This is a genomic window from Candidatus Villigracilis saccharophilus (genome assembly GCF_016711665.1).
On sequence record NZ_JADJSO010000001.1, the window covers coordinates 1 to 57,671 of the forward strand.

A 57,671-nucleotide genomic window follows, 5' to 3' on the forward strand; every position below is an offset into this window, starting at 1 on the left:
AATGGCAATCAATAAATCTGCGGCGGCTTCCTCTTGTTCAAACCACCAGGATGAATCGCGCAAGGCCTCCATCAAGAACGGCAGCGCAGCGGGATGTTTTGTATCACCCAATGCGCGCGCCGCAGACCGTCGCACGTCCATGATCGGATCATCCAGCAAAATAGTTGTAATGTCATCAAATGTGGAAGGGACGCAGAATTTTGCAACGGCAACACAAGCCGCATTGCGGACTTCGCTTTCCCTGTCCTTGAGAAGAGGCAAAAGAGCAGGCAGGACTTGAACATCACCAATATTCGCAAGGGCAAGCGCGGCAGGCGAACGGACGGTAAAGTATTCACCTTTTAAAGCGTCAAGTAACGCGGGGATGGCGGTTTTATCTTTGCTAATACCCAATATTTCGACAACTCTTGCGCGGATGATCGGATGCGCTGTCGAAAGCGTCTTGGTCAGCAAGGGTGTGGCGGAAGGGATCCGGGCGAGAATCTGATAGTACAGGAGCAGCCCAAGTCTTGAGTCTGAAGCGCATCGATCAATGGCGGCACGGAGTCTGCGCCCAGTTGGATCAATTCCTTGCGGCGGCATCCCGCTTCGTGGAATCCGTAAGTTGGGTGACGAGTCTTTTTGCTTCACCATGCGCGCCGCCTGTAAACCAGTTCATATTTTTATTGTATCTTAAAAAAATACTCCCCGCCTGGCAGCAGAGAGTGGATTATCTGAAAGCCGGTGTTTAGAGGTCTTTAACCAAAAGAGCAACCACGAGCAAAGCAAACCCGATGAACAAAAGCCAGAAGGCTTCGATTGGAAGCAGGGTAAATACACCTAAAAAGCTGAATAGACCAAGCAGGCCTAAAGCGACTGAGATCCAGAAAGTGATTTCCTTGGGCGGGGTGAGTTTAAGGTTCATGATTGATTCTCCTTGAGATAATAGATGATGTTTGTAACGAATTCTGTAATTTCATTCTAGTGTAAAAATCCGACGACCACACCCACCAGCTGGCGGATTTTCTTCTCGTACACTTGGGGGAGAATTGGAAAGCTGATCTTGAACTCTCAAAAGCCTATCATGTTCAAAACTGGACTAAATTTCTCTGATATAATGCCGTGTTTGCTTATTAAGCACAACGCCAGAGGTATTCTGGTGTTATTTTTGCAATCTTTTAGCGGAGCGAATAATGAAGAAAGAACAACAATTAGATCTGTATCACCAAATGGTTTTGATCCGCCGCCTGGAAGAACGCGGCGCGGAGCTATATCAGGCCGGCAAGATCGGCGGCTTTATGCACTTGTATATCGGACAGGAAGCAGTGTCAACTGGTTTGATCGCAGCTCGTGAAGAGCGGGACCGTGTCATCACTGCTTATCGCGATCATGGTGTGGCGTTGAATTGTGGCATTTCTGCCAATGAAGTGATGGCAGAATTACTTGGCAAAGCGACAGGTATGTCGAAGGGCAAGGGCGGCTCGATGCACATGGCGGATACCTCCAAGAATATGTGGGGTGGACATGCTATTGTGGGCGGGCATCTCCCCATCGCTTCAGGCTTCGCGATCGGCGATCAATACGCTGGCAATGACAATATCACCATCTGTATGTTTGGCGATGGCGCGACCAATATCGGATATTTCCATGAGGCATTGAATATTGCCAAGACATGGAATTTGCGTGTATTGTGGGTTTGCGAAAACAATCAATACGGCATGGGAACCGCAGTTGACCGCGCATCAGCTGTGACCGAGATCCGCCAGAAGGCTGAAGGTTATGGCATGAAGAACGGCCAGGTGGATGGAATGGATGTGATGAAAGTCTATGAAGCTTCAAAAGAAGCGATGGAATTCATCCGCAAAGAAAGCCAGCCCTTCCTGCTTGAGATTGATACCTACCGCTTCCGTGGACATTCCATGGGCGATCCGGAACGCTATCGCAAAGCCGAAGAAGTAAAGAAGTGGCAGGAAAATGATCCGATCGGAATTTTCAACAAGCAATTGATCGAGAAGAAGATCGCCAGCGCCAAGGCTTTGGATGAGATCGAAGCACGCGTGGAAGAGGAAGTGCAAAAGGCGGTTGAATTCGCCGAGGCAAGTCCCGAACCTGCGATGGAAGAGTTGTTTACGGATATTTACGCGGATTAATTAACCACAAAGGAGACAAAGGGTCACAAAGGTTTTTCCTTCGTGTACCTTTGTGACCCTTCGTGGTAAAGGAATTACAACATGGCAAAAATCACAATGCGCGAGGCGATCTCGCAAGCTCTTATGGAAGAAATGGACCGCGACCCCAAGGTATTTATCATGGGTGAAGAGGTCGGCGTTTGGGGCGGCACCTATGCCGTGACAAAAGGCTTTTATGACAAGTACGGCGCGGCGCGCGTCAAAGATACCCCCATCGCGGAAAACGCCATCATCGGCGGCGCGATCGGCGCAGCGATGGTTGGTCAACGCCCGATCGCGGAATTGATGACCATCAACTTTGGTTTCTCTGCAATGGACTACATCGTCAATCAGGCGGCGAAACTGCATTACATGTTCGGCGGACAGTTCACCCTTCCGATGGTCATTCGTGCAGTCGGCGGCGGCGGACGTCAGCTTGGCGCGACACACTCCCAAACTCCCGATGCCATCTTCGCGCACTTCCCCGGCCTCAAGGTCGTCAGCCCTGGAACGCCAGAAGATGCCAAGGGTCTTTTGAAATCAGCTATCAGGTCGAATGACCCGATCCTTTTCATCGAACACGCCACCATGTACCAGGTCCGCGGCGAAGTGCCTGAGGGCGAGTACACCATTCCGATCGGCAAATCCAAAGTGCAGCGCGCTGGCAAAGATGTGACCATCGTCACGTATTGCAAAGGTCTTGAGCTTTCGATGAAGGCAGCGGAAGAATTATCCAAACAAGGAATCGAAGTTGAAGTCGTTGACCTTCGCACCCTGCGCCCGCTCGATATGGAACCCGTGATCGAATCGTTCAAGAAAACAAATCGCGCGGTCGTCGTTGAAGAAGGATGGAAATCCTACGGCGTCGGCTCCGAGATCGTCAGCCGCATTTACGAAGAAGCATTTGACTACGTCGACGCGCCCATCATCCGCGTGGCGCAAAAAGAAGTACCGCTCCCCTACAACCGCACGCTCGAACAAGCCGCGCTCCCGCAGGTGGCTGACATCACGGCGGCGGTAAAGGAGGTTTTGAAATAATGGCCGAAACAATTTCCATGCCCAAACTCGGCTTCGATATGGCCGAGGGTTTGCTCGTCCGTTGGGTGAAACAAGTCGGCGAGACCATCAACAAAGGCGATGTGCTTGCCGAAATTGAAACCGACAAAGCCACCGTTGAAGTTGAGTCTTCCGCAAGCGGTGTTGTCCTGCAGCTCATCGTCGATCAAGGTACGATGGTTCCCGTCAATGCACCGATTGCGGTTGTGGGTGCCGTGGGGGAAGTTATCAGTGGTCAGTTGACAGTGGACGGTGGACAGTCGAAGGTCGAAAGTCAAAAGTCTGCGGATGAAAAGACTGCGCCTCAATCCGCGCCGACAATTGCCCCTGTCACTCAAGCATCTGCTCCGCTGGGAACGGGTCCTGTCAAAGCCAGTCCGCTCGCAAAAAAAGTTGCGCGTGACCAAAAAGTGGATTTGTCCAACATAAAAGGCACTGGCCCCGGTGGACGCATTGTCCGCAAGGATATTGAAGCCGCACTTTCCAGTGGACAGTCATCGGTGAGCAGTGTTTACCCCACACAGCCAATTACCAATTACCAATTTCCAATTACTCACGAAGACAAGGTTGTCCCCACCACCAAACTCCGCCAAGCCATCGGCCGCAGACTGGTCGAGTCCAAGACAACCATTCCACATTTCTATGTGACACACGAATTCAAAATGAACGCGTTGATGGATATGCGCAAGCAGGCGAATGCGTTTTTACCCGACAACGAAAAAGTGTCGGTCAATGACTTTATTCTCAAAGGCGTTGCACTCTCACTTCGTCAATTCCCCAATTTGAACGCCACTCTCAAAGGCACAGACATCATCCAGTTCGGGCATGTCAATGTCGGCGTGGCAGTCACCGTCCCGGGCGGATTGATGACTGTCGTCGTCAAAGACACAGACCAAAAGACATTGCGCCAGATCTCTGGTGAAGTCAAAGCCATGGCAGGCCGCGCCCGCGAAGGCAAGGTCAAGCCCGAGGATGTGGATGGCTCGACCTTCTCCACCTCCAACCTCGGGATGTACGATGTCGAAGAATTCATCGCCATCGTCAACCCGCCCGAAGCTGGAATTTTGGCGATCAGTTCTGCCAGAGAAGTTCCTGTTGTGGAAAATGGTGAGTTGAAAGTGGGCTGGAGAATGAAAGCCACCATCTCCGTTGATCATCGCATCAGCGACGGAGCCGAAGCCGCCCAGTTCATGCAAGCGCTGGCTGGGTTTTTAGAAAATCCAGTGAGGATGTTGGTGTAGAAATGCAAATCTCCGAGTTCTTAGGAACTCGGAGATTTTTTACGATATTACACTCGGAAGTAAACTTTCAATGCAAACTTACTTTTGTATGTAATACTCAATCAGTAAATGCGGGCGATCTTTTTGCTCTTGATAATCTCCACTGAAGAAATTTATATAATCATTGCCACGATCATTATTATCGTCCAACTGGAAGCCTAGGCGGAGCTGAGTCGAACTGGTCAGGTTGATGTAGGGAAAAGCTGTTCCGTCCAACATCGCCCAGTACCATCCACCGACAGGATTGTTATGAATTAAACCTACTGCCAGCATATCTGCAGGTGCTTGAAAATCTGTCAGCTGCAATGACCAAAAACCTATATTGAAATTACTAAAGAATCCCTTGCGAATATCTATCGAGATATTTTGGTGGGTAGTGAATGGATCGGTTCCAACCACATTTTGCTGTTTAATCATCAGAATAACCTGTGTCACTACAGCATTATCCGGCAGGTAGTATGTTGGGAAATGCAATATTGAGCGGAATTGACGATTCTTGGAATCGTCACCGAGTTTAATAACATTGGCACTCGAATTCCTTGAACCACCCTTGTTACTATTTTCGCTTGATTCAAGCACCCAGCCATCATTCGAACCCGTGGATCTAAAATCTTCGGAAATAAATTTATTTATTAAATATGCTTCACCCATGCTAAAACTTCCATTGCCTACGCCCAATCCGCCCAATGGATTATTTGCAGAATCCATGACGCTGTCATAATCGATCAGGTCAAGCCGAAGGGTGCCATTGCCGCTGCCGGTCGCGACGGTCACTGTATAAGTATTGGCAGAATCGTTCACATTTGTGATGGAAACGCCTACCACCCTATCAGTTGTGGTCAAAATAAAATCGCCAGCATCCACACCACTGACCGCCTCAGAAAAAGTCACATTGAAATGGACACTATCTGCATTTGTCGGATTCGCATCAGTACGCAGGCTGCTGATCACAAAAGGAATGGTCTTGTCGATCGTGTAGTTTTCACCTGAGATGAAATTTCCATTACCAGCACCTGGTCCGCCCAGAGGGGAGCCCGAAGCATTCAGGATACTATCGTCATCAATCACATTCAAGTGCAGATCCCCGTCACCGCTACCGGTATCGACTGTGACCGTGTACGTGTTTCCGGAACCGCTCACATTCGTCACAAGAACGCCGCTAAAGCTGCCAGTGGTGGTCAGGGAAAAATCGCTTGGGTCGACACCGCTGACAGCCTCTGAGAAGTTCACAGTGAAGTTAACACTCGCTGCACTTGTGGGATTGATATTAGCCCGCAGACTGCCGGTAACATTCGGTATGATCGGGGCGCTTTTGTTGATGGTATAAGTCTCGCCCGTGGTGAAGTTCCCGTTGCCTGCACCTGCCCCTCCGAGCGGATTACTCATGTTATCCAGAATACTGTCATCATCAATGAGATCCAGCCACAGGGTACCATCACCCATGCCGGTGTTGATCGTTACGGTGTACGTTGTTCCGGGTGTGTATTGATCCTCTCTGGGATCAATGGCTGTAATGGTCGCGCCTGATATGTTGCCTGTAGTGGATAAAACAAAATTACCTAGTCTGACCGGGTAGACCAATTCAGAGAAGGACACCGTGAAGCTCACAGTCTCAGCAGTGGTGGGGTTGGGATCGGTGCGCACAATGTTCGCGACGGTGGGTTGTTCTTGTCGATCTGATAAAGTTTCCCTGTAAAATCCCCGTTACCCGTGCCGACACCACCCAATGGATTAAGAGCCGTATCCATAATGCTGTCATTATCAACGACATGCAGCCGCAGTCTGCCATCGCCTGTGCCGGTGTCAACAGTAACAAAATATTCAACTCCGGACCCACTGACTCCTGTAATGGAAGCGCCAAATATGCCTTCAAGCATATCCAGAGAAAAATCATCCACGCTAACACCAGTAACCGGCTCTGAGAAGATCACAATAAACGACACACTAGCGTGGGTGGGATAGGAACACACCGGTGTAGAAAACCCGCACTCCGGAGTGACTGAGGCCACGCTCGGATTGCGCTCGGGTCCATATACGATCTCGCGGACGAAAACATCTGTGGCACCATTCGTGTCACCGCTGACAAGGTTGCTGGCGCCAGAGGAGAAGGCGACGATACTTCCGTCAGCGGAGAGCGATGGTCCGCCAGACGAGCTATTGCCCCCTTCTGCCTTAATGGATGCACCCGTCTGCAAATCGCGGACCCAAATATTCATGATCCCATTATTGTCGCCTTTATCGTAGAAGGGGAACGCAACCAACCGACCATTCCTGGAAATTGTCGGTTGGTCAAATAAGCCTACTGTCAGGATACTCCCATCTGAAGCGACTGAAGCGAGAGTGGTCTGTCCGATCTGGTGGTCGTGTATGTAGACAAGGTTTTTGCCTCTATAGTCATTGGCTCTGGGATCAAGATTACCAGAATCAGATAAGAATACAACATAGCGTCCATCCCCCGAGATGGATGGACTGCTTCCGCCCCCATCTGCCTGCTCTCCACCAGTATTGATCGAGACGCAGGTTGTACTTCCCGTTTGAAGATCGTACACGAAGATATCCCTTTTGCCATTCGTATCCCCTGCAACCATGTTCATAGCGCCAGAGGAAAAAGCCACGTATCGTCCATCATCAGATATGTCCGCCGCGTTGGAGCCTCCATTAGCTTCAATTCCCATCGAATCAACCGAGATGCGCCTTGTTTGGCCGGTTTGGCGGTCGCGCACGAAGATATCTCCCAAATTATTCGTATCCCCGCTGACAAGATTTGTTGCCTCAGAGTGGAATGCTATCATCCGTCCATCGGCGGAGATTGAAACATTATCCGAATAGTAATTAGCCTGTGCACCGCTCGAGTCAACTGAAATGAGGGTTGTTATTCCAGTTTGTGTATCTCGAACAAAGATATCGCTTTCTCCATTTGTATCTGCAACGACAAGATTTGTCGCATTCGATTCAAAAGCCACATAACGCCCATCGCTTGAAATAGCCAGAGTTCCCCCCGAGTCGCCATTCGACTGTGCGCCGGTTCCTGATGCAAGAGAAACGCGGATCGTCGGCGGGAGTTAATCCTGCAAGTAAGACAAGCAGCATAATAAAAGCAACAACCCGCGCTATGAATTTTAAGTGTCTAGGATTCATTCTTTTCTCCTACTTGGGAATCATCAATGTTCGCTGGCAACTTAATTTACGAACAAGGTTTCCACAGTCTAAATCGGAGGCCGCTCATCAGCAAAGCATACGGACTATCTGCCTGCGAAGGCGCAAAACTTTAGTTTTTATTTCCCCGCTGCTCGGCTAAACTCCTGCGTTAATTGCACTACAAAAAGGAGAGTGACCTTATATAAATATTAAATCACAAAATCGGAAGATAAACAATCCATACCCTTTATTGGCATCAAACTGTAACTATATTTGGAGCGGAAATACTTGTATGTTTATTTGACTAATCTTTCTCGAGAAAACATCTTTGGTGTCGAAGGCAAGACGATATAAATTGCGGCATGTTGGCGTTCCAATCTGATTTGATTCCTGCATTATCTTATGAAAAGAGTGAGTTGAAAGTGGGCAGGAGAATGAAAGTAACAATTTCGGTGGATCATCTGCGTCAACGATGGAGACTAAGCCGCGCAGTTCATACAAGCACTGGCAGGCTTTCTTGAAAATCCTGTTTGAATGTTGTAAAATCAAACTCCAGGCTTGTTTAGGCTCGGAGTTTTTCAAATTTTATGCATAGAAAGGAAAATAATATGGCAACTAGAAATGCGGATGCAATTTGGACTGGTTCTTTGAAAGAGGGTAAAGGAACCATGAAGTTTGGTACCTATGAAGGCGTTTATACCTGGTCATCTCGATTTGAAGATGGTCAAGGCACAAATCCCGAGGAATTGCTCGGCGCAGCGCACGCAGGCTGCTTCTCCATGGCGCTCAGTTCCGGTCTCAGCAAGAATGGCTTCACACCCAGGCAGGTACAAACACAGGCACAGGTCACACTTGAGGTGATCGATGGCAAGAGCCGCATTACCAAGATCCACCTGACCACTGAGGCGGTCGTACCTGATATCAGCGATGAAAAGTTCCAGGAGATCGCTGCCGCCACAAAGGAAGGCTGTCCCGTTTCTGCAGCGCTGGCAAGCACGCCGATCACATTGACCGCCCGCCTTTTATCCGCGTAAAAGAAAAAATACTGGCACAAAAATATCCGAAGTCTTTGCGGCTTCGGATATTTTTATTTTGCCATTTTATATCTTTGAACGTATCACAGCAGACAGGCATTCCATTCCGATCTGTATATTTTCAGGTGTGACACCGCCAAAGCTAACTCTCATACAGTTGTTGTGGATGGGCTGTCCTTCCACAAAGAATTCCCTGCCCGGCATATAGGCAACTTTATGCTGTTTTGCCTCTTCCAGCATGGAAGTTGTATCCACATGCGCAGGCAATTCAACCCAGGTGAACAAGCCGCCGTCCGGGTAAACATAGTTCAGCCTTTCAGGCAGCATGGACTTGATGCAGTCCATCATCACATCGCGGCGCTCACGATGAATGTCTCGAATCAATTTCAGGTGCGGCTCGAACAACCCGCGGTTGAAGAACTCAGCACATAGGATCTGGGTGACTACATTTGTGTGTGAATTGGTGGCAGTTTTGGCATCATAGAATTTTTTGATGATCTCCTTCTCCGCATATACAAAACCCAAGCGCGAGCCCGGTGAAAAAATCTTAGAGAAGCTGTTGGCATAAATCGTATTACCGGTCTGATCAAAGTACTTAATTGGCGGCAATACATCTCCGCTATATCGCATCTCGCTGTAGGGATCATCTTCTAAAATGACAATATCATAGCGGCTGCCCAATTCCGCAAGAGCCTTGCGCCGTTCCAAACTTGTTGTCCGCCCGGAAGGATTCTGAAAAGTGGGAATTACATAGATCATTCTGGGATGATGCTGTTTGATCTTTGCTTCCACATCTTCAATGACCAATCCTTCGTTATCTGTCTCACAGGCGATACATTGGGCTTCGAACATCCTAAAAACCTGAACAGCTTGAACAAAGGTGGGCGACTCGACCAAAACAACATCGCCTGGTTCCAGATATAAATTACTGACCAGATTCATGTTTTCCATGCCGCCGGATACAATCATGACATTTTCCATGTCAGCTTGAAGTCCTTTGGGGAGCAAAAGCCGGTCTATGGCGGCCTGACGAAGGTCTGGAATGCCGATGGGATTCCCGTATTGGAGAGCCTGGACCCCGCGACGGTCCCTTGTAAGCACTTCATTGGCAATACTGTGGATCAACTCCACCGGAAGCGCCTCTTTTGCCGGAGCGCCCCCGCCAAAGGAGATGGTATCCGGGTCGGTCATCGATTCAAATAGATATCGGATCACATCCGCTGTTGATTGCATATAAGCCATACGATTGGCGAATCCCGGCATAAAATTTATTTCTCTCCTTTATGGGCAACTGGAATTTTTTCTTTTAGCGTACAGATTTTTTATTACGGCAGATAATACTTGACAAGTAATTGTGGACGATCGGCTGCGTTTTTTGCATTTCCGGAGAAGAACATCAAGTAATCGTTATTTCGATCATCGTTATCGTCGATCTGAAAACCGAGACGGATCTGCGTCTCTCCAATCAGATTTATGAACGGAAAAGCGCTACTATCCAATACAGACCAATACCAACCTCCAACCGGGTTGCCTTGCATAATGCCGATCGAATATGCATCAGCAGGGGCCTGGAAATCTGAAATCTGCAAAGCGCCGATGCTAAATGGACCAAAACTGCCAAAAGCGCCTTTACGAATATCCAGTGAGATATTCTTGTGTGTGTTGAACGGGTCTGTACCGAGATTCCCCTGTCTCTTGATCATTAGGATGACCTGGTCAATGACCGCATTGTCGGGCAGGCCGCCGGTAGGAAATTGTAAAATAGCACGATACATACGGTCACGAGCGTCATCGCCGAGGATAAATGTAGCTGCATTGGAGTTTTTTGTACCACCTTTATTGGTATTTTCATTTGATTCAAGTATCCACCCGTCGTTTGCGGCATTGGAGTTGAAGACGCCGCTTACTATGGTGACTGGGGGTCTGTAGACTGTGTACATTTCTCCCAAAGTAAAATTGGCATTACCGACCCCAGATCCGCCCAACGGTTTACCTGAGGCATCCAGAACGCTGTCATTATCTACGAGGTCGAGACGAAGATTGCCAATTCCGCTCCCGACAGCGACAGAGGCTATGTAAGAATTGCCAGTTCCACTCACGGCTTGGACGGATGCGCCGGTCAGACCATCAGTCATGACCGGCATAAAATCCCCGGAATCCAAACCGCTGACGGTCTCAGAGAAAGTCACCATATAACGCACTGTGTTACCAGAAGCCGGGTTGGGGTCGGCGCGTAAAATGCTGATAGCTACCGGCGCGGTCTTATCGATCGTATACACTCCACCGCTGATAAAGGTCCCATTACCTGCTCCCACCCCGCCAAGCGGATTTGTCAGGTATCCACAATGCTATCGTTATCCAAAAGATCCAGACGCAGTGTTCCATCACCCGTGCCGGTATTAACCGAAACATTGTAAACAGCCCCTGCACCACTTACCTCAGAGATAGTCGCATTAAGAATTCCGCCATTCGTGAACAAACCAAAATCTCCCGCATCCACACCGCTGACGTCTTTAGAGAAGATGACTGAAAAATGCAAAATATCAGCGCCATTGATATGTGGTTCAACGAGCGCTATGTTAGCAACGGTTGGAATGGTTTTTTCGATGGCATACAAATCTCCGGAAGTGAAATTACCGTTTCCGGCTCCCACCCCACCCAAAGGGTTATTCACCATATCCGCGATAGAATCATTATCCATCAGATCTAATCGGAGCGTCCCATCCCCAAAACCAGTATTAACACCAACCCTATATGTTGTAACAGTTTCAGGAATTACACTCGTGATGGAAGTTCCTACGATGGCCGGGCTGGTGACAATCAAAAAATCGGCAGCATCAACCCCACTCACCGATTCTGAAAATGTGACCGTGAATTTCACTTCGGCAGCCCCAATCGGCGTCGCATCTGCACGGACGATAGATATCACCATGGGGGGAGGATCAACCGCCCGTTCGAACGCACCTACAGCCGGAGCCTTACCTGAAAACTGATCATTAATTCCAGGAATGACAATCCCCTTATCAATATTTAAGCTAGATAAAAGCAACGTGAAATCACCGCTGGCAGGGTTGGTCAAACCCGGTGCAACTTCATACCCATTACATTCAAGCCCACTCGCTGTACAAAATTTCGTGACGGAACTATACAAGATATTCGCCCACTTAAAATGATTGACATCAGCTGTACGAGTTGTGTACCAATTGTCATAATTCCAATCATGCCCACTTGAACCCGAAGGGACAGCATTAATGGAATACGCCGTACTGCTAAAGATATTGTTACGCATAACGGCATTGTATACGGGGCTGATCAAAAAAACCGCGTCCACATTACCTGCATTTGTCCAGGCGGTGTTATGGTAGATAAATACTATGCCGTCGGAATCTCTATCCCATTTAACGGCCATGCCGGTATAGTTTGTGATGGTCGAGCGCAGAATCCAAACCGGCCCCATCGTGATCGGGGCGAGTGAAACACCAACAAAAGCCGAATCAATGGTGTTATTTCGAAAACGATGATTTATACATGCGCCTTCCGGTTCCAGAGCATCATCACTGATCTGGTGAATGTAGTTATTGTAAATATCCGCATCAAAAGCAAGCGCGGAATTTTCGAGCGCACCGGAAGAACCTGTATATATGCCGTTGAAAAAATTATGAATATCGTTATTACGCACGATCGCCCCGGTTCGGCCTCTTACAACGATCGCGGTCCCCTCCATTGAACTGCCTTTGACCGCCTTCCAGGGCCATTCATTCACTGCGGGGTCATAGATCTCGTTATACTCGACACGCGTATCATTTCCTTGATTCTCATTCCCAGTCCAGTTGAAATAGACGCCTAATTGCATATTGTGGATTTTATTTTTGCGCACTACCAGATGAGACGCATTCAGAGTACATACGCCACACCTATTGTAATATCGCATTTCAAAGCCTTCGATCCAGATCCAATCACGGCTGTTCACGTCAAATGCATGCAATTGTCGTGGAACTTGCCAAGTATGGTTCGAAGGATCGTCCGAACTGCGGATATATAAAATAAAAGTATTTGGGTCAAGATACCAACCCTCCGTCATGCTTGTATTGCCATGCCCGGTCGACGAGAACAACATTGAAAGGGAATCGTAATTGTAAAAACGGTTCCCGTCGCGGGCGAGGTATCCAAGTTGTGCACCGATATTCCTTTGCCAGACCCGCGTCTTGCCTTCGTATTGTGTCCATGCGTTCCCCGTGAGCGTCTCGGACCCATCCAGGATCGCGCCGCTCCCCTCCGCCTTGACTTGAATCCAATTATTAGCAGTGCCTGAAGCTGGAAAAGTTACCATCTCGCGATAAATACCATCTGCCACCAAAACTTGTGCGCCAGGAACAGCCTTATTTACACCTTCTTGAATGGTTCGAAACGGCGCAAAGATCGAGCCGTCGCCGCCGGAAGGCGCATCATCATTGACATGTATCACAGCCGTGGGAGTGAATGACAGATCATTTGCCTGTGTGGTAATTGTGCCGCTAATCTCCACTGTTCCATCCAGCACTTTCACATCATAAGATGTCAATGGAGAGAGTCCAAACAAACTGCCCATCAGGCGGCCATCGTCAATACGCACGAGCGCATGTCCGCTACGCCAAACAGATTCACCGCTCTGGCGATACAACAGGTCAGCTTTTTTCGGAAGTCCAGTCCCAGTGACAGCAACACCAATAGTTTCAATATTGGGATAAAGATTCAGTTGGGTAAAAACAACCAGATTCGACCTTTTCTCGAAGTTAATTTTGGCTTCTTTGCCAGGTACGGCAAGTGAGGCCCCGAATCCCCATGAAAAAATGGACAGTATTAATATCAGTAAAATGGGAAGCTTTTTCATTTTGGCTCCTTCACCATCGATTCTAACTCTGTTAATGGAAATTTGGACAGAAGAATTAAATATAATGAGCGCAAGGTTCCGACTTGCGCTCATTATTGGCATCCTGTACCAATTCGATTATTTGCTTACTTCATATGCTCATGGAGTTGAATATCCACAGTCAAGATGTGATTTACGATCCAGCGGGCGAGTTCAACGATGGTATGGTGCAGAACTTGATTATCTGAGTCTGTTGAATTTTTCCATTGATCATACAGTTTTCCAAATTTCACCCTATATTCATCGTGAGCTTTTTTATTCTCTTCCGCAACAAAGCACTGATTTTGATTCATGATCCATTCTTCCGTGTTGAAATGCCACTCCGCGTAATACTGAAGAAAATCCAAAATCCCGCCGATGGTGTTTCTATCCGCCCCGCCGGCTTCAGCCTCCACCAGTTCATTAAACTTATTAATCAATTCACGATGTTGATCGTCAATTTCCATTGCACCAGTCGCCATTGCGTTATTCCATTCAAACATAATACTCTCCACTACTCTTTCTACAATCTGATGCGTTATGTCGTATTTTTTGCGAGTATAGCATGACAAAACTGCTCCACGACCTTACAGATACCCCCTATTCTTTGCTTCAAAACAATGAATCGTGTTTCTGTTTTTTTACAAATGATAAAATTTAATCATTAAATTCCTGAGTCCCAATTAAATCAATTAAGAGGTTTTATCAATGAAAAAAGATTTAAGGACTTTGAACAATCAAACCCGAAAAGCATGGGAAGCGAATGCAGAAGTTTGGGATAAACGCATGGGAGTTGATGGAAATGATTTCTTCAATATCCTGTGCTGGCCCGCTCTCAAATCGCTCCTTGACATGAAACCTGATTCGCGCATCCTGGATATTGCCTGCGGAAACGGACTGACCACGGGAAGGCTGGCTGAACTTGGAGCGCAGGTCACCGCCTTTGACTTCTCCTCCACATTAATCGAATATGCCAAAACCCGAACTGCTGATTTTGCTTCACAAATCCAGTATCACGTTATTGATGCCACAGATGAAAATCAACTCCTCTCTCTCGGCGAAAACCGATTCGATTCCGCCCTTTCCAATATGGCCTTATTTGACATGGCGGATATTGAGCCGTTATTCCGCACCCTGCCAAAATTGCTAAAACTAAACGGAACTTTTGTTTTCAGCATCACACATCCCGCATTCAACAATGCGTCGGCATTGCATATCGTCGAGGAGTTTGACAATGGCGAGATCAATACCGTGTACTCTATCAAAGTCTCGCGTTATATGACTCCACATCACCAGCGCGGACTTGCCCTTCGGAGCCAGCCCAAGCCGCAGGTCTATTTTGACCGTCCGCTGCAATACTATCTAAATCTAGGTTTCAAAAATGGATTCATCCTCGACGGCTTCGAAGAACGCGCATTCCCGCCTGAAGTTCCACAAACACATCCACTTGGTTGGGGTGGAAAATTCAGCGAGATTCCGCCTGTTTTAATCATTCGAGCACGCCTTGTAAATACCGGTTCATAAATATCATAGTAAAAATAAAAAAAATAGGATGAAATAATGTTTCGCAATAAATATCAAACCCGATTAATTTTCTTGATATCTGTATTTGCCACACTTGCGCTTTTCATATTCGAGGAATTGTTTTTTAATGAGCCAAACACAAGATTTATGGCATTCGCCCGGGAAAAAGGAGCAACAGCCTATCTTATATGGTTATTTACATTGATCTCAGGGCTATTCCTGAATATACACTGGTTCTGGTGGTCATTACGGGCTAAAACAGCGTATCGCATTCTCTATGGCGTTATTTTTGCTTTAGGTGTCTTCATTCAATATGGTTATTGGAATGTGCTTCATCGACTAATCCAACCCACTGACATTGCACTTCTGGGAATTACTTCCACGCAAGCCTGGGTGGATAGTTATAAGCTCTATTTCAGCTGGTATGGATTGTTTATCGGTATACCCTATCTCATCATTCTTTATATATTTCGCGGTTATAAATATTCGGGCTGGAAAGAATTCTCATTTTCTCTGATTGCCATCTTTATACTAACTGTCTTAACCTCACATTCTGGGATTACTTTTAGTGCAGGCACTTCATTCTCTGAAAGCCTGCACAGTCTATCGGTTTATCTTGTCGATGGCATTAATCCCGTCTCAAGAGATACCTTATCCTATCATTCACAAACCGTGCCAAAACAAAATATCGTTCTAATCATCGATGAAGGGATCAGAGGTGACCACTTAAGCATCAATGGGTACTCACGCGAGACAACTCCATGGCTGGATGAACTAAAAAAGCAAGAGAAGGTTTATTCATGGGGAATCATTTCCAGCGGAGCAACGTGCAGCCAGCTTTCCAATCAACTCTTAATCACAGGAATAATTCCATCTCAAAACAATATTAAAGATGTTGCTCACGCACCAACCATTTTTCAATATGCCCGATCTGCAGGATATAAATCCTATTATTTAGATGCCCAAACCAATTATTTTTGGAATGGATTATCGCCAGTTGATACCGAGTGGATCGAATGGATAAACATCAGCTCCCTCGGTATCACTCCCGATGCTGATATAAACGCGGCTAATATTATCAAGGAGACCGTAGGGACCTCCACTGGTAATTTCATTGTCTTGAACAAACGAGGTGTTCATTTCATGTATGAAGATTCATATCCGCAAGCTGCAACAATCTGGACCCCATTACCTCCCGGCCAGAATTATATAGAGTTTCCTGATCTGGTTCCCAACCCTTACGATAACGGAGTTAAATATAGTGTAGATGGCTTTTTTAGAGAATTACTGACGGATGTAAAATCCTATCGAAACACCTTGTATATTTACACGTCCGACCACGCGCAGACTTTATTTGAAAATGGCATGACCTGGTCACATTGTAATTCTTCGACTATAGAAGCATCTGTTCCATTGCTTATCTTTGGTGACCTTAGCAAGGCACCGGACACTTCCTATAAGGCATCACACAGCAACATATTCCCCACCATATTAGATCTGATGGACATCCCCAAATCAGAATACAAATACAAGTACAATTTTTCCTTGCTTGATCATGAAAACCAAAATATGGATAGATATTTTATTAATGGTGCTTCAAATCTCATTCTGTTTTCGGACGCGAATTCTCAATAATATTCTTTTTGGAATATGAGCTATATTTATCTCCTCATCGAATTCCTTGACGAGCTGGTCTTCGGTCTCGGAGAAACTGCCTGGCCGTTCATCCGCACAGACCTTGACCTGACCTACACTCAGATCGGCCTGCTGCTAAGCGTGCCTGGAATCATCGCCGCCTTCATTGAACCCTTCCTCGGCATTCTCGGTGATGTGTGGAAGCGCCGCCTGCTCATCCTCGGCGGTGGAGTTTTCTTCACATTCTCGCTGATACTCACAACCAGCAGCAAAAGCTTTACCCCTTTGTTGATCGCGTTCATCATTTTCTTTCCCGCATCTGGCGCGTTTGTCAGCCTGTCACAAGCCGCACTAATGGACTCTGCTCCCGAGCGTCACGCACAAAACATGGCGCGCTGGACATCCGCAGGCTCGCTTGGAAATGTATTTGGTCCGATCCTACTTGGCTTGTTTGTCTATTTTGGTCTCGGTTGGCGCGGAGCGTATGCCCTCGCAGCGGCGGTTTCAGCACTTTGCCTGCTCGCCGCATTTCGCCTCGTCCCGCTTGATGATAAATCCATCTCCTACCTGCCAAGTTTCAAAAGTGTATTCGATGGATTTCGTTCCACCCTCTCTGCACTCAAACGTCGCGAAGTCTGGCGCTGGCTGCTGCTGCTTGAAGCGTCCGATCTTATGCTTGATGTGTTCCTTGGATTCCTCGCACTCTACTTTGTAGATGTCGCACAGGCCACCCCAACGCAGGCGGGCATCGCAGTGACTGTTTGGCTCACAATGGGTATGCTGACCGACTTTATCTTCATCCCATTTATTGACCGCCAGCCGGACAGCATGAAATTCCTTCGCAGAACTGCGACGATTGAATTATTAGCGTTTTCAATTTTTTTGCTCATTCCAGACTTCATACCCAAGCTTATCGCGATCGTCTTCATCAATATTTTCAACACAGGCTGGTATCCCATTTTGAAAGGCAATTTGTATTCCACACTGCCCGGGCAAAGCGCCAGCATTATGGCAATTGAATCGGTCACGACGCCAATCGCAAAACTTCTTCCGCTTTTCGTTGGCCTGCTTGCAGATCATTTTGGTTTGGGCATCGCCATCTGGCTCTTGTTACTTGGCCCTCTTGCCCTTATCATTGGCCTTCCCCGCCATGACAAACCCTAACACCTCAATTTACATCCACATCCCCTTCTGCAAACACCGCTGTGCCTACTGCGACTTCAACACCTACGCAGGCCAGGAAGATTCGATACCCGCATACGTACAAGCTTTAATCAATGAGATCGAATTTGTTGGACAGCGTGCCGAGCAGATGAACATCCACACCGTCTTCTTCGGAGGCGGGACTCCTTCGCTTCTTTCCGCGCCGCAATTTGATTCGATACTACAGGCATTGCGCTCCGCCTTTACATTTACCCCTGACGCGGAGGTCAGCATCGAAGCAAACCCAGGCACGATCTCCCCCGAAAAATTAAAGACAATTCGCGAGGCGGGCATCAACCGTATCAGCTTCGGCGTGCAATCTGCCAACACAGAAGAACTGCGCATGCTCGAACGCATCCACGATTTTTTCACCGTCATTGAAGCCGTGTCCACCGCTCGAAAAGCAGGCTTCGACAATCTCAACCTCGATCTTATTTACGGCCTCCCCGAGCAAACTCCTGCTTCATGGCAGACCACCCTCCAACGCACCATTGACCTTCACCCCGAACACATCTCTGCCTACGCGCTGACTCTCGAACACGGCACTCCCTTTGGACGTTGGTCATCCAAAGGCCTGCTCCCCCTCCCCGACCCCGATCTCGCCGCCGAAATGTACGAATACGCGGAAGAGTTTTTGGAAAGCAAGGGGTATGTGCATTATGAAATATCAAATTGGGCAAAAGCAACTGCAGAAAACAGAACGCAGAATGCGGAATCAAATTCCTCATTCCTCATTCCTCATTCCTCATTTGTTTGCCGCCATAACCTCCAATACTGGCACTCCCTCCCCTACCTCGCCTTCGGCGCAGGCGCTCACGGATACGCTAATGGCTACCGATACTCAAACGCATTGCGGATCAAAACCTACATCGAGCGCCTAATTCATCCTTCATCATTCATCATTCATCCTTTCCCTCTCTCCCCCGCCACCGTCAACCAGCACAAACAATCATTGAAAGATGACATGTCTGAGTACATGCTGAACAATCTCAGGCTAACGAATGCCGGGGTAGCAGAATCAGATTTCAGATTAAGATTCGGAAGGGGGCTTTTGGATGTCTATCCAAAGGAAATTGAAGAGCTTGTCAATAATGGGCTGCTTGAAATCAAAACCACCGAGGTCTTGAAGACCTCGGTGGTTTACAGGCTTACCAAACGCGGAAGACTCTTGGGAAATCAGGTCTTCTTGCGGTTTGTCTAATTACTTCTTCTTTGCAACTTTCTTCCCCTTCGGGGACGATGTTACAACCTTCTTCGCGACAGCCTTTTTAGCAACAGCTTTCTTTGCAACGACTGGTTGATGCTTCAACGCTGCATGAGCCGCAGCCAAACGCGCGATCGGCACACGGAACGGGGAACATGATACGTAGTTATTACCGATCATATGACACCATTCAATTGAATTAGGATCGCCGCCATGTTCACCGCAGATACCCACTTCAAGGTTCGGGCGGGTCTTGCGGCCTTCGTCAATAGCCCATTGCATGAGCTTGCCAACGCCTTCACGGTCGATCGTTTGGAAAGGATTCGTGCCGAGAATACCCTGCTCTTGATAGGTGATGAGGAAGTTGCGCTCGGCATCGTCGCGTGAATAACCATAGGTCATTTGTGTGAGGTCGTTGGTGCCGAAGGAGAAGAACTCGGCCTGTTTCGCCACTTCCTGTGCGGTCACTGCGGCGCGAGGAATTTCGATCATCGTACCGAATTTATATTCGAATTTGATCTTCTTTTCAGCCATGACAGCCGAAGCGATGCGCAGCAGACGGGGCTGGATCCATTCCAGTTCCTTGACCGTGCCTGTGAGCGGGATCATGACTTCGGGCTTCACAACAATTCCACGCAGGGTGCAGTCAGCGGCGGCTTCAAAGATGGCGCGCACCTGCATCTCGACGATCTCAGGCATGACGATGCTCAAACGCACACCGCGCAAACCCATCATCGGATTCGATTCGTGCATTCCCTTGATGGACTCAAGCAAATCTTCCTTTGCCTTCAAACCATCGGTCTGACCCTTGACGCGCATTGTGATGACTTCTTCGAGCAAGGCTTCTTCATCGGGCATGAATTCATGCAACGGCGGGTCGATCAAGCGGATGATCACCGGGTAACCATCCATCGCTTCAAAGAGGCCGTCAAAATCCTTGCGCTGGGTCGGCAGAAGTTTGTTGAGCGCGGCAGTACGTCCGTCGCTGGTCTCCGAGAGGATCATTTCCTGAACGATGGGTAAACGCTCGGGCTCAAAGAACATGTGCTCGGTACGGCAGAGACCGATACCAACAGCGCCATAAGAGCGGGCGCGGCGCGCATCCTTCGGGTAATCTGCATTCGCCCAAACTTGCAAACCGCGTGTCGGTCCGCCATTTGGTGCAGAGCGAATATTCTTGCGCGCAGAAATTTCATCAGCCCAATTGAGCAGGGTCAGCAGGTCGGTCTGTTCTTCGAGGCTCGGCTCTGAGGTCGGGATCTTTCCTGCAAACACTTTACCAGTCGTGCCATCTACAGAGATCCAATCGCCTTCTTTGAGAGTGATCTCTCCAACATTCATCACCCGTTTTTCGAGATCGATCTTGATCGCGGATGCGCCCACCACGCAGGGGATGCCAAACTGACGCGCAACAACTGCCGCATGGGAAGTTGCTCCGCCCTCGCTGGTTAATACGCCCTTTGAGGCGATCATGCCATGCACATCATCAGGCTTGGTGAACGGACGCACCATGATGGTGTCCTGTTTGCCTTCCTTAGCCATCTTCTCAGCCATATCGGCATCAAAGTAGATCTGACCAACAGCCGCGCCTGGGGAAGCATTGACACCCTTCGCGACAAAATGACCATCCTTCTCGGCCTGATTCATCGCAGAGTCATCGAACTGCGGGTGAAGCAGAGCATCCACGTTTTCAGGAGTCACGCGTTTGACCGCTTCTTCCTTGGTGATGAGTTTTTCATTGGCCATATCGACAGCCATCTTAACGGCAGCCTTGGCAGTGCGCTTACCGATGCGGGTCTGGAGCATCCACAGTTTGCCGCGCTCAATGGTGAACTCAACATCCTGCATATCGTGATAATGCTTTTCGAGTTTCGCGGTGATGTCCATGAATTGCTTGTACGCCTTGGGCATCTGGTTGACAAGATTTTGGATCGGGTCCGCATTGCGAATACCCGCTACCACATCTTCACCCTGCGCGTTGATAAGATACTCACCCATCATCAAGCTATCGCCTGTGGAGGGATTACGTGTGAACGCCACACCAGTCGCAGAGTCATCGCCCATATTGCCAAACGCCATTGTGCAGATATTAACTGCGGTTCCAAGCGTGTGTGAAATTTTTTCCTTGTTGCGATAATCTACAGCGCGTTTGCCGTTCCATGATCTGAACACAGCTTCTGTGGAAAGTTCCAACTGTTTGAACGGATCCTGCGGGAAGTCTTCGCCGGTCTTGGACTTGTAAGCGACCTTGAATTTTTCAACGATCGCCACCCAATCTTCGGCTTGCATATCAGTATCGTTTTTGTAGCCTTTTTCAGCTTTATAAGATTCGAGCGCATGTTCAAAGACTTCATCGCCCGTGTCCATCACAACGGAACCGAACATCTCGATCAAGCGGCGATATGAGTCATATACAAAACGCGTATTGCCCGTCGCCTTTACCATGCCTTCCGCCACTTTATCGGTCAGGCCGATATTGAGGATCGTATCCATCATACCCGGCATCGAGAACTTCGCGCCGGAGCGGCAGGAAACCAAAAGCGGATTCTTGGCATCGCCAAATTTTTTGCCAGTCGCTTTTTCAATGGCTTTGAGCGCCTTCAATTCCTGATCCCACATCCCAGCGGGAAACTTATTTGCTTTCTGGTACGCGTTACAAGCTTCGGTTGTCACGGTAAAAAACGGCGGGACAGGAACGCCCGCGCGAGTCATATCCATCAAACCTGCGCCCTTACCACCTACAAGGCTTTTGACACTGTCCCACGAACCACGGGAAACTTTCTCGACTTCTTTAACTTCGTTAAAGAGATAAACCCACTTATTCATAGTAACTCCTATATGTAATGATTTTCACGAAAACGCTGAAGTATTCTACCAAAAATAACAAAAATGACAACTGACAAACATCACCAAAAAATATTCAATCTGTAAACTCATTGCAAAGTTGAATGGTAAACAAATCAAGGATAATAAAGAATAGGAAAAAATATGCCTACAAAAATACTTGTAATTGATGATGACGTGGCCATTACCGAGTTAATGGGTATGTTGCTCAGAACACATGGCTTTGAAGTAATTACAACCAATTTTGGCACAGAGGGAATTCGCTTGACAGCAGAAAAAATGCCGGATGTAGTATTGCTTGACCTGATGATGCCAGATCAGGATGGCTGGCAGGTGTGCAAGTCCATTCGAGTGTTTAGCAACATTCCCATCCTCATCCTTTCAGCGGTAAACGATCCAAGCATTGTAGCCAGTGTATTGGACGCGGGCGCAGATGATTTTCTCGTAAAGCCAGTCCCAAGCGGCGTACTCGTCGCACACATACGGAAGATGGTCAGGCAATCCGACCTGGTCAATAATTTAAATTTGAATAATAACTCTCAACTTGTCACGCATTCACACTCGCTTCTTCCTTAACTACAAATCTGCTCGTGTTTCAAATAAAATGACCCGTCGCTGATAAAAAAAAACGGCGGGTCATTTCTAAATTAATCCCAATTTCATCTCATAAAGTGCATCAACCCATCAGCAACCTGCCGTGGGAATTCCATCATCGGCATGTGACCCGCGCCTTTCAATTCAAACAACTTGGCAGATGGCTTTACTGACACTATATCCATTGCGCGCTCAATTGGAATCAGCTGATCAGAATCACCATGAATAAGGACCAATGGAAACCCGAATGATGGAAGAATGGGCATTGAATCTTCACGCTCTGCCATGGCCTTAAGCGCGCCAGTCACAGCCTGCCTGCTTTGCCGTCCGATCAATTCTCGTACGAACGCCCTCACGCCTGTTTCATTCGATAATTTTGGGGTCATAGAGTCAGCAACACTGCCCACGCCTTTTTCATCCACTTCGGCGGCGGTTTTGTACCTGCGTTCTTTTCCTTCGGGAGTATCTGCTCCAGCTTGCGAGGCGATCAAAGCTAATCCGCTAACACGCTGGGGATATTTCCTGGCAAAAGCCAGTGAGATATAACCGCCCATTGAATGTCCTGCCAATATGGCTTTCTCAATACCCAGATGATCCAATAAGCCAACAAAATCATCCGCCATATCTGAGATCGTATATCCTGATGGTGTTGTGGTAGATTGACCAAATCCACGCAGGTCTGGCGAGATAAGATCAAAATCTTTTTCCAACAAAGGCGTCAGATCATTCCATATACTTGAATCCAAGGGATAGCCATGCACAAGCATAAGCGGATTTCCTTTACCACGGCGTGTATAAGCCAGATTGAACCCATCTACAAGCAGAGTATTCATTCGTTTACCTATTTCCATTTCACAGCCACTTTTAATTTACTGCCCAGCTTTGATCGATAATAGATGAAGCCATTATCACGGCCAAACTCGTACACTCGGCGCGTGATATCCACATCCGCTTTGCAGTATTCGGCAACCTTATCCAATTCTCCTGCGCGGAACCATTCCACAGACTTCACACCATCCGCGGTTTTGGCTGCGCCGAGACTGGCGCTGGCAATCGAGTCAAGACCGATACTAAAGCCAAGGATCTTTTGCAGGTCGAGGTACAGGTCAAGAGTCGGGATGGAGGCGAAGCGCATATCGGGCGCGTATGGTTGAAGCACCAGATAATCAAATCCGCGCAAGTTAAACCCGACGACTCTGGTTGCGGATTTTAATTCTTCAATTAGAGCAGGGATATCCTTTTCCCAGTACACTGAGAATTCATTTTTCTGAGTAGACCATGTTACGCCGCAGGCAACCTTAAGTTGCGCGATATTCTCTCTACCGCCTACATCTTCAAATAGATTTTGTGATTCCAGATCAAAGAATACGAGATTCATACTTCACCATTAAGTCCTTTCGTTAATTCTTCGCGTGCAAAAACCAAAGCCTGTTCACGATCCTCGATCTTCCCTGCCGCTTGATTTTCGCGGATCGCTTCCAATAGTTGACCAACCAACGGGCCAGGTTTTAAGCTCAATTCTTTCATGAGTTCATTCCCGTCGATCAGACGAGGGGGCGCGACAGCTTCCTGCGGACGTTCCCAATAATTCTCAAGCAGGATCCGCGCGACATCCAAATATATATTCCAGGTTTCAATGGTCAGTGAGTGGGCGCGCGTCCCGCGCACGTCAGCCAGCCCCAATAAGATCAGATCAATCCCCGCTTCCCCACTATCCCGGAAGAAACGATAAATAGCCTTACGCGATGGTTCCTGCTTTTCCTTCTCCAGGCGATCTGCAAAGAAATGGATACGCATATGATTCTTGATGATTGCCTGTAATCGTTCGATCTCATCATTGCTCAGGTTGAAAGAACGCGCCCGCTGAGCAGCGATTTCCACGCCCTTGAGATCGTGTTCAAAGAAACGAATGCGCCCTGATTCCTCGACCGTCTTCGTGTCAGGCTTGCTGACATCGTGATACAAGGCTGCAAAAAAAAGCAGGGAACGCATGGAACGATCCACATTGAGCGATTTGGAAAAATGTTCAGCGATCTGCCCACGATAGCGCCCCAACCGCAAAGTAAGCAGACCTGTGAACATGTCATTTGTTTTCTCGGCATCGTATCCTACACGCAGGGCAGAAATGATCTGGTCAAGATAATCGAGGACGGCAAGCGTATGCGTCCAAACTTCATACACGTGCGGCTCGGATTGAGCCACGCCCTTCATGGCGAGAAGTTCTGGCATTAAATGCGATAAGACGCCAAGCATTTCAAGCGCGCGAATGGCTGCGTCTGGTTTGGGACCTTTGAGGATCTTGAAAACTTCATCTCGCAGACGTTCAGGCGAAACACGCACCAGCTCGCTCGCAGCCTGCTTCATTAATTCGCGTGTATTCCTGTCAATATGAAAACCGAACGCAGCAGCCTGACGGATGGCGCGCAAGATTCGGACGGGATCGTCAGATAACGATGTGTTCGAACAAGCGCGGATCAATTTCTTACGCAGATCGTTACCGCCCTCAAGCGGATCAAAGATCGTTCCATCGCGCAGATTATAGGCAAGGGCATTAATGGTGAAATCACGGGCGCGCAAATCTTCGTCAAGAGTTGCACCACGATAGGTTGCAAAATCAAGAAAGGTTTGTGCTCCACTTTCATCGATCACGACAACCCGGCCTGTATCCCGTTCTTCATCCAAAGGGACAAAAGACGCGTGAAGGCTGTTGGCAACTTTTCGAGCCAGAGAAATGCCATTCGAAGGCACAGCAAAATCAAGGTCGGGCGAGAAGCGAGAAGTTAATAAGTCACGCACCGCGCCGCCGACGAGGTAGATCTCCTGGTCAGCAGGCAGGGCATCCATGATCTTTTCAAGCAACGGCGAGAGCGTAAAAGAGGCAGGCATAAAAATGATCTCTGGTTTTTCTTTAAAACGGCTGTGTTGGGAAGCGCGTAAAGCCTGTTCAGGGGTTCCACCTTGCGCAATTATCCTGCCATTAACACGAGCCACCCAGCGGCCTGTGTAGGGCGAATGAGATTTGGGAGTTTCATCATTCATTTCAATCGCCGGGAAAATAATATTAATGGGCGGGTTTGTATTTATCCAGATCAACAACGCCAATGAAAGGCAGGTTGCGATGGTATTCATCGAGATCAAGACCGTACCCAAACACAAATTTATTTGGAATGCTAAAGCCGAGGTAATCGATTGGGACGGCCGCCTCACGGCGCTCGGGCTTATCCAACAAGGCGCAGACTTTGAGACTCTTGGGCTGGCGTGTTTCAAGCATTTGAAGAACCGCTGAGATCGTATGTCCGCTGTCTACAATATCTTCAACTAGCAGCACATTCATTGAACGGATATCGGTTTGCAGATCTAGCGTGACCCGCGCTGAGCCGGTTGATTCGCGTTTGCCTACGCCATACGATGAGACAGCCATAAAATCCATCATGTGCGGAACCGTAATGCTGCGGCTGAGGTCAACCATGAATGGCACACCGCCGCGTAGGATGCAGATGAGCATAAGATTGCCGTCGGGATAATCCAGGCTAATCTGCGCGCCAAGTTCCTTGATGCGCGCCTGCAGCGAGTCAGAATCGATCAATATTTCTGAGAGAAATTCATTATAGTTTTGCATATTTCACCGCGGGACTTCGTGATGTTGTCTACAGCGTGCTTCGTACATTTCAGATGCGCCGACAATGACTACAGGATCGTCATAACGAGCGGGCCTGTCATTGACCAATCTTTGTGTGCGCGAGGCGTCATCACCGCACACCATGCAGATCGCATGGAGCTTGGCCACATTCTCCGCTTCAGCCATGAGGATCGGCATGGAACCAAACGGCTCGCCGCGAAAATCCGTATCGAGGCCCGCCACGATGACGCGCACGCCGCGCGCCGCCAATTCTTTGGCGACCGCCACCACTTCATCGTCGAAGAACTGGGCCTCATCGATCCCAACGACCGTTGTATCTGAGTCTAATTTTAACCGTATCTCTGCAGATCTCTCAACAGGAATCGCGTCAAAGGTCGAGCCTGTGTGCGACGCTACTTTTTCGACCGCATAACGAATATCAATGGCAGGCTTGAACACTTGAACTTTTTGCTTTGCGATCGTAGCGCGTACAAGTCTGCGGATGAGTTCATCGGTCTTGCCGCTGAACATGGACCCGCAGACAACTTCAATGGAACCGTGCGTATGTCTCATTCAAACTCTCCCCCTCTCCCACAACTGGAAAGGGTTGTATTGGGATTATAAAAACAGGCAGATGCGTTTGCATCTGCCTGTCTAGTTTACCTGAGAAATCGTTCTCTGACAAAGTATCGAATAAAAAAAGCTACTCGCCTGCTTCAGATTCAGGAGTTTCAGCGACTTCAGCTTCAACAACCTTGGGAGCCTTGGGCGGTTTGGGAGGATCGGGAACTTCTGGAACTTCAAAGTCCATCGAACGCAATTTCTTCTTGACGGCGGTCAGAGAAGATTGACCGAAACCTGCGATCTCCAACATGGCGGCATTACCTTCGCCTAATTTGGCGAGGATCTGCCCAATGCTTAAGATGCCAGCCTTCTTGAGCGCATCGGTTGCGCGCGGGGAAAGCTCGAGATCATCAATGGAACGATCGGGTGAACTCGCAGTTTCTTCTTTTGCCTTCTGCTGTTCGACGTAAGTCTGGCGGGCTGAGAGCTTCTTATAGAAGCGGTCAACCTGACCTTCGATGTCCATAATACGGGCGGATTCACCAGTGAAGAACGGATGACAATTGGAGCACACGTCAATACGTAATTCTTTCTTGGTGGATGTGGTGACCCATGATTTTCCACAAGATGCGCAAGTGACCTTGGCGTCGTAAACTACAGGATGAATTTCTGCTTGCATGTTACTCCACCTCAGCAGGGACGATGTTTACGCGCTTGCGTCCATGCACTACATCGAACATGACGATCCCGTCCGCGATCGCGAACAAAGTATCGTCTTTACCAACCAAAACATTAATGCCTGGCTTAATCTTGGTGCCGCGTTGGCGAACAAGAATATTGCCAGAAAGGACAAATTGACCGGCGTAACGCTTTACACCCAAACGTTGGGCATTGCTGTCACGACCATTGCGGGTTGATCCGCCACCTGTTTTATGTGCCATTTCTACCTCTCAATACTTCTATTCAGTCTTCTTGGTTGCTGCGGACTTCTTTGTCGAAGTCTTTTTCTTCTCGACCTTCGGCTCTTCTGTCGTCTCGACATTTGCAACGTCTGCGACAACTTCCTGCTTAGCCTCGACCTTACGCTCTTCACCAGCTTTGCCAATGAAATCGATCATCAAGCGTGTGTAGAAATGACGATGACCGCCCTTCACACGGATGCGTTTCTTGGGACGATACTTGAAAGAGGTGACCTTGGGGCCTTTTATATGGTCCACCACGGTTGCAGAAACGATAATCTCTCCAACTGTGGGCGTACCAACCATTACGACTTCGCCGTCTGCCATAAGCAGAACACGTTCAAAGTCAAATTTTTTACCCACTTCGTGGGCGAGGCGATCCACATCAATTGTGGAACCTTCGACGGCGCGGTATTGCTTGCCGCCACTTTCAACGATAGCTGTTCTCATTTATTTTCTCCAGTCATCACTTCGCCGCGTATCCTGCGGAGAACTTACACTCTACGCCGAAGCACGGGGAAGCTGGGTTATTTAGCGGACGCTATTATACATGCGGGAAGGCGCACCTGTCAACGATTTCTGTGAGCAAAATCTCCCTTTTCCATGCCTGAAAACCCAAAGGTAAAGATTGTCTGGAACCATAGAGCAAGCCTCAGAGAGACGAAGCGCGCACATCCTATTTGGGAAGCATGTCTGTCAGAGTTTTCGTTACAAGCTGAAGCTGCCCCGCGTGCCCCTGGATCCTATTCACATCGCCGGTCCTTAATCCCGCAGAAACGTCTGTGATCGTTCTGGATGTGGCGGCCTCGTTGTCTATGATCTTTTGCGTGGTGACTTCGAGGTTGATCAGCATTTGCATTACATTCTTTGGGATGAGCGGCAGGTTCTTGAGGATGGGCAGAAGGACATCCAATATCTGATTCGCTGTACGCGCATACTTGACAGTGAGCGTGTGAAGCGTGCCAATGGAGGTCGTTAATTCAAGCGCGATCTCTTGAATGGAATCAATCATCCCTTTGTGCTGTTCAATGATCTTGGCGACATCTGTAATCGAATTCGTTAGTTGATCTGAAAATCTGACGATGGAACCTGAACTTGCCGCGGCCGGTTTCGCTCCGACTTTTACTGTGGCCTTGATTGGTGTGGGCATTTTGGGAATCTCCTCATGAAATATATTTTTTTCAAATATACAATACTTCATATCTAAACACAACCTTATTGACAAACATCCCCATCTCGTATATCCTGATTAGGCTGCGCCATAAAAAGGAGTCATGATGAATCAAACAGACTTGACATGGGAAAGAATCCGAATTTGGTTATTATGGATCGCGCTTCCGCTTGTGATGGGATTGATCGCCTCGTCAGCCATTCCACAGCCTGTGATCGGAATTATTCAACTCAATGATGCAATCTATCCTCTCACTGCGCGTGAGATGATCACGCAGATCAATTACGCAATCGACAACCCTGAAATTCGCGCAGTGGTATTGGCATTTGACAGCCCCGGCGGAACGGTAGTGGACACTGAAGCGGTGTACATGGAGCTTTCACGGCTGCGCGCCAAGAAACCTGTTGTTACAGTTGTGAACGGCATGTCAGCCAGCGGCGCTTATTATCTATCGGTAAATACCGATTACATTTACGCGAAGCCGTCTTCACTGGTTGGAAATATTGGTGTGATCGGATACCTGCCATCCGCCCCGGTAATATTCGAAGATATCATCTCCACCGGGCCTTATAAACTTTGGGGTTCGCCGCGTGATGCTGAAATGCGTCAGATAGAGATGATCAAAGAGGGATTTCTTCAAGCCGTACTGCTGGGGCGCGGGAAAAGACTCAATATTGAAGAAGAAGTTATTTTAAGTGGAAAGATTTGGGCAGGTACCGATGCTGTTCGACTCGGAATCGCAGATGAACTCGGCACAGAAAATGACGCAATAAAAAAGGCGGCGAAGCTGGCCCGCGTCGCAAATTACAGATCAGTCGATCTGTATCATCTGGCAGGACTGCAAAGCTCCACCGCAGCGCCATTCTTTATTCAAAGTCCGGAAGGGATTACCCTGCCCTACCCAACCAAACCTGGCATGTACCTTCTCTTTATTCCGCAATTGCCGGTAAAACAATAAGAGGCTGTCATGAAAAAGAATCTATATTGGATCGCACTGGCAGCCTTCATCATCCCCATCCTGGCGCGCGGATTAATGTTTTATCGCGGATTTCCAAACCAGCGCAAGATCGCGACGCCTGATTATCAAGCGTTCATCAGTTCCCAGCCTCCCATTGGGGATATTGCTGTAAACACAAATATTGAGCAGACAAATGGGATTATCCTCTTCGATCTGGTACATGCAAACCAATATCAACCTGCTGATGTAAAGTCCCTGCAGGAAGCCATTGAAAAACGCGGTGGAAAAGTGGAAAACATTTCAGACGCCACTTCGCTGGAATACAAACTGAAATATGCAAGCACGCTCACGGTCATATCCCCATCCACCGCTTTCAGCGCGGACGAGATACGCATTATCAAGGCATTCGTGCAGCGCGGTGGAAGGCTGCTGGTCTTCACCGACGCCACGCACGGACTGGTATATACTGATTTCTTTAGCGGCTCGACCATCTCCTACCCTGATACAAATCTGGTCAACCCTTTATTGACAGCTTTTGATATCTCGGTCAACAATGATTACCTTTACAATATCGAAGAACATGAAGGCAATTTTAGGAATATCTTCTTTGAAAGTTTTGAAAATAATGATCTGACTTTGAACCTGAAACGAGTTGTCCTGTATGGAACGCACTCGATCGAATCACCCTCTGGGCAGGTCCTGCTTCGAGGAACAGAAGCAACTCTTTCGTCAAGCAACGATGCGCACGATCCAGCTTCGGGTGGCGCAGTGCTCAGTGAAGATGGAAATGTCCTCGTGTTCGGCGACTTCACATTCCTTTCCTCCCCCTATCAGAACGTGCTGGATAACTCCACGCTCATCGCCAATATCGCAGACTTTACCCTGGGAGGCAAACAAAATAAATTGCTTGAGAATTTTCCATTCCTCTTTACTCAATCCGTTTTACAAGTTTATCCAGCGCCTGAGGTCCAATTGACCGCAGAGATCATCTCTGCGATCGGCGGGCTGCAAACAGCACTCAAGGTCTCAGAAATTGAAATCCGAATTGCAACCAAAACCCCGCGCGATGGCGATGTTTTAGTACTTGGCACATTCGCAGATGCCGAAGAGCTGGCAAGTTATATAAATCCATTTAATATCAGTCTGGATGAATCAGGCGACACGATCACCTTGAAGAACTTTGGCGATATTGGCCGCGCAGGAAACGGCATCCTGCTCTTCGAGGAAAACAAGAATGGCAATAGATTAACTCTGCTCGCAGAGACGCCTGAAGACCTTATAGCCTTATTAAGCACGGTTTCAAGCGGATCATTATATGGCTGTATTCTTCAAGACAATATTGGTATTTGCAGCGTCGGTTATGGCGGCAGTTTCTTTGATGAAACTGGAGGATTTGGTGAAGACATATTAACTCCTGAACCCGCCACTGGCGACGCCACCCCCACACCAGCAGGATAGGAGGATATATGAGCAACCTAATTCAACTTGGTTCTGTAAATGGTTATATAGCAACACCCAATGGAAATGGTCCCTGGCCTGCCGTGATCGTTATACAGGAATGGTGGGGATTGGATGCCCAAACCAAATCCATCGCAGACCGATTTGCCCAGGAAGGTTATCTCGCCTTTGCGCCCGATCTTTATCACGGCGAACTTGCACAGCTTGGCGACGGCGATACCGCCATGAAACTCGTACAAAAATATGGTCCCAACGCTTATCTTGACCTGCAATCCTTGTTCGATGCTTTAATGTCTCACCCTGATTGCAATGGAAAAATCGGCAGTGTCGGTTTCTGCTTTGGTGGACGCATGTCACTTACCCTTGGCATCAGCCGCCCCTTAAACGCAATTTGCACTTTTTACGGCGGCGGGATGCAAACCATTTTCGATCTATTGCGTACAAACCTCAAAGCGCCTGTGCTGGGACTATTCGGCGATGCAGATGTCTCGATCCCCGCAGGCACTGTTGAAGAATTCGATAAACTGCTCGATGAAGTCGGTGTGGAACATGAAGTCATCATGTATCCGAATTCAGGTCATGCCTTCTTCCGTGACAGCGACCCACAGGTTTATATTCCAGACGCATCGAAGGATGCCTGGGAACGCGTAAATAAGTTCTTCCATAAGCATTTGAATTAAGTCACTCGCCTCATGACAAACCTCAGCCTGACCCAGCTTCAAGTCATTGAATCGCCCCTCGATATTCGACTCTTCGTCTCCGGTTCGGCAGGGACAGGGAAAACGACAGCGGGTATCGAACGCCTGCGTTATTTGCTTGAACAAGGTATCCCAGCAGATTCAATTCTCATGCTTACTCCACAGCGGACAATGCAGGAGCCGTATCTCGACCTGCTGACCAGCCCCGAAAGGCGCGCGGGCGGAGAAGTCACCTCCGCGACCATTGGCGGCCTCGCCAGACGCATGTGTGACCTGTTCTGGCCGATGGCAGCGGAAGCGGCGGGATTTAAAAATCCTGATCAGCCGCCAGTTTTTCTAACACTCGAAACCGCGCAATACTATATGGCGTATCTGGTGCGTCCGCTTTTGGAACAAGGCTATTTCCAATCACTGACCATTGACCGCAACCGCTTATATTCCCAGATCCTCGATAACCTAAACAAGGCCGCAGTCGTCGGTTTTCCGTATACAGAGATCGGCTCACGCATGGATACCGCCTGGTTCGGCGACCCTGGACAGCGCCGTATCTATCAAGACGCACAGGAATGTGCAACTCTCTTTCGTGAATTTTGTCTTCAACACAACCTGCTGGATTTTTCTTTACAGCTTGAAATTTTTACCAACATCCTTTGGCCGCAGGAACAGGTACAGAATTATTTAAAACAAAGTTACCGTCACTTGATTTATGACAATGTGGAAGAAGACGCGCCGCGGGCACATGACATTATCCACGAGTGGCTGGCGGACTTCGACTCGGCGCTGTTGATCTACGACAATGATGCGGGGTATCGCTACTTCCTCGGAGGCGATGCAGTTACAGGGTACGCCCTGAGCGAAGCTTGCGATGAAAGGATCGAGTTTGTGGAAAGTTTCGTCTCGTCAGAAGATGTGATCCAGCTTTCCAATACACTGGTATCCGCCCTCACCCATCAAAAGACCGAAGCTGGGAATCTAAACAACACAATGGAATTTATTCTGGCTCATTATTATCCTGAAATGCTGGATGATATTGTCGCCAGGATCAGATCATTGATCGAACAGGATGGCATTCCCCCAGCAGAGATCGTGGTGCTTGCGCCGTATCTTTCGGACGCACTGCGTTTCTCGATCACTCACCGTTTGGATCAGGCTGGGATTCCATCACGCACCCACCGCCCGTCACGCTCTTTACGAAGTGAAGTTGGCAGCCAGACCCTGCTGACTCTATCTGCGCTGGCACACCCGTATTGGAATGTTCACCCCACAAAATTTGATGTAACCCACGCCTTGATGTTCGCGCTGAACACGGATCTGATCCGCGCACAGTTATTGACCGAGATCGTATACCATCAACGCGACCTGCGGCTTTCTAGTTTCGAAGAGATCAAACCTGAAATGCAGGAACGCATCACCTACCTGCTTGGCGAAAAATATACGAACCTGCGTACCTGGCTGAATGATTATCGTGAACAAGCCCCGTTGCCACTTGATTTCTTTTTAAGAAAAATTTTCGGCGAGGTACTCTCTCAGCCTGATCATGGATTCCACCGAAATGAAGACGCGATCCGCGTGGCTGCCAGCCTGATCGAATCGATCAAGAAGTTCCGCTATGCAATGGAGTCATCTTACACGAATCCTGATTTTGATCTGGGCAGGGAATATCTTGCCATGCTGGAAGACGGCGTGATCGCCGCGCAATATTTGGAATCCTGGCGGAGTGAAAATAAAGACTCTGTCCTTGTTGCACCCGCACACACATTCCTGATGATGAATCATCCTGTCACCGTGCAATTCTGGCTTGACCCAGGCTCCAGCGGATGGGTGCAGCGCCTCTCGCAGCCGCTGACACAGCCTTATGTCTTATCCCGGCATTGGCAGCCAGGCCGCTTGTGGATGGATACGGATGAAGTCAACGCCGAAACCGAATCGCTGGCACGTTTAGTGAGCGGCTTGCTGCGTCGCTGCCGTGAAAAATTATTTTTAGCGATCGCCGACCTGAGCGAAACCGGCTTCGAACAGCGCGGAACTTTGCTCAGGGCATTTCAGAAAGTGATAAGCGAGTAAGTGAAAATGACAAATATAAGTCGTGAAACGATTTACAAGCCAAAATACAATGGCAGTATGCGGTTTGCCATGATCCTTTTTCCTGTCTGGATAGGATTATTCTTTTACTTTTTATACCAATTTATTGTGACACGTTCATACAGCCCGCAAGGATTGCTTACTGTCATCTTTGGCATCATGGCTTTCTCCCTGCCTTTCCGCGTTTTCAGGGAAGCGCGCTTTGGGGACAAGCTCATCGTAAAACGCTATCTTCTGCCCGATCTCATGATCGAGTACAAGGATATTATCGCCTTTGACAAACTCAGACTTGACACGGCAAACAAAGGGGTTTCCCTGTACATGATCAACCATGACAGTTTCGAGGAGCTCGAGCATATCATCCATGGTCTGATGAGCGCGAGGAAGATTAAGTTGAAGAAGAAAGTATAAAAGTGTCAGGTGTTGAAGTGTTGACGGTCAGGTGTCAGGTAATTTCAAGCAAACCCTGCGGGAAATCATAGCCTATGCCATACTGGAAACTTTACTATCATTTTATATGGGGCACAAGAAATCGCCTGCCATTAATTGATTCTGTCATTGAGGCAGAAGTGTATCGCGCCATCGCCGCAAAGGCAACAGACATGGGCGGATTTGTCCACGCAATAGGCAGAGTTGAAGACCACGTTCATCTTGTTGCCTCCATTCCCCCGAAGATTGCGCCTGCAAAATTCATAGGGGATGTGAAAGGGAATAGTTCACATTTCATCAATCATGTGATCAAACCTGATTTCGAGTTTTACTGGCAGGATGAATATGGCGTTTTATCTTTTGGCGAGAAAAACCTTTCGTCAGTGGTACGATATGTTCAGAACCAGAAGCAACATCATGCAGATGGGGCGTTGATCCCTGCGATGGAGCAAATGGATGAAATATAGTTTGCGCGAAATGAATTATTCGACGCAATCAACACCGCACGGTGATAAACCACCGTGCTATATCTACAAAGTCAGCTAAAGCGGACTAGGCGGCTTAGCCGCCTTCGTATGAATAGCCGTGGGGTTCATCCCACGGCGGTTTCACAGTGTAGAATCAACCCATCGAAACAGAAACTCTCAAACCACCCTGATGCGTAAAAACATGACACCTCCCTTCACCCCTCGTCCTTCCCAACAAAACATCCTCCGCTACACGGGCGGGCGGCTTGGTATTGCCGCTGTGCCTGGTGCGGGCAAGACGCATATTCTCTCTGCCCTCGCGGCGCAGATCATTCACGACAACCAATTGCAGGATGGGCAGGAAGTGCTGATTGTGACGCTAGTCAATTCGGCGGTGGACAATTTCGAAGCGCGCATCAAAGGCTTTTTCGAGAATCCCGTGCAGGCGCTTTATAAATATCGCGTGCGCACCTTGCATGGGCTGGCGCATGACATTGTGCGCGAGAAGCCTGCGAGCGTGGGGCTTGAAAATCAATTCAGCATCATTGACGAACGCGAAGCGGAATTTATCCGCCGCGAGTCAGTGAATGCCTGGCTGGCGGCTCATCCCGATTTTCTGGATGACTACCTCGACCCCGCGCTGGATGTCTCCAAACGGGACTGGGTGCGTCGTCAGCATTTGCCCAATTTAGTGGACTCGCTGGCTTTGGCATTTATCCGCTCGTCGAAAGATCGCCTCCTGACTCCCGATAGCCTGCGAGCCAAATTAGACACATCTTTCGCCCCGCTGCCGCTCGCTGAACTCGGCTGGAGCATCTACGCGGACTATCAACGTGCGCTCGCCTATCGCGGCGCAGTTGACTTTGACGACTTGATTCGTTTGGCATTGACCCTGCTCCAAAACGACGAAGAATATCTAGAACGTTTACGTTTTCGCTATCCGTTCATTTTGGAAGATGAAGCGCAAGACTCAAGCGCAACACAACAAAAGATTTTAGGATTGTTGAGCGGTGAAGGTGGAAACTGGGTGCGCGTGGGCGACCCTAATCAAGCCATCTTTGAAACCTTCACAACCGCGGACCCTGACCTGCTGCGTGAGTTTATTCGCATCAACCCCAATGCGGACATGCCCGAGTCGGGACGGTCACAGCCTGCGGTGATCGCGCTGGCGAATCATCTCATCGATTGGGTGATGACCGCGCATCCCGACCCGAACGCGCGCACGGCGTTGTCGCTTCCCCACATTGAGCCTGTGCCTGCGGGCTACGAACCTGTCAACCCGCCAGATAACCCTGAGGGAATCAAGTTCATCAGCAAGAAGTTCACACCCGAAGATGAATTGGAAGCGGTGGTCAAGTCGGTCAAGGGTCATTTGGATCTGTTCGCTGATTCGCCGCACGAAGAAAAGCCGACCATCGCGGTGCTTGTCCCGCGCAATCAACGCGGCGTGGAAGTGGTTGAGTCGCTTCGCAAGCGCGGCGTGGAAGCCATCGAGTTGATCTCGTCCACGGCGAATACACGCGCGGCGGCGGGATCGTTGAATTATTTATTGTCATATTTGGCTGACCCACAATCATCGCGGAAGTTGTCGAAGGCGTATGAAGTCTTTCGAAGGGATTGGCGCACTGGCATGTCGTTGCGAGAGCAAGGCTCGAAGCAATCTCCAACAGATGAGGATAATGCCAATAACGAGGAGGTTGCGTCAAAAACCCTGGCAACGATCTGATTTGCGGAGGCTCGTTTATGTGGAAAAATTCATCGCGCCGAACCAGGCCGATGACTGGCTGTCAACTGTCGGTGAGTCCGAAGCGATGCAAGTCATCGAAGAATTAAAAGAATTCCGAGTCAATGTCCAGAGATGGTTGAATGCGGTCACGCTTCCCATCGATCAGTTGGTGTTGACGTTGGCACAGGATGTGTTCACTGAAGTATCTGATCTGGCGTTGGCGCATAAACTTGCGTTGGTGTTACGCAAAGCGGCAGATGACCACAAGGATTGGCGCCTGCCTGAGTTGACGTCGGAGCTGGCGGTGATCGCGAAGAACGAGCGGCGCTTCATCGGCTTCTCGTCGGACGATTCGGGCTTTGACCCTGAACGGCACCGCGGCAAGGTGGTGGTGACCACTATGCACAAGGCCAAGGGGCTGGAGTGGGACCGCGTGTATATGATGTCGGTCAATAATTATGACTTCCCGTCGAACATGCCAGGCGATTCGTTCATCTCGGAAAAATGGTTCGTGCGTGGAAAATTAAATTTGGAAGCAGAAGCTCTGGCACAATTAACTGCGTTGGAATCGAACAGCGAATATGACTGGTACGAGGAAGGCACAGCGACCATGCACTCGCGGCTGGGATACGTGAAGGAACGCCTGCGTTTGTTGTACGTGGGCATCACGCGCGCGAAGAAGGATTTGATCGTGACTTGGAATTCAGGTCGCCAGGGTGATGCGACGCCGAGTCTGGCGATGTCTGAGTTGATGGGGTGGTGGGAAGGGAATGGATGAAAACAGTCTCGGGCGAAATGGCAACGCAGGGCTAACCCACGGGGCGCTTCGCAAAGCCGCTTGCTCAGTACGTGGAAGCCCTTCGGGCTGGATGAGCGAGTCGAATTTATTCGACTTCCACAAACTGAGGCAGGACTTTAGTCCGCCGATTTAAAGCTATAAAACGATCTCGACATAATGTCCACAGCCCCACCCGACCTTCGGTCACCCTCCCCAAATTCGCGATTAAGATTACACAAGTCATTTCATTTTTATAGCGCGAATTTGGAGAGGGAAATGCAATGCAAAATGAAAAACGGTCTCGGACATAATATCCACGAGAACGTTTTTTTTATCTTGAAATTCATAAATCACTGCAACCAAAAAATAGGGGTATGATTGGTTTATATTAATCTCCTCAGGAGGAAATCATCATGGAAAAACCAACATCTGACGAAAAAGTTCTCGCGGCGCTTGCACATGCCTCTGTGCTATTTGCGTTTTTTGGTCCAGTGGGGCCAACCTTAATCTGGGCCTTTCAACGCAACAAATCTAAATATGTCCGCTTTCACGCTTTGCAAGCCATGGGGTATCAGGCACTGACTTTCTGGGCATGGTTCATCGGAATATTTTTTGCAGTATTTGGCGGCATAGTAATTTCAATAGTAATTGCAGCCATTTCAAATATTGAAACAACAGACATGTCTGTATTCCCATTTATCGTGCAGCCAATTATTATGTTAAGTATTTTCGGTCTGTTTGGTCTCTTCTTTCTGGTCGGCATCATCGGCGCGGTCTTTTGTATGCTGGATCGCGATTTCAACTATCCAATAATTGGCCGTTGGCTGAAGGGGAAATTATTCGGCGAGCAGATCAGGGAAGAAGAAACGGAAGAATGGGAGGACAACTGGGTCAGCGGTATTTGTCACTCAACGGCCATATTACAACTCTGGGGCATTGTCACTCCGCTAATCGTCTGGTTCACACAAAAAGAAAGATCTGCGAAACTTCGATTCCAGGCTCTGCAGGCAGCCATTTATCAATTAATCGCTTTCGCAGCATATATAATCGGCACGGTCGCATACATGGCATTCATTTTTATCATGATATTTGGCCTAATGATATTTAGCGGATCACCTACTTCGCCCAACAGCGAACTTTCCCCTGCGGCTGGGATTATCTCCATGCTTTTCTTTGCCATTCTGATGATCTTCTGGCTGATAATAATGATTGCCATGCCAATTTATTACCTGTTGGCTGGCGCTGCAAGCATACTTACCATACGCGGGAAGAATTTCAAATACCCAATCATCGGTGGGATTATTTCGAGCAGGATCACGCCCCAAAAAGTTGAGGAAATCATTCAGTCATGAGCACTCTCGAAAACATCCCCCCAACATCCGATGAAAAAATGATGGGTGCTCTTGCACATGTTTTCGGTCCGCTGGCGGCGATCATCGTGTGGGCAATTCAAAAGGAAAAGTCCCGTTTTGTAAAATTCCAAGCCTTACAAGCATTGGCTTTTGATATGATCGTTGCCGTAATTTTGGGAGGCTTTTTCTTTTGCGTGTTTGGTGTTGTTTTCCTGGGAATGTCAGGTTCGATATTTACAGTAATGAACAACCCCTCATCTGGCAATGAGGTTGCACCATTTTTCTTCCTGCCTTTCATGTTTCCATTTATGATCTTCGGATGCATATTTCCATTCTCGTTCGTCCTTATGATCGTTCGCCTAATCGCAGCCATTTCCGTCCTTAATGGACGAAATTACCATTATCCGGGCATTGGAAAATGGCTCGATAACTTCCTAGAAAAATAATTCATAGATAACGAATAACGGTCTCGGATATAAGTCAACGAGACCGTTATTTTTAAAGTCTCTTTAGAGTAGAATCCACTTTGAAATTCATTATCAAATGTCGTCAAGTAATTTCCTTTAGGAGTAGCGTATGGATGACAATGCGAATTTGAAGAAGATAAAAGATAATTGGGCGAATGGGGATCTTTATGAACGATATGTCGGCCGCTGGAGCCGCCTCGTAGCACGCGAGTTCTTGAAATGGCTGGCGGTCCCTGCTGGGAGCAAATGGCTGGATGTCGGCTGCGGGACTGGAGCGCTCAGCCAGACTATTCTTGAAGTATCGGCTCCCGCAGGCATCACAGCCCTAGATCGTTCGGAGGCCTTCGTGACATTCGCAAGCAGTGAGATCGCAAATAAAAGAATACAGTTTGAAGTGGGAGACGCCCAATCTCTTCGTTCCGATATTGGACCGTTTGACGCCATTGTGTCGGGACTCGTCCTGAACTTTATTCCACAACCCGAGCAGGCTCTCGCAGGGATGAGACGCGTCGCGCGCAAAGGAGGGATCGTCGCTGGCTACGTGTGGGATTACGCGGAAGGCATGCAAATGATGCGTCACTTCTGGGATGCGGCTGTCGCGTTGGATCCGAAGGTACATGATATTGACGAAGTCAAACGTTTCCCGCATTCCAGACCCGAGCCTTTGAAAGCGCTTTTTCAGGATGCTGGCTTTCAACACGTGGAAGTGATTCCCATTGAAGTCCCAACCAACTTTCGCGACTTCGATGATTACTGGTCGCCGTTCCTGGGCGGTCAGGGACCCGCGCCAAGTTACGCAATGTCCCTGAGCGAAGAGTCTCGTTCCACCCTTCGAGAAAAAATCCGTGCGGGCCTGCCGATCCAATCTGATGGTTCGATTCACCTGAGAGCCAGAGCTTGGGGCATCAAAGGGATTTGTTAAATTCAGGAGAAGTGGAAAAGCAAAGAATTGTGATGGGAAAAACGGTCTCGGACATCATGTCCACGAGACCGTTTTTATTTTTCACTCCTTCCAGTAAAATTGGATTTGCCGTCAAACTTTAGAAGTATTTGAAAAGGAGATTAACTATGTTCAGATCAAAACGAAGGCAGATCGTCACTCCGCAATCGGAGCATCTCAAGCTGGTTGGGACGCTTGCCATGTTGTGGAGCAATCACCAGTTCGATCATCCGCCCGTTGAAAGAAATCCATAATCTCAGGGATGGGACTGCATGACCGCGGTTATGGGTACTTGGACAACTCCCCCATTGGCGGCATGACCGCCGAGGAATGGCTTCCCATTGCACGGCGCGGATTTAACATGCCCTGCTCCGACGTTGTTGCGGATACCATTGTCAAATACCACATACGACGGCTTGCCAGCAACGACCCATCTGAAACACGCAAAGCCCTGACAGCCGAATTCTCGCAAGCCATTGATGAACTATCTCGATCAGCATCACCTATCCAAAACACTGTTCGACCGCATGGACAGAATCACAGACCTGTTGGATCGCCTCTCATTCGAATTCTGTTTCGACGCGCCTGCATCTGGCAGTATTTCCATTTTTCCGCGTAATGACGAAGATGCCGAGATTAATGTCCAATATCATGTGGAGGATGGCGAGATCAATGTCACACCCTGGCCGTTTTCAGTGGACGAGCATAAAGGATATCTGGTTGCCTATCAAATGGATGGATACCCTGAACGGCTTGACCCTGTCATTTTGCCGTATCTGTTGAAGAGAAAATAAAGAAAAAAAAACGGTCACTTGAAACAAGGCCGTTTTTCAATTCGACAAATTTAAATCTGGCGTACCATCCACCATTTGAACATGTGAACGTAACTACACCACCGCGTCGATCATCAATGCCAGGAAGATAAATGCCAGGTACATACTCGACCAGCGATACATCGTCCATGCGACCTTGTTACCGCCAACTTTAAAGACGCGCCACGCGGCATACAGCAGGAATCCGCCCAACACCAACGATGAAACCAAATAAACCGTCCCAGCCAGGTTGAAAATGGGAAGCAATAATGTGACCGCCACCAATTCAATGGTGTAAACAAGGATGTGTCTGCGCGTTTCAGTTTCACCGCGTACCACAGGCATCATCGGCACACCCGCCTTTTCATAATCCTTCATACGGACGATTGCCAGCGCCCAAAAATGCGGCGGAGTCCACATGAATACGATCGCGAAGAGGATCCACGCCGCGAGACCGAGATGACCCGTCGCGGCCGCCCAGCCGACCATTGGGGGAATCGCGCCTGCGCCTCCGCCGATCACAATATTTTGCACCGTGGCCTTTTTGAGCAGGACACTGTAAAAGATCACGTAATAAAAAATACCCACCAACGACAACAAAGCCGCCAGCAGGTTTACGAAGCCTGCCATCACATAATAGCTGATCAACGAAAGCGCGAGCCCGTAGGATAGTCCCTCGGCTGCGGTCAAGCGCCCGTCAGCAAGCGGGCGTTTCGCGGTGCGCTGCATGTTCTTATCCAGCTCGCGGTCGATATATTGATTCAACGCGCTCGAACCTGCCGCGGCTAACGCGCCGCCGAGCAAAGTCCAAAACGTGAGCGAAGCGGAGGGCCAGGCCTTGCTTCCCGCCACCAAACCGCTATAAGTTGTCACCAGCAGTAATGCCACGATCAACGGCTTCGATAAAATAAAGAAATCCTTTACGCGCTGGCGAAAATCCAATTTCACGACTTCATGCGCGTCTTTAGCAAGCACGCCTGAAGCAAAAACAAGCGTCCCCAATGCGATCCACAGAGCAACGGCAGACATGGTGTGCAGCACCACCAAATGCAAAGGAAAAGCGCGAGTCACGATAATTGCACCAATAAATGCCTGACCGAAGAACAAGACGCCAGTCACAGTGGTCAGGGGCAGGAGCAAATTTTGGCTGCGCTGTTCACGCCAGGCTTTTCGCAGAACGATCATCATCACGATCGAAGCAACGCCCACCAGAACAAGATGCAATAGTTTCCAATACCCCACGGGCTGGGTTGGAAGACACACAGGCCAGCCAACACAAAAAGCCCACGCGCCGGTGATCGTTACGATACGCCCAACAATGGTCAGCAAAAAGACAATGGCAAATAACACCAGGTTCAAACGGGCAAATGATGATCGAAGAGAGTATTTCATGAAGTCTGCTTCTGCTTTCTCAAATAAAATGGATAGCCAATAAACAAGATGGTCGCGAACGAAAACCATTGCAACGCGTACCCAAAATGCGAGCCTTCGGTCAATTCAACCACCGGCTGGAACGCTATCGGCGGCGCTGAATTTTCATCGTCCGCGTTGGGCTGAACATAAACACCTAATATCGGATATGGGATCTGCTTCGCGATACGCTCCACATTAAAGTTATTCCACGCATCCAGCCTGGTTTGACCTGAAGATAATTCCGGGTCCGCCACTCCGCCGAAAATTGGCAGCGCCTGCCCGATCCTGATCTGCCCCGTCAGATTGACCCGACCCAATTCATCGTACTTGCGCCAGTCTTCTGGGGCGGAATTTCCATCAGCGGGAATCCAGCCGCGGTCCACCAGAACAGCTCCCCCGTCGAAAAGAAGCGGGGTGATCAGGTGATATCCGTATTGATCACCGTTATTCTGATTCCGTAAGACCACCTGATTCTCAAGGTCATATTCACCGGAGACAGTGACGGCGCGCCACTCCATCAATCCGATATCGGACGGCAAATTATTATTCAGGTCCAAGGGTTCTGCAGCGCGCATGGACTCTACTTGAGCGTTGAACTCGCGGCGTTTTTCAAGCCTGTCCAACTGCCAGATGCCCATGCGCGCGCAGAAGGCAGTTCCTGCAAGAACCAGCAAAGTCGTTAACAGCCACGCACGGCTGAACATTTTCCTTAAGATCATTTTTTATCTTTTCTTTTCTCAGGCATGATGACAACATATAATGCGATCAAACCGCCCAATGGCAAACCGGAATATAAAATTCCATATAAACGCGTGCCGAAGGTCAGGGGTTCGTGCACATCCATTCCAAAATATTTTTCAGGCTGGAACGAACAGCTATAAGCGTAGGATTGCGCCGAGTCCAAAGCCAGGCTTGCAGATGTGCCCGCGGGGATCCACAATGGACCAAGCTCATGATCAGTTTTGTCTTCATTCCTTACAAGCAGGGTATCACCCACAACGAATGTCATTGAATCAGGCAGGGCCGGCGGGGTTTCGCCGCGGGCAACACGCTCTGCCGTGCCGTCAGGGATGACAAGCTCGACGACCTTGGGAGCGCGAGCAGTTTCCCGCAGGAAAAGGAAGGATATCTCGTTGATCAGCGCGCCAATAACAAGACCGATCAAAAGTGAAATGGAAATTCTTTTTATAATTGTTACGAGAGGAGGCATAGGGATCGCTTTCTGTTCGTGCTATTTCAACAAAAGGTCTAGGTCGTGAACGATGTCTTCCACTGGTGTGTCAAAACCATAAGAGAGCCGCATTTTGACATCCTTATCGATCAAGATGACCCGCGCAGTGTGATTAACAATAAGGCCGGCATCACTCTCAACCGTCTCACGGAAGATCCCATAATCATCCCATATTTTTTGCAGGGACCCCATCGATCCGCTCAAACCGATAAATGAGGGATTGAAGCGTTCGACATATTCCTGTATCTTCTGCGGAGTATCACGCTCGGGGTCAACCGAGATAAGGATAACTTGAACGGACTCTGCTTTTTTTCCGATTTTCTGCAGGGCTTGATTCAATTCAGCCAATGTCGTGGGACATACATCAGGACAGGATGTATATCCAAAAAACAATAGAACGATCTTCTCGCGCTGGTCGTTCAGGCGGAATAGATCTCCACTTGCGTGAGCCAATTCGAAATTTGGCGCGGGCGGAAATGGCTCATTGTATGTTGTCCCGCGAAACCCGGATTGACTGGAAAATAAGAAAGCAACGGTGATGGATATAACAACAATCGCAAATACAAAAACGCCGGTACGTAAAGTCTTTGTGTTCATTTATTGTTTAACACTCCAAATCGGGGCGACCTTGAGGCCGCCCCGACAAAATGGTTATTTATTCACTTATACCAGAATCTGCAATATTTGAACACAAATATAAAACTCTCATTACCCGTCCCATAATGAGAGTTTTCAACTGAATTTATGCCAGCAATTTCCCGATAAGATACAAGGCGGGATAGAAGATGATCCAGACCAGGTCGACGAAATGCCAGTAGACGGCTGCCGCTTCAACGCCCCAATGCTTTTCAGCAGAGTAGACATTTTTGCGGGCGTTATTCATCACGATCAGCAGGAAAACCAACCCGGTGAATACGTGGAAGGCATGCATACCAGTCATCATATAGAAAACCGCGCCAGCCGCGCCGCTACTGGCGGTCAGGCCTTCGGCAGCAGCCATCGGCCATTCGACAGCAACAACGCCAAGCAAGAATCCGAGCCCCAGCACAAAGGTGATCATGGTGTTGGTGAGGAAGCCCTTCCTGTCACCGTTCGCCATCAAGGTCTCGCCGCGATTCATGAAGAAGGATGAGATTAGCAGGACGACGGTCACAAACAAGCCGAGCATCTGGTTCAAATGCGGACGAGTGAGTCCAAGCAAGTTAATGCGAACGGTCAACAAACCAGCAAAGACGAACGCGTCAGAAAGCAGAAACAGCCACAGGCCGAGCCGGTTCGAGCCGGTCTTATAGGAGTAAGAATCCCTATCGCTTTCTCCTTCCTCGTTCAGCTTATAAATGTGCATGTAATAGTACATGACCAGCGCCAGCTTGATGACAGCCACGACAGCCAATATGGAGACGGCGGAAAATGTAACCGCCACAAAATATTCCAGAGCGGTCAAGACTGCGAGATAGATGAAGATTACGACGCCTTGACTGAGAGCAGAAGATTTATCGTGTGTATGTGACATGTGAGTCCCTCCCCTTTATTTATGCTTGCTCTTTGTGGGAGCGCTGAATTCAACATATTTCGAGCCGGGCAAACCGTAATCATAGGGTTCACCAACAACCTCAAATGGTTGATCGTAGTTATGCGCAGGCATGGGTGATGGGACCTGCCATTCGGGTGAGCGGGAATTCCAAACATTGCCTTCAGCCTTTTCTCCATTCTTGATGCTGTTGAAGAAGTTGTAAATGAAGACACATACAGAAATGAAAATCAGGTAGCCCGTAATGGTAAGAATAAGGTGCGTGGAATCAAAACCCATGGCAGGGTCGTAATCTGCGATGCGGCGGCGCATACCCAGCAAACCGATGCGCATCATGCCCAGGGTCATCACAAAGAACGAAGGTGTCATAATCCAAAAGTGGATCTTGCCAAGGGTCTCGTTCATGCGGCGGCCAGTCGCCTTGGGAAACCAGTAATACACAGCCGCAAAAAATGGGAAGACAAATCCGCCAAAGATCGTGTCGTGGAAATGTCCCACAATGAAATAGGTATCGTGAAGGTGTAGATCCACTGAAACAGTGGCATTGGGGGGACCGGTCAAACCGCCCATGAGGAAGACAACGATCGCGCCGATCACGAATAACAGCGGCGTCTCGTAGGAGAGTTTCCCCTTCCAGATCGTAGCCAGCCAGGAGAAGAATTTGACGCCTGTCGGCACTGCCACCAATAAAGTGCTGTACATAAACGGTACCCGCAAGTATTCATTCATACCTGAAGTAAACATATGGTGCGCCCAAACCAGGAAGCCCACCAGCGCAATACCCAGCGAAGACATGGCAATCCAGCGATAACCGAACAATGGTTTGCGTGCAAAGACAGGCAATAGCTCAGAGATCACACCTAAGCCGGGCAGAACGAATACATAAACCGCGGGATGTGAATAGAACCAGAAAAGGTGCTGAAAGAGCACTGGATTGCCGCCTTTGGCTGGGTCAAAGAAGCCCATCCCTAAAAGGCGCTGGAACATCACCAATTGGAAGGACAGACCGATCAACTGAGTGGCGGTCAAGGAGATGATGGAGGTTGCAATGGATGCCCAGACCAGGATCGGCATCCGCATGGCTGTCATTCCCTTTGAGCGCATACGGACAACGGTCACGATCACATTTAGTGCGCCGAGAATGGATGACCAGCCTGCTGTAAATACGCCAAGGAAAAACATTTGCACGCCCACAGGAGCACGAACAGAAAGAGGCGGATATCCCGTCCAACCTGTGTCGAAACCGCCAAGGATCAGGCTCATGATCAGAAGAACCGCCGCAGGTACCGCGATCCAATAGGAAAATGCATTCAAACGAGGGAATGCCATATCCTGCGCGCCAAGTAAAAGCGGCACAACATAGTTCATAATGCCGGCAATCCCCAATAGGATCGAGACGATCATGACCATGCCGTGAAGAGACATGAGGGTGTTATACAGTTGAGGACCATTCTGACCGAACAGTTTCATATCAACAGTCAGGAATTGCAACTGTGATGCGGCGAGTTCGGTGCGGAAGATCAGGGCGAAAATACCGCCAAGACCAAGGGTCACAAACGCTGTGACCGTATACTGAACACCGATGACTTTGTGGTCGAGGGAAACACTTAAATATTTCTGCCAGCCAGTCAGGTGGTCTTCATGATGTTCAGGTGTATCAATTCCGCGCGCCCATTTAAACCAGTCAGTTACTATGCCGCTGCCCCCAATGAAGAAGAGCACACCAAAAAAGGCTCCCAATACCCACGCGGGTTCTGTAAAAAAGAATGTATCAGTAGTACTTAAGCCCATCGCCGCACGAATGCCTGTCACCAAACCAGCACCTACAAGAGTACCGATCAACTGCCAGAACAAACCACGCGCAAGGGCGGTCGAAAAGAAGTTCTTCATCTTTTAATCCTCCGCCATCTTATTTTAAGGTCTTCATGTAAGCGATGATGTTTGCGATCTCTTCATCGGTCAATGTAAACGCAGGCATGATGGTCGGAGAATAACCCGCCACTTCCTTGGCCTTCGGAGCAAGAATTGACTCGGCAATATAAGCGTCATCTGAAATGACCGTCGTACCATCAGCCAGCGGAACTTCAGCGCCATACAATCCGAACCAGGTGGGAGCCGTGGCAAGGGAAACACTGGTAATCGAGTGGCACCCCAAACAACCATTGGCAGTAACCAATTGCTTTCCCATTCCTTCCGGCGTCTTTATCGCAGCGAGTTCAGCTTGTTCAACCATCCACGCGTCAAATATTGCCACATCATCCACGATCACCTTCGACTCCATATAAGCATGCGATGTTCCGCAAATTTCAGCACAACGAACCATATATGTGCCAACCAATGAAGGTGTGATCCTATACTCGGTTATGCGCCCCGGCACAACATCCTGTTTGACGCGAAATTCCGGCACCCAAAACGAATGGATGACATCCTTGGATTCCATCATTAACAAAACCTGCCTGTTCAACGGCAAATGCAATTCAGAGGAAACCACCCCGGTCTCTGGATATTCAAAGGTCCAGGTCCATTGCTGGCCAGACACCTTGATGATCATCGCATTTGGATCCGCACGGCGCATTTCCCCCAAAGAGAATGCTCCCATATAAGCAAAAGTCAATACCAAAAACAGGGGAAGCACGGTCCACGCGATCTCCAGATTGGTATTGCCTTCGATATGTTCAGCGTCAGTGGTATCACCTTTTCTGCGCCGAAAGACGATCATGCTGTAGATCATCGGCACAATGATCAGTGAAAAAAGAAATGAAATGGCAACCACCTGCCAATTCCACATCCAATCGATCGGTATGGCTTGAGCGCTTGCCGCAATTGGCATTAAGCCCATTGAATCCAACCCGATATATGTGAGACCAGCCACCAGAATGACCAATACTCCCACTATAACAAAATGTCGCATAGCTCTCTCCTCAAAATAGCATATGGGAAATCCCAACCCAGCTTAACAAACTGCCCAGTTTTACCAAACATTAATCTATTTGTCACTATTTTTCATCTGATTTGTACAGCTTAACACAAGCTTAATTTTTCCTTAGCCTTCTCTCCGTAACGAGTATTTTTTCACAAAGCACATCAAAAAGGTTGTATTTTACGACATGCTTGCTATAATGCCGTCGTCATATTATTAATGACAAATTAAAATTCCTGGGAGAGGAGAATGTTATGAAACGAAAGTCATTCCTGTTCATGATCCTCGGTGCTATGTTCACCATAGGATCGATCGTGTTGGCTGCATGTGGAGGCAGTGCCACAATGCCGCCTTTCGCAACGTTAGCTCCAACACAAACCCAAGTCCCCCCCACCACAACGCCTGAGCCGGAAGAGAACAAACCAGCAGAGGCATCAGCATCCACACCTGGGGATGCTGCTCATGCCGTCGACCTGATCGGCGATTGGGTCAATGCCGGCTCTCCTGAAACAGAAGAGTTCAGTTACACCGGCAACGATGGCAATAGCTACAAAGGCACATTTGAAAAAGATATCCTGCCATTGTTCACCACAAACGGTGTCTGGTACGAAGGCGCACAGGCTTGTACTGGCTGCCACTTCGGAAACACCGAAAACTCATATCACGAAATGAACCTGACCACCTATGAGGGGATCCTGCTTGGCGCTGATTCTCTCTCCGCTCCTCCAGGAGTTTCCATCCTCGGCGCAGCAGCCGGCAGCGGTACCGACTTCGATTGGAACGCTTCCAAACTCCGCTCTCGTCTCCGCAACAACCGCATGCCCCCAGGTTGGACTTTCGATATCACCGAAGGCAACCGCGACGGCCTGTGTGTCGAAGTCGGCGCTGACGGCGCAAAAGTCCTTGCCGGTCAATATGGCTGTGACCTCAACGGCGCGAGTCTGATCGGTGCCTGGGTCGATGCCGGCGCTCCAGAAACGGACGCCTTCGAATATGGCGGCGCACAACTCATCTTCGAGCGCGATGTCCTGCCCTTCTTCACTCAGGCTGGCATGTGGTTCGATGGTTCGCAAGCCTGCACAGGCTGCCACTTCGGAAATACCGAAAACTCCTATCACGAGATGGATCTGTCTTCCTACGAAGGTATCGTCACCGGCGCTGATTCTCTCTCCGCTCCTCCAGGAGTTTCCATCCTCGGCGCTTCAGCCATCGGCGAGACTGACTTCCACTGGGATGCTTCCAAACTCCGTGAACGTCTCCGCAATAACCGCATGCCCCCTGGCATCGAGTTCGATATCACTGAAGAAAACCGCGACGGCCCCTTGGTGCTTCACGGCGCACCTGTCGAAGTTAGCTCATCAACCGCGGCCGCATTCGGAACGGGTCAATGTGAAGTTAAAGCTGTCAGCCTGATCGGCGACTGGGTCAATGCCGGCTCTCCTGAAGCAGACGCATTCCCCTTCACAGCCGACGATGGTTCTGCCTGCGATGGCACATTTGAAAAAGATATCCTGCCATTGTTCACCACAAACGGTGTCTGGTACGAAGGCGCACAGGCTTGTACTGGCTGCCACTTCGGAAACACCGAAAACTCATATCACGAAATGAACCTGACCACCTATGAGGGGATCCTGCTTGGCGCTGATTCTCTCTCCGCTCCTCCAGGAGTTTCCATCCTCGGCAGCCACCTGGCAGCGGTACTGACTTCGATTGGAACGCTTCCAAACTCCGCTCTCGTCTCCGCAACAACCGCATGCCCCCAGGTTGGACTTTCGATATCACCGAAGGCAACCGCGACGGCCTGTGTGTCGAAGTCGGCGCTGACGGCGCAAAAGTCCTTGCCGGTCAATATGGCTGTGACCTCAACGGTGCGAGTCTGATCGGTGCCTGGGTCGATGCCGGCGCTCCAGAAACGGACGCCTTCGAATATGGCGGCGCACAACTCATCTTCGAGCGCGATGTCCTGCCCTTCTTCACTCAGGCTGGCATGTGGTTCGATGGTTCGCAAGCCTGCACAGGCTGCCACTTCGGAAATACCGAAAACTCCTATCACGAGATGGATCTGTCTTCCTACGAAGGTATCGTCACCGGCGCTGATTCTCTCTCCGCTCCTCCAGGAGTTTCCATCCTCGGCGCAAGCGCTATCGGCGAGACCGATTTCCACTGGGACGCTTCCAAGCTCCGTGAACGTCTCCGCAATAACCGCATGCCCCCTGGCATCGAATTCGATATCACTGAAGAAAACCGCGACGGCCCCTTGGTGCTCGCGGGCGTCAAGAAATAATCAAATATAAGTAACAAAAACTCACCCCAGGAAATCGGGGTGAGTTTTTGTTTAATAGTCTTTTATTACGGTAAGAAAGTAATATATCTATTGAAAGAGATAGAAAAAAATTAATAATCAGAATACCCATATACCAGACCATCTCCCCCGCCGATATACAGCCACCCGTCATAAACACTCAAGCCTGCTCTTGTATTAGCAATTCCAGTACTGACCTGCCAAAGGAATTCGCCTGTTGTAGAATCGAGAGAGAAAATTTCGCCCACCTGAGTAAGGAATACCAATTCGTTGCCGAGCAATACAGGCGCACCAATCAGGTAGTTGAAAGTTCCTTCAGGGATGTTATAGGTCCAGAGAGATTCGCCCGAGTCGGCTTGAATGGCGTGCACCACGGTATTGGCTGACCCGTAATAAACAACATTCTGATAACCCGCGAGAGTCGGCACCCAGTTACCGGTATCTTTCCGCCACAATAATTCGCCGTTGTTTGCACCTACGCCCACTAGAAAATCTTGATAGGCAATATATGAAACCACATTTTCTGTGGCATAAATTTGCTTGGTAAAACCATCCTCTGATTCATAAGCCCATTTGACCGAACCATTATTCGCATTAAGTGCATAGACCCGCATATGACCGCCTTCATCAACAACCTTAGGCGATGAAAAACTGCCAGCCAGATAAATTGTGTCACCCTGTTTATATGGGGTTTGCAAAATATAATTACCGCTTTCAAACGACCAAAGAATTTCCCCGTCATCCACTGAAAGCGCGAATAAAGCGGCTTTTCCATTCGGGTCACCGGGCGTATCTGGGCCAGCAAAAGTAGTAGGCACATACGCCACGCCGTCCGAGATAAAAGGCGGCATTTGAGAATTGATCCCCAGGGATGCCTCCCAAAGTTTTTTTCCATTGGAAGGATCTAATGCAATATATTTTCCATCCTGAATACCAAGAAAGAGGCGCCTGCCATCACTCGCATACGCGCGGTCCCAGATCCTCACACCGGGGTCAAAAGACCAAAGAGTTTCACCTGTCTTCGCATTTAGCCCAAGAAGCGGCCTGTCAATCGGCGCAACAATCAAAACATTCCCGACCCTCAACGGCGGATGGTTGATCGGCTCACCCACATCCCGCGACCAGACCTGATGTAATGTAGTCCCATCAAGTGGGCGATTCAGATCAGCATTTTTCGGCTGACATGCGATCAATATTGCCAAAAAAATAACGAAGACAACAAGGCGGCGGGGCTTTTTAAAAAAAACTTTATTGAACAGAGTAGGCATATACCTTTCCTTGCGGGTCACCCATAATATAAAACGATTCGTACAACGCACCGCCGACTCGAGCAGACTGTTCTGTATATATTGTCGCAAGGCGTTCACCGTTGTTCACATCCAAAGAATATATCTCGCCTGTAACCGAATTAAACCAAATGCTGTTATCACGAAGGATGGGGCGACCGATCTGGTTAATCGAGGACAGGTCGATCATATGTGACCATGTTTCAACTCCAGTTGACGCGTTATAAGCATGGAAATTTTCATCCCCGCTGCCAAAATATATTTGCCCATTATTCATCACAGGGAACTGCATCCAATACCCGGGACCATCCTGCCACAGCAACCTGCCGTCGTTCAAGTTGAGCGCATAAACGATCTCGGATGCCGCTGAAAAAAAGACAAGGTCATCATCAGATTCAACCCAGCGCAGCAGCCCATCATTTGATCGGTATTCCCAAAGCAACGAGCCATCTTCCGTATTAAACGCGTAGATTCCAGTAGCAACTTCGCCATCAGGCTTTTCGGGTAATTGATAGGCTCCGCCGGTAATAACAATATTTCCATTCACGACGGGCCGTCGCAAAATATAATTCTCTGTAAGGCTTTGCCAAATAACCGCCCCATTTGATGCATCCAATGCAACCAAAGATGCTTGAGCATTAAAATCAGTTTCCAGCCCGGGACCGGCATGGGTAGTCGGAGCAAACACTCGGTCAGAAGTGAGCGCTATGCGGGACTGTACTTCAAGTTCAAGAGAGGCAGTCCATAATGGAACACCTGTCTTTACATCCAGGCAGATCACTTTGCGGCCTTCCAACCCTGCGCAAACTTTGGTTTCATCCGCATTGACGGATGCGTCCCAAACTTTCACCTCACCTGAATAGACCCAGGCTATTTCACCTGTTTTTGCTTTAAGGACGTGAAGCATGCCATCAGCGGTCGGAACGATCACCAGGTCACCACTTACCAATGGAGCGGCATTCACTGCGTCTGAAAGCGAGGCGACCCAGACAGGCGCGGTTATCTCGACCACGGTCGCCGCAGTCGAACCTGCCTGTGGCTGAGTATGCACGGCTGGCTGTAATGGCGCTGGAACTGGTGGTGTCGGCGAAGCACATGCTCCCAGAATAACGAGCAGGAAAGTCCCCGCCCAAATCTTATATTTTTGCATAGTTGCCTATTTAACCCAATAATTCTTTTAACAGCTCTGCGCTGTGCTCCGCGGGACGCACATTCTCATAAACCTTCTTGACCATGCCATCCCTGTCAATCAGAAAAGTCGTTCGCAGCACGCCTACATATTCCTTACCCATGAATTTCTTGGGACCCCAGACACCATATCGTTCTGAGACTTTATGTTCTTCATCTGCCAGAAGCGGGAATTGAAGCTGAAATTTTTGTTTGAATTTGACGTGCGATCTAACAGAATCCGGGCTGACTCCCAGTATGACCACACCAGCCTGGTCGTAGGCTGAATAATCATCACGAAAATTACAGGCTTCTTTTGTGCAGCCAGGGGTATCATCCTTGGGATAAAAATACAGCACCACATGCCTGCCGCGATAGTCAGATAATTTTCGCAGGGTGCTGGTGTCATCCAACAGCTCAAACTCAGGCGCAGGGATTCCAGAAACGATCGGCATGATAAACTCTCCTATGGTAAATATTTCGCGGAATTATAACGGTGAAAGGGAAGTATTGAAAATTACGGGTCAAAAATCGAAATAATTTTACAAATCTGCAAAATAGGCAGTATAATTCCGCCCGCTTAATGCATTAAGAAGACCGTCCGGGGACGTGTTGGAATTGGCAGACAAGCATGACTTAGGATCATGTGCCGCAAGGCGTGTGGGTTCGACTCCCACCGTCCTCACTACTAAATATTATAAGACTTAAAGGTCTAGAGGCTTTTGAGCCTGGAGGAAACTTTGAATATCGAAAAACAGTATCAGGAAGACCATTCCGTAAAGCTGATCGTGGAAATCGATCAGGACAAAATGAATGTATATAAGCGCCGCGCCGCCACCAAGATCGCCTCCCGCGGCAATATTGCGGGATTCCGCCCTGGCAAAGCGCCCTACGAGATCGTGGTCCGCACATATGGCGATCCCGCCATCACCGAACAAGCGGTTGACCTGCTGATCGACGCGGAATACAACAATATCCTCAAAGAAGCGGATATTAATCCAGGCGCGGCTGGCACACTCGAGTCAGTGGACAGCCTGACGCCTCCAAAATTCACCTTCAGGGTACCGCTCGCCCCCGAAGTTGATCTTGGCGAATATCATTCGATCCGCAAAGCTTATGAATGGACCGCTCCTGAACAAGCTGATTTCGATAAGGCAATGGAAGACCTGCGCCAGATGTACGCCACCACTGAAAACGTAGACCGCCCCATTGAAGTCGGCGACTATGTACTGGTGGATGTTAAGTCTGAAACATCAGAACTTAACCGCACCGGCTTTGCCACTTTTGTACGCAAGGAAGACCGCGATACAGAATGGCCTTATAACGGTTTCGCTAAAGAACTGGCGGGATTAAAGGCCGGCGAGAGCAAAACCATCACTCATGAATTTCCCGTTGATTGGGAGGTGGAAGAACTGAAAGGCAAGACCGCAGAGATCGAAGTAACAGTCAAGACCGTGCGCGGTGTCACACTCCCCGACCTCGATGATGAATTTGCCAAAATGACCGGCGCCGGCGAAACCATTGATGCACTTACTGAAGCCGTGCGGAACGACGTCAAGGCAAAATCGCAAGCTGATTATGACGATAAATACTTCGTGGAACTGATCGAACAGATCAAGGCCACTGCAACGATCAAATATCATGAGCACACGCTTGAGCATGAAGGCGAACATGTGCTTTCAGATCTCTCCAACAGACTTGCCCAGCAAAGCATGGACCTGGACACCTATTTCAAAGTCCGCAAAACGACCCGCGAGCAATTTATCGCAGAGGAAGTCAACCCCGTTGCCAGGAAACGTCTTGAGCGCGGCTTGATCCTCGATGAGATCGTGCGCAAGGAAAACATTCAGCTTGACAATGACATGCTTGACGCTGAATACAATAACACCCTAAACAGCCTTGCCCAACAGGGCATGGATTTCAGCAAGATCCGCGGCGGCAAAAAAGGACAAAAGGAATTGAGCCAATCCATTGCGATGGATGCCGCCAGCCGCGTGATGACCCAACAGGCGCTCAATATGATCAAGAGCATTGCAATGGGAGAGTACAAGCCCGTTGAAGAAAAAGCGATTGAAGAAGAAGTTGTTGAAGCAGAATCTGCTCAAGAAGAATCTGCTCCAGTTGAGTCTGAGCAGGAAAAGCCTGCAGAGTAAGAACTGCGTTTTAATGGCTGACAGGCAGCGGCGAAGCCGGATGCGCGCACGAATATCGCATTGACAATGCCTATCAAATTTTAATAAAATTCAAATACGTTTTGTGTAACATTGTCCCAATCAAAAAAGGAGACAAATATGATTCCAGATTTTAAAAATGTAGTACCGATGGTTGTTGAAAATACGGGCCGCGGCGAACGCGCTTATGATATTTATTCGCTTCTGTTAAAAGAGCGGATCATCTTCCTTGGCACACCGATCGATGACCAGGTTGCGAATGTGATCGTGGCGCAGTTGTTATTCTTGAACCACGAAGATCCTGACAAGGAAATCCGCATGTACATCAATTCACCCGGCGGACAGATCTATGCGGGCCTCGCAATCTACGATACGATGCAAATCATTTCGAACCCGATCAGCACTGTGGCTGTCGGCGTGACCGCTTCCTTCGGGACCGTGTTGTTGACCGCCGGCACGAAGGGCAGGCGCTACGCCCTGCCGCATGCGACCGTCCACATGCACCAGCCTCTCGGCGGCGCGCAGGGTCAGGCCACGGATATCGCCATTCAAGCCAAGCAGATCATGCACTTGAAGACTTTGCTGAACGGCATCATGGCGAAGCACACCGGCCAGCCGCTTGAAGTGATCGAGCGCGACCTTGACCGCGATTACTATCTTGATGCTCAACAGGCTGTGGACTACGGTCTCGTTGACCAAATGATCGAGATGCCCGAAAAAGTGGCAAAATAAAAAATAGTTTTGCAAATATAAGACCCTGAAGAGAAATCTTCGGGGTCTTACGTTTATAATAACCGTGCTCAAAGACAATCAACACACGGAGGCTGAAATGACATTCTCGATCGTGGCATGTGATTTAAAGGAAAAAACATGGGGCGTTGCTGTGGCATCCAAGTTCCCGGCAGTCGGCGCAGTTGTGCCGTGGGCGCAGGCAGGGATCGGAGCAGTGGCAACCCAATCGTTTGCGAACACGTCCTTCGGTCCGCGCGGATTGGAGATGATGTCACAAGGATTATCCGCAAAAAAGACTTTAGAACTTTTGTTGAAAGATGATCCCGAAAGAGAACATCGCCAAGTTGGGCTGGTTGACGCAAAAGGCAACGCGGCGACTTTTACCGGCAATATCTGTTTCGATTGGGCAGGCGGCGTGACAGGCAAAGGGTACGCCATTCAAGGCAATATATTGGCTGGAGCAAAAGTTGTAGCGGCCATGGAAAAGAAATTCCTGGCGACCAAAGGTGACCTGCCGACTCGTTTATTTGCTGCGCTGCTCGCAGGGGACCGCGCCGGCGGCGACAGGCGTGGACGTCAATCCGCGGCCATCTATGTGGCCAAGCCCAAAGGCGGGTATGGCGGATTCATTGACCGCTGGATCGATTACCGTGTGGATGACCACGAAGACCCGGTTCCGCGTTTGGGTGAATTGATCGAGCTTCATCAACTTTATTTCGGTAAAAGCCCAGAGAACGAGCGCGCGGCAGTGAAAGGAAAGACACTCGAACAAATGGCTGTCATCTTGAAATCTCAAGGCTATTTGAAAAAGACTGTGGATTTTCAATCTGCGTTTACCGCATTCATTGGCAACGAAAACTTTGAAGAACGCGCCACTGCAGAGTGGATCGACAAACCTGTTTTGAAATATCTCTTGAAAAAATTCAATAAGTGAGTCCACTGCAAAAACCTTTTTTAACCACGAAGGACACTAAGTTCACGAAGGAAGTTCAAAAGCGTAAGACCTTTTTGCAGTAGAGTCATAAGTAAAATCCAAAATCGTAAATCGAAAATCACAAATCGGAAATCATAAATCAAATGCTTCCCTCAAACATCAAAGCACTTATTCTCGACATGGACGGCGTGGTCTGGAAAGGCGACGCACCCATCGGCGACCTGCCAGCAACATTCAATCGCATCCGCGAGCGTGGATTGAAATTCGTATTCGCAACCAACAACGGGACAAAGACGCCCGAAGAGTATCAGCAGAAATTACACGAACTTGGCGTGGAAGTTGAACCCTGGCAGATCGTGACCTCCGCATTGGGGATCGCCTTTATGCTCGCACAGAAGCATCCGCGCGGGGCAAAGGTATTCGTGATCGGCGAGGACGGTATCCGCGTGGCGCTGGAAGAAAAGGGATTTGAGATCCTCTCCACTGAAGATGCGACCAAAGCGGAAGCATTCGTCATGGGTATAGACCGCACCATTAGTTTCATGAAAGTTTCCGAAGCAACCCTGCTTGTGCGCGCGGGCATTCCTTTTTATGCAACGAATACCGACATGACCTTCCCCACTCCGCGTGGAGAGATCCCCGGGAATGGCTCATGGCTTTCTGTGATCACATCCGCGACAGGCATTGAACCAATGGTGGCAGGCAAGCCTTTTCCATTTCTAATGGAACTGTCTTTGGACAGATTGGGAACAAAGAAGGAAGAAACACTTGTGGTTGGCGACCGACTTGAAACAGATATCGCGGCGGGACAATCCGTGGGATGCCCATCCGCGCTGGTGTTGAGCGGAGTTTCCACCAAAGCACAGGCGGATGAATGGAAGCCCAGGATAGATTTAATTGCCGATAGTTTGAGCGATTTGGTTAAGTAACCTCTGGTATCATATCTTCATGCTTATA

55 protein-coding genes, 1 tRNA gene and 2 pseudogenes are annotated in these 57,671 nt (G+C 48.9%); 28 read left to right on the forward strand and 30 right to left on the reverse strand.

Annotated elements, in window-relative coordinates; all coding sequences use genetic code 11:
* A partial coding sequence (locus tag IPL17_RS00005) for a HEAT repeat domain-containing protein (protein WP_345305014.1) occupies positions 1 to 633 on the reverse strand: 633 nt, incomplete at its 3' end.
* A gap of 94 nt (positions 634 to 727) precedes the next feature.
* Positions 728 to 904, reverse strand: a complete 177-nt coding sequence (locus tag IPL17_RS00010) for a hypothetical protein (protein WP_345305015.1) — start codon at positions 902 to 904, stop codon at positions 728 to 730.
* A gap of 268 nt (positions 905 to 1,172) precedes the next feature.
* Between IPL17_RS00010 and pdhA the strand changes: the two genes are divergently transcribed.
* The 3 genes from pdhA (at position 1,173) to IPL17_RS00025 (ending at position 4,444) form a co-directional block, all read left to right on the forward strand.
* The gene (gene pdhA / locus IPL17_RS00015; RefSeq protein ID WP_345305016.1) at positions 1,173 to 2,129 is read left to right on the forward strand and encodes a pyruvate dehydrogenase (acetyl-transferring) E1 component subunit alpha; all 957 of its coding nucleotides are present in this window, start codon (positions 1,173 to 1,175) and stop codon (positions 2,127 to 2,129) included.
* 81 nt (positions 2,130 to 2,210) lie between these two features.
* A complete protein-coding gene (locus IPL17_RS00020; RefSeq protein WP_345305017.1) occupies positions 2,211 to 3,185 on the forward strand; it encodes an alpha-ketoacid dehydrogenase subunit beta in 975 nt (324 codons plus the stop codon).
* Complete coding sequence (locus tag IPL17_RS00025) at positions 3,185 to 4,444, forward strand: dihydrolipoamide acetyltransferase family protein (protein WP_345305018.1); 1,260 nt, start codon at positions 3,185 to 3,187, stop codon at positions 4,442 to 4,444. Before IPL17_RS00020 ends, IPL17_RS00025 begins: the two co-directional genes overlap by 1 nt.
* 78 nt (positions 4,445 to 4,522) lie before the next feature.
* Here IPL17_RS00025 and IPL17_RS00030 read toward each other — a convergent pair whose 3' ends face one another.
* Together IPL17_RS00030 and IPL17_RS00035 are read right to left on the reverse strand one after the other, a co-directional pair.
* A complete protein-coding gene (locus IPL17_RS00030; protein ID WP_345305019.1) occupies positions 4,523 to 6,127 on the reverse strand; it encodes a hypothetical protein in 1,605 nt (534 codons plus the stop codon).
* A complete protein-coding gene (locus tag IPL17_RS00035) occupies positions 6,088 to 7,446 on the reverse strand; it encodes a hypothetical protein (protein ID WP_345305020.1) in 1,359 nt (452 codons plus the stop codon). The genes IPL17_RS00030 and IPL17_RS00035 overlap by 40 nt, the downstream gene beginning before the upstream one ends.
* A 783-nt stretch (positions 7,447 to 8,229) precedes the next feature.
* Between IPL17_RS00035 and IPL17_RS00040 the strand changes: the two genes are divergently transcribed.
* Entirely contained in the window at positions 8,230 to 8,655 is a 426-nt protein-coding gene (locus IPL17_RS00040; protein ID WP_345305021.1) for an OsmC family protein, read from the forward strand.
* A 66-nt stretch (positions 8,656 to 8,721) separates the two neighbouring features.
* Here IPL17_RS00040 and IPL17_RS00045 read toward each other — a convergent pair whose 3' ends face one another.
* The 4 genes from IPL17_RS00045 to IPL17_RS00060 form a co-directional block, all read right to left on the reverse strand.
* Entirely contained in the window at positions 8,722 to 9,918 is a 1,197-nt protein-coding gene (locus IPL17_RS00045) for a PLP-dependent aminotransferase family protein (RefSeq protein ID WP_345305022.1), read from the reverse strand.
* A 62-nt stretch (positions 9,919 to 9,980) separates the two neighbouring features.
* Positions 9,981 to 10,970, reverse strand: a complete 990-nt coding sequence (locus tag IPL17_RS00050) for a hypothetical protein (protein ID WP_345305023.1) — start codon at positions 10,968 to 10,970, stop codon at positions 9,981 to 9,983.
* Positions 10,971 to 10,987: 17 nt separating this feature from the next.
* Complete coding sequence (locus IPL17_RS00055) at positions 10,988 to 13,525, reverse strand: right-handed parallel beta-helix repeat-containing protein (protein ID WP_345305024.1); 2,538 nt, start codon at positions 13,523 to 13,525, stop codon at positions 10,988 to 10,990.
* A gap of 125 nt (positions 13,526 to 13,650) precedes the next feature.
* Positions 13,651 to 14,046 (reverse strand): hemerythrin family protein, encoded by a 396-nt coding sequence (locus IPL17_RS00060; RefSeq protein WP_345305025.1) that lies wholly within the window; start codon positions 14,044 to 14,046, stop codon positions 13,651 to 13,653.
* A gap of 205 nt (positions 14,047 to 14,251) precedes the next feature.
* On the opposite strand from IPL17_RS00060, the gene IPL17_RS00065 reads away from it, so the two are divergent.
* Genes IPL17_RS00065 through hemW form a run of 4 tightly spaced genes read left to right on the forward strand, consistent with a single transcriptional unit; the run spans position 14,252 to position 19,106 of the window.
* A complete protein-coding gene (locus IPL17_RS00065; protein WP_345305026.1) occupies positions 14,252 to 15,067 on the forward strand; it encodes a class I SAM-dependent methyltransferase in 816 nt (271 codons plus the stop codon).
* Between the two features lie 36 nt (positions 15,068 to 15,103).
* Positions 15,104 to 16,702, forward strand: a complete 1,599-nt coding sequence (locus IPL17_RS00070; protein ID WP_345305027.1) for a sulfatase-like hydrolase/transferase — start codon at positions 15,104 to 15,106, stop codon at positions 16,700 to 16,702.
* Positions 16,703 to 16,717: 15 nt separating this feature from the next.
* The gene (locus IPL17_RS00075) at positions 16,718 to 17,866 is read left to right on the forward strand and encodes an MFS transporter (protein ID WP_345305028.1); all 1,149 of its coding nucleotides are present in this window, start codon (positions 16,718 to 16,720) and stop codon (positions 17,864 to 17,866) included.
* Positions 17,853 to 19,106, forward strand: a complete 1,254-nt coding sequence (gene hemW / locus IPL17_RS00080; protein ID WP_345305029.1) for a radical SAM family heme chaperone HemW — start codon at positions 17,853 to 17,855, stop codon at positions 19,104 to 19,106. The genes IPL17_RS00075 and hemW overlap by 14 nt, the downstream gene beginning before the upstream one ends.
* On the opposite strand, the gene ppdK is transcribed toward hemW, so the two are convergent.
* Positions 19,107 to 21,935: a pyruvate, phosphate dikinase gene (gene ppdK / locus IPL17_RS00085; protein ID WP_345305030.1), complete on the reverse strand. Its 2,829-nt coding sequence runs from the start codon at positions 21,933 to 21,935 to the stop codon at positions 19,107 to 19,109. It abuts the gene before it with no gap.
* Between the two features lie 162 nt (positions 21,936 to 22,097).
* Here ppdK and IPL17_RS00090 point away from each other — a divergent pair, with 162 nt between their 5' ends.
* Positions 22,098 to 22,529 (forward strand): response regulator transcription factor, encoded by a 432-nt coding sequence (locus tag IPL17_RS00090; protein WP_345305031.1) that lies wholly within the window; start codon positions 22,098 to 22,100, stop codon positions 22,527 to 22,529.
* 83 nt (positions 22,530 to 22,612) lie between these two features.
* Here the strand turns inward: IPL17_RS00090 and IPL17_RS00095 are convergent, their stop codons facing one another.
* From IPL17_RS00095 to IPL17_RS00140, 10 genes and pseudogenes are all read right to left on the reverse strand, one after another.
* The gene (locus IPL17_RS00095) at positions 22,613 to 23,380 is read right to left on the reverse strand and encodes an alpha/beta hydrolase (RefSeq protein WP_345305032.1); all 768 of its coding nucleotides are present in this window, start codon (positions 23,378 to 23,380) and stop codon (positions 22,613 to 22,615) included.
* An 8-nt stretch (positions 23,381 to 23,388) separates the two neighbouring features.
* Positions 23,389 to 23,925 (reverse strand): ribonuclease H-like domain-containing protein, encoded by a 537-nt coding sequence (locus IPL17_RS00100; protein WP_345305033.1) that lies wholly within the window; start codon positions 23,923 to 23,925, stop codon positions 23,389 to 23,391.
* Positions 23,922 to 25,586, reverse strand: coding sequence for an HD domain-containing protein (locus IPL17_RS00105; protein ID WP_345305034.1), 1,665 nt, complete (start codon positions 25,584 to 25,586; stop codon positions 23,922 to 23,924). Before IPL17_RS00105 ends, IPL17_RS00100 begins: the two co-directional genes overlap by 4 nt.
* A 22-nt stretch (positions 25,587 to 25,608) precedes the next feature.
* Positions 25,609 to 26,166 carry a hypoxanthine phosphoribosyltransferase gene (gene hpt, locus IPL17_RS00110; protein WP_345305035.1) on the reverse strand — a complete coding sequence of 186 codons (558 nt, stop codon included), beginning with the start codon at positions 26,164 to 26,166 and terminating at the stop codon, positions 25,609 to 25,611.
* Between the two features lie 3 nt (positions 26,167 to 26,169).
* Positions 26,170 to 26,739 carry a thymidine kinase gene (locus IPL17_RS00115; protein WP_345305036.1) on the reverse strand — a complete coding sequence of 190 codons (570 nt, stop codon included), beginning with the start codon at positions 26,737 to 26,739 and terminating at the stop codon, positions 26,170 to 26,172.
* Positions 26,740 to 26,869: 130 nt separating this feature from the next.
* Positions 26,870 to 27,166: pseudogene (locus IPL17_RS00120) on the reverse strand (DNA-directed RNA polymerase subunit alpha C-terminal domain-containing protein); the annotation flags it as partial.
* 39 nt (positions 27,167 to 27,205) lie between these two features.
* Positions 27,206 to 27,409: pseudogene (gene rpmE / locus IPL17_RS00125) on the reverse strand (50S ribosomal protein L31); the annotation flags it as partial.
* Between the two features lies 1 nt (position 27,410).
* Positions 27,411 to 27,671: a 50S ribosomal protein L27 gene (gene rpmA / locus IPL17_RS00130; RefSeq protein ID WP_345305037.1), complete on the reverse strand. Its 261-nt coding sequence runs from the start codon at positions 27,669 to 27,671 to the stop codon at positions 27,411 to 27,413.
* A gap of 18 nt (positions 27,672 to 27,689) precedes the next feature.
* Positions 27,690 to 28,139 carry a 50S ribosomal protein L21 gene (rplU, locus tag IPL17_RS00135; RefSeq protein WP_345305038.1) on the reverse strand — a complete coding sequence of 150 codons (450 nt, stop codon included), beginning with the start codon at positions 28,137 to 28,139 and terminating at the stop codon, positions 27,690 to 27,692.
* A 226-nt stretch (positions 28,140 to 28,365) separates the two neighbouring features.
* Positions 28,366 to 28,839: a hypothetical protein gene (locus IPL17_RS00140; protein WP_345305039.1), complete on the reverse strand. Its 474-nt coding sequence runs from the start codon at positions 28,837 to 28,839 to the stop codon at positions 28,366 to 28,368.
* Between the two features lie 127 nt (positions 28,840 to 28,966).
* Here IPL17_RS00140 and IPL17_RS00145 point away from each other — a divergent pair, with 127 nt between their 5' ends.
* The 12 genes from IPL17_RS00145 to IPL17_RS00200 all read left to right on the forward strand — a co-directional run bounded on the left by IPL17_RS00145 (position 28,967) and on the right by IPL17_RS00200 (position 40,469).
* Positions 28,967 to 29,818, forward strand: a complete 852-nt coding sequence (locus tag IPL17_RS00145; protein ID WP_345305040.1) for a S49 family peptidase — start codon at positions 28,967 to 28,969, stop codon at positions 29,816 to 29,818.
* 9 nt (positions 29,819 to 29,827) lie between these two features.
* Positions 29,828 to 31,276 carry a DUF4350 domain-containing protein gene (locus tag IPL17_RS00150; RefSeq protein ID WP_345305041.1) on the forward strand — a complete coding sequence of 483 codons (1,449 nt, stop codon included), beginning with the start codon at positions 29,828 to 29,830 and terminating at the stop codon, positions 31,274 to 31,276.
* A gap of 8 nt (positions 31,277 to 31,284) precedes the next feature.
* A complete protein-coding gene (locus tag IPL17_RS00155) occupies positions 31,285 to 31,956 on the forward strand; it encodes a dienelactone hydrolase family protein (RefSeq protein WP_345305042.1) in 672 nt (223 codons plus the stop codon).
* 12 nt (positions 31,957 to 31,968) lie between these two features.
* A complete protein-coding gene (locus IPL17_RS00160; protein ID WP_345305043.1) occupies positions 31,969 to 34,038 on the forward strand; it encodes a UvrD-helicase domain-containing protein in 2,070 nt (689 codons plus the stop codon).
* Between the two features lie 6 nt (positions 34,039 to 34,044).
* Positions 34,045 to 34,467 carry a hypothetical protein gene (locus tag IPL17_RS00165; RefSeq protein WP_345305044.1) on the forward strand — a complete coding sequence of 141 codons (423 nt, stop codon included), beginning with the start codon at positions 34,045 to 34,047 and terminating at the stop codon, positions 34,465 to 34,467.
* A 74-nt stretch (positions 34,468 to 34,541) separates the two neighbouring features.
* Positions 34,542 to 34,952, forward strand: a complete 411-nt coding sequence (tnpA, locus tag IPL17_RS00170; RefSeq protein WP_345305045.1) for an IS200/IS605 family transposase — start codon at positions 34,542 to 34,544, stop codon at positions 34,950 to 34,952.
* A gap of 202 nt (positions 34,953 to 35,154) precedes the next feature.
* The gene (locus tag IPL17_RS00175) at positions 35,155 to 36,678 is read left to right on the forward strand and encodes an ATP-dependent helicase (protein ID WP_345305046.1); all 1,524 of its coding nucleotides are present in this window, start codon (positions 35,155 to 35,157) and stop codon (positions 36,676 to 36,678) included.
* A 19-nt stretch (positions 36,679 to 36,697) separates the two neighbouring features.
* The gene (locus IPL17_RS00180) at positions 36,698 to 37,456 is read left to right on the forward strand and encodes a 3'-5' exonuclease (RefSeq protein WP_345305047.1); all 759 of its coding nucleotides are present in this window, start codon (positions 36,698 to 36,700) and stop codon (positions 37,454 to 37,456) included.
* Positions 37,457 to 37,869: 413 nt separating this feature from the next.
* Positions 37,870 to 38,808 carry a DUF4870 domain-containing protein gene (locus IPL17_RS00185; RefSeq protein WP_345305048.1) on the forward strand — a complete coding sequence of 313 codons (939 nt, stop codon included), beginning with the start codon at positions 37,870 to 37,872 and terminating at the stop codon, positions 38,806 to 38,808.
* A complete protein-coding gene (locus IPL17_RS00190) occupies positions 38,805 to 39,254 on the forward strand; it encodes a DUF4870 domain-containing protein (protein WP_345305049.1) in 450 nt (149 codons plus the stop codon). Before IPL17_RS00185 ends, IPL17_RS00190 begins: the two co-directional genes overlap by 4 nt.
* A gap of 130 nt (positions 39,255 to 39,384) precedes the next feature.
* Complete coding sequence (locus IPL17_RS00195; protein WP_345305050.1) at positions 39,385 to 40,197, forward strand: methyltransferase domain-containing protein; 813 nt, start codon at positions 39,385 to 39,387, stop codon at positions 40,195 to 40,197.
* Positions 40,198 to 40,343: 146 nt separating this feature from the next.
* Complete coding sequence (locus IPL17_RS00200) at positions 40,344 to 40,469, forward strand: hypothetical protein (protein ID WP_345305051.1); 126 nt, start codon at positions 40,344 to 40,346, stop codon at positions 40,467 to 40,469.
* Positions 40,470 to 40,497: 28 nt separating this feature from the next.
* Here IPL17_RS00200 and IPL17_RS00205 read toward each other — a convergent pair whose 3' ends face one another.
* Positions 40,498 to 40,692, reverse strand: coding sequence for a hypothetical protein (locus tag IPL17_RS00205; RefSeq protein WP_345305052.1), 195 nt, complete (start codon positions 40,690 to 40,692; stop codon positions 40,498 to 40,500).
* Positions 40,693 to 40,694: 2 nt separating this feature from the next.
* On the opposite strand from IPL17_RS00205, the gene IPL17_RS00210 reads away from it, so the two are divergent.
* Positions 40,695 to 41,009 (forward strand): DUF3891 family protein, encoded by a 315-nt coding sequence (locus IPL17_RS00210; RefSeq protein ID WP_345305053.1) that lies wholly within the window; start codon positions 40,695 to 40,697, stop codon positions 41,007 to 41,009.
* Positions 41,010 to 41,102: 93 nt separating this feature from the next.
* Here IPL17_RS00210 and IPL17_RS00215 read toward each other — a convergent pair whose 3' ends face one another.
* The 7 genes from IPL17_RS00215 to coxB form a co-directional block, all read right to left on the reverse strand.
* Positions 41,103 to 42,419: a heme o synthase gene (locus IPL17_RS00215; RefSeq protein WP_345305054.1), complete on the reverse strand. Its 1,317-nt coding sequence runs from the start codon at positions 42,417 to 42,419 to the stop codon at positions 41,103 to 41,105.
* Positions 42,416 to 43,159 (reverse strand): SURF1 family protein, encoded by a 744-nt coding sequence (locus IPL17_RS00220; protein ID WP_345305055.1) that lies wholly within the window; start codon positions 43,157 to 43,159, stop codon positions 42,416 to 42,418. The genes IPL17_RS00215 and IPL17_RS00220 overlap by 4 nt, the downstream gene beginning before the upstream one ends.
* Positions 43,156 to 43,650, reverse strand: a complete 495-nt coding sequence (locus IPL17_RS00225; protein ID WP_345305056.1) for a hypothetical protein — start codon at positions 43,648 to 43,650, stop codon at positions 43,156 to 43,158. Before IPL17_RS00225 ends, IPL17_RS00220 begins: the two co-directional genes overlap by 4 nt.
* A gap of 21 nt (positions 43,651 to 43,671) precedes the next feature.
* Positions 43,672 to 44,268: an SCO family protein gene (locus IPL17_RS00230; RefSeq protein ID WP_345305057.1), complete on the reverse strand. Its 597-nt coding sequence runs from the start codon at positions 44,266 to 44,268 to the stop codon at positions 43,672 to 43,674.
* Between the two features lie 145 nt (positions 44,269 to 44,413).
* On the reverse strand, positions 44,414 to 45,184 hold the full coding sequence (locus IPL17_RS00235) for a cytochrome c oxidase subunit 3 (protein WP_345305058.1): 771 nt from the start codon (positions 45,182 to 45,184) through the stop codon (positions 44,414 to 44,416).
* 15 nt (positions 45,185 to 45,199) lie between these two features.
* Positions 45,200 to 47,092, reverse strand: coding sequence for a cbb3-type cytochrome c oxidase subunit I (locus IPL17_RS00240; RefSeq protein WP_345305059.1), 1,893 nt, complete (start codon positions 47,090 to 47,092; stop codon positions 45,200 to 45,202).
* A 19-nt stretch (positions 47,093 to 47,111) separates the two neighbouring features.
* On the reverse strand, positions 47,112 to 48,113 hold the full coding sequence (gene coxB / locus IPL17_RS00245) for a cytochrome c oxidase subunit II (RefSeq protein ID WP_345305060.1): 1,002 nt from the start codon (positions 48,111 to 48,113) through the stop codon (positions 47,112 to 47,114).
* 263 nt (positions 48,114 to 48,376) lie between these two features.
* Between coxB and IPL17_RS00250 the strand changes: the two genes are divergently transcribed.
* Positions 48,377 to 50,002 carry a hypothetical protein gene (locus IPL17_RS00250; protein ID WP_345305061.1) on the forward strand — a complete coding sequence of 542 codons (1,626 nt, stop codon included), beginning with the start codon at positions 48,377 to 48,379 and terminating at the stop codon, positions 50,000 to 50,002.
* Between the two features lie 514 nt (positions 50,003 to 50,516).
* On the opposite strand, the gene IPL17_RS00255 is transcribed toward IPL17_RS00250, so the two are convergent.
* From IPL17_RS00255 to bcp, 3 genes are read right to left on the reverse strand one after another with little or no spacing between them, the layout of a single operon-like run.
* A complete protein-coding gene (locus tag IPL17_RS00255; RefSeq protein WP_345305062.1) occupies positions 50,517 to 51,692 on the reverse strand; it encodes a PQQ-binding-like beta-propeller repeat protein in 1,176 nt (391 codons plus the stop codon).
* Positions 51,673 to 52,860 (reverse strand): PQQ-binding-like beta-propeller repeat protein, encoded by a 1,188-nt coding sequence (locus IPL17_RS00260; RefSeq protein ID WP_345305063.1) that lies wholly within the window; start codon positions 52,858 to 52,860, stop codon positions 51,673 to 51,675. The genes IPL17_RS00255 and IPL17_RS00260 overlap by 20 nt, the downstream gene beginning before the upstream one ends.
* Positions 52,861 to 52,870: 10 nt before the next feature.
* Positions 52,871 to 53,332: a thioredoxin-dependent thiol peroxidase gene (gene bcp, locus IPL17_RS00265; RefSeq protein WP_345305064.1), complete on the reverse strand. Its 462-nt coding sequence runs from the start codon at positions 53,330 to 53,332 to the stop codon at positions 52,871 to 52,873.
* A 148-nt stretch (positions 53,333 to 53,480) separates the two neighbouring features.
* Between bcp and IPL17_RS00270 the strand changes: the two genes are divergently transcribed.
* From IPL17_RS00270 to IPL17_RS00290, 5 genes are all read left to right on the forward strand, one after another.
* Positions 53,481 to 53,562 (forward strand) — tRNA-Leu (locus tag IPL17_RS00270).
* A gap of 55 nt (positions 53,563 to 53,617) precedes the next feature.
* A complete protein-coding gene (gene tig / locus IPL17_RS00275; protein WP_345305065.1) occupies positions 53,618 to 55,030 on the forward strand; it encodes a trigger factor in 1,413 nt (470 codons plus the stop codon).
* Between the two features lie 138 nt (positions 55,031 to 55,168).
* Complete coding sequence (locus tag IPL17_RS00280; protein ID WP_345305066.1) at positions 55,169 to 55,780, forward strand: ATP-dependent Clp protease proteolytic subunit; 612 nt, start codon at positions 55,169 to 55,171, stop codon at positions 55,778 to 55,780.
* Between the two features lie 97 nt (positions 55,781 to 55,877).
* Positions 55,878 to 56,714: a DUF1028 domain-containing protein gene (locus IPL17_RS00285; protein ID WP_345305067.1), complete on the forward strand. Its 837-nt coding sequence runs from the start codon at positions 55,878 to 55,880 to the stop codon at positions 56,712 to 56,714.
* Positions 56,715 to 56,857: 143 nt separating this feature from the next.
* On the forward strand, positions 56,858 to 57,643 hold the full coding sequence (locus IPL17_RS00290) for an HAD-IIA family hydrolase (RefSeq protein ID WP_345305068.1): 786 nt from the start codon (positions 56,858 to 56,860) through the stop codon (positions 57,641 to 57,643).
* Positions 57,644 to 57,671: the final 28 nt, after the last annotated feature.

Bases quoted from the DNA above. Each gene is read 5' to 3' on its own strand.
- IPL17_RS00010 (WP_345305015.1), bottom strand. From the start codon at position 904: ATGAACCTTAAACTCACCCCGCCCAAGGAAATCACTTTCTGGATCTCA.
- pdhA (WP_345305016.1), top strand. From the start codon at position 1,173: ATGAAGAAAGAACAACAATTAGATCTGTATCACCAAATGGTTTTGATC.
- IPL17_RS00020 (WP_345305017.1), top strand. From the start codon at position 2,211: ATGGCAAAAATCACAATGCGCGAGGCGATCTCGCAAGCTCTTATGGAA.
- IPL17_RS00025 (WP_345305018.1), top strand. From the start codon at position 3,185: ATGGCCGAAACAATTTCCATGCCCAAACTCGGCTTCGATATGGCCGAG.
- IPL17_RS00040 (WP_345305021.1), top strand. From the start codon at position 8,230: ATGGCAACTAGAAATGCGGATGCAATTTGGACTGGTTCTTTGAAAGAG.
- IPL17_RS00045 (WP_345305022.1), bottom strand. From the start codon at position 9,918: ATGCCGGGATTCGCCAATCGTATGGCTTATATGCAATCAACAGCGGAT.
- IPL17_RS00055 (WP_345305024.1), bottom strand. From the start codon at position 13,525: ATGAAAAAGCTTCCCATTTTACTGATATTAATACTGTCCATTTTTTCA.
- IPL17_RS00060 (WP_345305025.1), bottom strand. From the start codon at position 14,046: ATGTTTGAATGGAATAACGCAATGGCGACTGGTGCAATGGAAATTGAC.
- IPL17_RS00065 (WP_345305026.1), top strand. From the start codon at position 14,252: ATGAAAAAAGATTTAAGGACTTTGAACAATCAAACCCGAAAAGCATGG.
- IPL17_RS00070 (WP_345305027.1), top strand. From the start codon at position 15,104: ATGTTTCGCAATAAATATCAAACCCGATTAATTTTCTTGATATCTGTA.
- IPL17_RS00075 (WP_345305028.1), top strand. From the start codon at position 16,718: ATGAGCTATATTTATCTCCTCATCGAATTCCTTGACGAGCTGGTCTTC.
- hemW (WP_345305029.1), top strand. From the start codon at position 17,853: ATGACAAACCCTAACACCTCAATTTACATCCACATCCCCTTCTGCAAA.
- ppdK (WP_345305030.1), bottom strand. From the start codon at position 21,935: ATGAATAAGTGGGTTTATCTCTTTAACGAAGTTAAAGAAGTCGAGAAA.
- IPL17_RS00090 (WP_345305031.1), top strand. From the start codon at position 22,098: ATGCCTACAAAAATACTTGTAATTGATGATGACGTGGCCATTACCGAG.
- IPL17_RS00095 (WP_345305032.1), bottom strand. From the start codon at position 23,380: ATGAATACTCTGCTTGTAGATGGGTTCAATCTGGCTTATACACGCCGT.
- IPL17_RS00100 (WP_345305033.1), bottom strand. From the start codon at position 23,925: ATGAATCTCGTATTCTTTGATCTGGAATCACAAAATCTATTTGAAGAT.
- IPL17_RS00105 (WP_345305034.1), bottom strand. From the start codon at position 25,586: ATGAATGATGAAACTCCCAAATCTCATTCGCCCTACACAGGCCGCTGG.
- hpt (WP_345305035.1), bottom strand. From the start codon at position 26,166: ATGCAAAACTATAATGAATTTCTCTCAGAAATATTGATCGATTCTGAC.
- IPL17_RS00115 (WP_345305036.1), bottom strand. From the start codon at position 26,739: ATGAGACATACGCACGGTTCCATTGAAGTTGTCTGCGGGTCCATGTTC.
- rpmA (WP_345305037.1), bottom strand. From the start codon at position 27,671: ATGGCACATAAAACAGGTGGCGGATCAACCCGCAATGGTCGTGACAGC.
- rplU (WP_345305038.1), bottom strand. From the start codon at position 28,139: ATGAGAACAGCTATCGTTGAAAGTGGCGGCAAGCAATACCGCGCCGTC.
- IPL17_RS00140 (WP_345305039.1), bottom strand. From the start codon at position 28,839: ATGCCCACACCAATCAAGGCCACAGTAAAAGTCGGAGCGAAACCGGCC.
- IPL17_RS00145 (WP_345305040.1), top strand. From the start codon at position 28,967: ATGAATCAAACAGACTTGACATGGGAAAGAATCCGAATTTGGTTATTA.
- IPL17_RS00150 (WP_345305041.1), top strand. From the start codon at position 29,828: ATGAAAAAGAATCTATATTGGATCGCACTGGCAGCCTTCATCATCCCC.
- IPL17_RS00155 (WP_345305042.1), top strand. From the start codon at position 31,285: ATGAGCAACCTAATTCAACTTGGTTCTGTAAATGGTTATATAGCAACA.
- IPL17_RS00160 (WP_345305043.1), top strand. From the start codon at position 31,969: ATGACAAACCTCAGCCTGACCCAGCTTCAAGTCATTGAATCGCCCCTC.
- IPL17_RS00165 (WP_345305044.1), top strand. From the start codon at position 34,045: ATGACAAATATAAGTCGTGAAACGATTTACAAGCCAAAATACAATGGC.
- tnpA (WP_345305045.1), top strand. From the start codon at position 34,542: ATGCCATACTGGAAACTTTACTATCATTTTATATGGGGCACAAGAAAT.
- IPL17_RS00175 (WP_345305046.1), top strand. From the start codon at position 35,155: ATGACACCTCCCTTCACCCCTCGTCCTTCCCAACAAAACATCCTCCGC.
- IPL17_RS00185 (WP_345305048.1), top strand. From the start codon at position 37,870: ATGGAAAAACCAACATCTGACGAAAAAGTTCTCGCGGCGCTTGCACAT.
- IPL17_RS00190 (WP_345305049.1), top strand. From the start codon at position 38,805: ATGAGCACTCTCGAAAACATCCCCCCAACATCCGATGAAAAAATGATG.
- IPL17_RS00195 (WP_345305050.1), top strand. From the start codon at position 39,385: ATGGATGACAATGCGAATTTGAAGAAGATAAAAGATAATTGGGCGAAT.
- IPL17_RS00200 (WP_345305051.1), top strand. From the start codon at position 40,344: ATGTTCAGATCAAAACGAAGGCAGATCGTCACTCCGCAATCGGAGCAT.
- IPL17_RS00205 (WP_345305052.1), bottom strand. From the start codon at position 40,692: ATGGCTTGCGAGAATTCGGCTGTCAGGGCTTTGCGTGTTTCAGATGGG.
- IPL17_RS00210 (WP_345305053.1), top strand. From the start codon at position 40,695: ATGAACTATCTCGATCAGCATCACCTATCCAAAACACTGTTCGACCGC.
- IPL17_RS00215 (WP_345305054.1), bottom strand. From the start codon at position 42,419: ATGAAATACTCTCTTCGATCATCATTTGCCCGTTTGAACCTGGTGTTA.
- IPL17_RS00220 (WP_345305055.1), bottom strand. From the start codon at position 43,159: ATGATCTTAAGGAAAATGTTCAGCCGTGCGTGGCTGTTAACGACTTTG.
- IPL17_RS00225 (WP_345305056.1), bottom strand. From the start codon at position 43,650: ATGCCTCCTCTCGTAACAATTATAAAAAGAATTTCCATTTCACTTTTG.
- IPL17_RS00230 (WP_345305057.1), bottom strand. From the start codon at position 44,268: ATGAACACAAAGACTTTACGTACCGGCGTTTTTGTATTTGCGATTGTT.
- IPL17_RS00235 (WP_345305058.1), bottom strand. From the start codon at position 45,184: ATGTCACATACACACGATAAATCTTCTGCTCTCAGTCAAGGCGTCGTA.
- IPL17_RS00240 (WP_345305059.1), bottom strand. From the start codon at position 47,092: ATGAAGAACTTCTTTTCGACCGCCCTTGCGCGTGGTTTGTTCTGGCAG.
- coxB (WP_345305060.1), bottom strand. From the start codon at position 48,113: ATGCGACATTTTGTTATAGTGGGAGTATTGGTCATTCTGGTGGCTGGT.
- IPL17_RS00250 (WP_345305061.1), top strand. From the start codon at position 48,377: ATGAAACGAAAGTCATTCCTGTTCATGATCCTCGGTGCTATGTTCACC.
- IPL17_RS00255 (WP_345305062.1), bottom strand. From the start codon at position 51,692: ATGCCTACTCTGTTCAATAAAGTTTTTTTTAAAAAGCCCCGCCGCCTT.
- IPL17_RS00260 (WP_345305063.1), bottom strand. From the start codon at position 52,860: ATGCAAAAATATAAGATTTGGGCGGGGACTTTCCTGCTCGTTATTCTG.
- bcp (WP_345305064.1), bottom strand. From the start codon at position 53,332: ATGCCGATCGTTTCTGGAATCCCTGCGCCTGAGTTTGAGCTGTTGGAT.
- IPL17_RS00280 (WP_345305066.1), top strand. From the start codon at position 55,169: ATGATTCCAGATTTTAAAAATGTAGTACCGATGGTTGTTGAAAATACG.
- IPL17_RS00285 (WP_345305067.1), top strand. From the start codon at position 55,878: ATGACATTCTCGATCGTGGCATGTGATTTAAAGGAAAAAACATGGGGC.
- IPL17_RS00290 (WP_345305068.1), top strand. From the start codon at position 56,858: ATGCTTCCCTCAAACATCAAAGCACTTATTCTCGACATGGACGGCGTG.